Source organism: Bacteroidales bacterium (genome assembly GCA_021648725.1).
In the GTDB taxonomy this organism is placed as follows: Bacteria; Bacteroidota; Bacteroidia; order Bacteroidales; family JAADGE01; genus JAADGE01.
The window spans coordinates 1-42,520 of record JAKISF010000029.1 but is presented as its reverse complement, the minus strand read 5'-3'; the positions used below and the strand labels follow the sequence as shown (position 1 = coordinate 42,520).

The following is a 42,520-nucleotide window of genomic DNA, read 5'->3' as shown; positions in this document are numbered from 1 at the left end:
TTTTCCGTCAATTGCAATAACTTGTCCCTTTGATATATTTGATATTGAATTAACCCAATCTATAAAACAACTTTCAAATTGAGAACTGTCAATTGAAGAAAATAATCTGTTGATTGTGTCTTCTGACAGAATTCCATTAGGTAATTCTAGGAATTCTTTTAAAAAACCCACTTTTGAATTCGCAAACCCTACCATTTGCTTCTGTGTTTCAGCCCCGCAAACAACTGAGACCATGCCAATTAGGAGGGTGCCATTTAGTTTGTGAAGTTGGTTTACATGGCTTCCGGGGTCGTCTGTACTGCCAAAAATGCCCACTAGTTTATTGTCTTTTTTCATACCTTTTAACTGTTTGGTTAACAGGCTAATATGCAAATAATTAATAAGAAAAAAGACAATTTTTGAAAGTGTTTTCAATTAAAAAAGTATGAGTTTGCCCTGGCTTTTTTTATTGCTCTCGGTTATTTTTTTAAAAATAAAATTATCTTTGCAAAATTCTAAAAAAGCATATTATGAGTAAGAAGTTTCCGGAATATAAAAGCTTGGATTTATCTCAAATAAATAAAGATATTCTGAAAAAATGGGAAGATGACAAAACATTTGAAAAAAGTATATCTTTCGGAGAAGGTAAAAAAGAATTTATTTTTTATGAAGGACCGCCTTCTGCTAACGGAATGCCCGGAATACACCATGTTATTTCCAGAACATTAAAAGACACGTTTTGTCGATATAAAACATTACAAGGCTACCAAGTTAAACGAAAGGCAGGTTGGGATACGCACGGACTTCCTGTTGAGCTTGCTGTAGAAAAAAAGTTAGGGATAACAAAAGATGATATAGGTTCCAAAATTTCCATAAAGGAATATAATGATACTTGCCGTAAAGAGGTTATGAAATACACCCAACAGTGGGAAGATATTACAAAAAAGATGGGCTATTGGGTTGATATGGAAAATCCGTATATAACTTATGACAATAAATATATCGAATCTGTCTGGTGGCTGTTGAAACAATTATATAATAAAGGTCTGTTATATAAAGGATATACAATTCAACCTTATTCTCCGGCAGCAGGAACAGGGTTAAGTTCCCATGAGTTAAACATGCCGGGATGCTATAAAGACGTAAAAGACAGCACGGGGATTGCACAATTTAAAACAATAAGAAATGAAAAATCAGATTTTTTATTTAAAAATATTGACACAGAGTTATTCTTTTTAGCGTGGACTACAACACCTTGGACATTGCTTTCTAATACGGCATTAGCAACCGGAGCAAAAATAATATATTTAAAAATCAGAACATTTAACCCATATACAGGAATTCCCATAACGGTAATAATTGCAAAAGATTTATACAGAAGCCTGTTTCCTGAAAAAAATGATAATTTAAAATTAGAAGATTATAAAAAGGGAGATAAAAACATACCGTTTAAAACTTTAGATGAAATTAAAGGCAAAGAACTAGCCGGAATTTCATACGAACAATTGTTACCCTACAAACAACCTGTTGATGGTGATGCGTTTAAAGTGTTAAACGGAGACTTCGTAACAACATCGGAAGGAACAGGAATAGTTCATATTGCTCCGAGTTTTGGTTCTGATGACTACTTTGTAGCCAAGAAAAACGGAATAGGATCTTTAACATTAGTAAATAAAAAAGGAGAGTTTGTTGACGAAGTAGGCGAATTCAGCGGAAGACCCGTAAAAAACTCTTATGATTCGTCAATTCCGGAAGATACGCCGAGCGTTGATGTGGATATTTTAGTGAAGCTAAAACAAGAAAACAAGCTTTTTAAAAGTGCTAAATACGAACATTCTTATCCGCATTGTTGGAGAACAGATAAACCGATACTTTATTATCCGCTGGACTCATGGTTTATTAAATCAACAGCAGCGAAAGATAAAATGATTGAACTTAATAAAACAATAAACTGGCAACCGCCGGCAACAGGAGAGGGTCGTTTCGGTCAATGGCTTGAAAACCTTATTGACTGGAATTTATCAAGATCCAGATATTGGGGAACCCCCCTTCCTATTTGGAGAACAGAAGATAAAAAGGAAGAAATATGCATAGGCTCTCTTGAAGAATTAAAAAAAGAGGCAGAAAAAGCCGTTCTTGCCGGATTTATGAAAGAAAATCCGTTAAAAGAGTTTATTCCCGGAGATTTTTCAAAAGAAAATTATTTGAAATTTGACATACACCGACCGACAGTTGACGATGTTATTTTGGTTTCTGCATCCGGAAAAAAAATGTTCCGAGAAACAGACCTGATTGATGTTTGGTTTGATTCGGGTGCAATGCCTTATGCCCAACACCATTATCCGTTTGAAAATAAAGAAGAATTCAGAAAAGTATTTCCTGCCGATTATATCGCAGAAGGAGTTGACCAAACAAGAGGTTGGTTTTTTACATTGCATGCTATTTCAACAATGTTATTTGATTCTGTGGCATTTAAGAATATTATTGCAACCGGATTATTGCAAGATAAGAATGGTGTTAAAATGTCAAAACGACTCGGGAATGTTATCGACCCGTTTGAAACAATCGAAAAGCACGGTTCAGACCCTGTTCGTTGGTATATGCTGACAAATGCAAGACCGTGGGATAATTTAAAGTTTGATTTAGGAGGTGTTGATGAGGTTAAAAGAAAGTTTTTCGGAACATTATACAATACCTATTCTTTTTTCAGCTTATATGCAAATCTTGACGGGTTTTCATATAAAGAAAAAGAGATTTCTAATGAAAAAAGACCGGAAATAGATAAGTGGGTCTTATCTTTACTTAATACTTTAATAAAAGAGGTTGAAACCGCTTTTAACAATTACGAACCGACAACAGCCGGAAGATTAATACAAAACTTTGTTATCGATAACTTAAGCAATTGGTATGTCAGATTAAACAGAAAACGTTTTTGGGGGCAAGATTATAATGCAGACAAAACATCTGCGTATCAAACTCTCTATACGTGTCTGGAAACTGTTGCAAAACTAATGTCTCCGATTGCACCGTTTTATTCTGATCATTTATTTTCAGGACTAAACAGCGTAACAGGAAGAGAATCCGGTTCGGTTCACCTTTCTTCATTTCCCGTATTCCAAGATAAAATCGTTGATAAAGGCTTAGAAGAACGAATGGAATTAGCACAGCAAATTTCATCTATGTCTTTAAGCTTAAGAAGAAAAAGCAAGATTAAGGTTCGCCAACCTCTTCAAAAAATAATGATTCCTGTTTTAAATAATGATTTTCAAACAAAAGTTGAGGCTGTTGAAGACATCATTCTTTCGGAAATTAATGTTAAAGAAATTGAATATTTAAAAGACAGCAGCGGAATAATTGTTAAAAACTTAAAGCCGGATTTTCGTGTAATGGGAAAAAAATATGGTAAATTGGTCAAAAATATTGCTCAAAAATTATCCGGATTTTCACAAGAAAACATTAATAAGTTTGAACAAAAAGGGTGCTGTCATGTTGTTGTTGAGGGAGAAACAATAGAAATCTTAATTAATGAAGTACAAATTACAACAGAGGATATTCCGGGTTTATTAGCCGTAAACAAAGGAAATTTGACAGTTGCTTTGGACACAACAATAACGGATGAGTTAAAAAGCGAAGGAATTGCAAGAGAAATTGTCAACAAAGTACAAAATATCAGAAAAGACTCCGGTTTTGAAGTAACCGATAATATTATTATTGAAATTTTAAGCAATAATCTAATTGATAGTGCAGTATTAAAGCATGAAGAATATATAAAATCACAAGTTTTAGCAGAAAAAATAAAGATTGTTGCTTCAGTCGAAACAAATGATTTTAATGATTTAGAAATCGAAGAAAACGTAAAAACAGAAATAAAGATAACCAAAAAGATATAAACAAAAAACAAAGAACAATGTCAGAAACGAATAATCCGGAAAAAAACCGCTACTCAGACGAAGAGCTTCAAGTGTTTAAAAAAATCATTGAAGAAAAATTAGAAAGAGCACAAAAAGACTATCAACTTTTAAAAAGCACCCTTTCACATGAAGACTCAAATGATATTCAAGACACATCTCCAACTTTTAAAGTATTGGAAGAAGGGGCAAACACCCTTTCTCGAGAACAAACAGGAAGACTTGCACAAAGGCAACTAAAGTTTATTTCGCATCTTGAAGCTGCCTTAGTTCGTATTGAAAACAAAACATACGGTATTTGTAGAGAAACAGGAAAACTTATTGCAAAAGAAAGGCTTAAAGCGGTTCCGCATGCAACATTGTGTATAGAAGCAAAGAAAAACCAATAATATTTATGTCGCTATTTAAAAAGTCATTATTACTGGTTTTTATATTACTTGTAATCGACCAAACAATTAAAGTTTGGATAAAACTCAATTATAACCTTGGAGAGAATGATTCTATACTTGAGGTTGTTTTCGGAATACAAGGAGGAGAGTGGGCAAGAATCCATTTTACCGAAAATAAAGGAGCCGCTTTCGGAATGTTAATTGGCGGCGATACCGGAAAACTAGTTTTAAGCTTGTTTCGGCTGCTTGCAATTACTGCTTTAATTTGGTATTTGTACAAAATATCTAAACAAAAATTACCGAAAGTTGCAAGATTCGGTGTTGCATTAATTTTAACCGGAGCAATCGGAAACATGATTGACAGTGCTTTTTACGGACTAATATTCAGCAGCTCAAAAGATGCTGTTGCAACATTATTCCCGGAGGGCGGAGGTTATGCCGGCTTTTTGTACGGCTCTGTTGTTGATATGTTCTATTTCCCGATGTTCAACGGAACAGCTCCGACATGGTTTCCCGAATGGTCTTGGTGGCCCTGGCCTCCGGAGAGTAACATAAGCTTTTTTCCGTATATCTTTAATTTTGCAGATTCTGCAGTTACTGTAGGGGTTGTAATAATAATATTATTCAGAAAAAAATTTGTTGTACACGAAGAAATTATAAAATAGGAAGAAAAGACCTTTTTTATTTGAAAAACAAAAAATTTACTATTATACGGTATTGCTAAAAGTGAAATATTATAAATGTTTTATCGAAAACTGATTTTTATTTCATAAATTTAACCGTTTAAAAAGTCAAAAACTTATTTTATACATCTGCTAAAAAAGGTACAGATGAAAAAATTGAGCATACAAAGCACCCTTCTTATCAGTTTTTGTTTAATCTCGCTGATTGTATTTATTTCGGGAATAAGAGAATTATTGGTTTTAAATAGTTTAAAAGAACAAAAAAGCACACTAAAAGTGCTGTCAGAAACAGATGCTTTACTAAAAGAAAACACTATTGTTCTAAAGTCTGATATTTCAGCATTGCAAAGGATAGTATCTACAAAGTCGGAAACAGAACTTCAAAGCTTATTATTTGAACATAAAGAAAACAAGCTGACAGAAAAAGATAATTTCAAAAATATCCTGAGAAACCTGAAAAATAATATAAAAAAAGAAAATGCAGAGGCACTAATATTAACGGATAAATATGTTAATAATGCAGATTATCTGTTTAACGGAAGCTATTTAACGAACTATAAAAAGATTTCGAAAAAAAAAGAAAACCTTATAAATATTGACAGCTATTTTATTGAAACAATTAACTCAAACAGCAAGCTTTCCAAAAAAGACTTAATAAAAAAAACAGAAACAGAAAAAACAGACTTATACAAGCAACTACAAAAAACATATAATATTATATTAACAAAACTTGAAGAAGCACAAAAAACCAACGGAAACTATTATTCTGAATATAATAAAAAAGTTGATGAAAGGTATAACAAGGCTCAAAATACAGCATTTACATTTTTCATTTTAGTAATTTTGGTTTTAATACTTACCCTTGTTTTTCTTTTGAAAAAGATACCCGACCCCATAAAAAAAATTCAAGGACACTTAGATGTTTTAACGGAAGGAGAACTTCCGGAAAACATTGAACTTAATGCCGGGACGGATATAAACAGAATAGGAAAAACAATTAACAAGTTGGTTGAAGGGCTTAGACGAATTGTTGACTTCTCTTCAGAAATAGGAAGAGCAAACTTTGACACAAAATTTGATTTGTTAGGAAATAATGATGTGCTGGGAACATCTTTGTTAACATTAAGAGAAAATCTGCAAACAGCACAGGAAGAAGATGAGAAAAGAAAAAAAGAAGATGCACAAAGAAACAGAACAAACGAAGGGCTGACAAAATTTAATGAAATAATGAGGCAGCAATCCGGAAGTATTAAAGAACTGGCAGATGTTATTATTTCGGCATTGGTAAAGTTTTTAAATGCAAACCAAGGAGGCTTGTTTTTTCTTAATGAAGAAGATAAAGAGAATGTCCACTATGAACTTTTGGGTGCATACGCATACAACAGGAAAAAATTCTTATCAAAAGAAATAAAACCCGGAGAAGGTCTTATCGGGGCAGTTGCTCTTGAAAAATATACTGTTTATATGACAGAAGTTCCGGATGAATATGTTGAAATTGAATCGGGAACCGGAAGTGCAAATCCGCGTTCAATTTTAATAGTACCCCTAAAAATAGAAGAAAATGTTTTGGGAATCATAGAGCTTGCATCATTTAATGAAATTGAGCAATACGAAATTGAAATGGTTGAAAAGGTTGCCGAATCAATCGCATCTTCAATGACTAATGCAAGAATAAATATGCAAACATCCGCATTGTTGCAACGTTCAAAAGATCAGGAAAAGTTGGTTGAGGAGCAAGAACAAGAAATAATCCGGTATATTAGTGAAATTAAGGATATTACAAAACAAGTTAAAGCCTTGGAAAGAGAAAATAAAAAGCTGAAAGAAAAAACGAATTAATCCGAATCCTTCAAGCATAGAAATTAAAATGCTGTTTTACTGTTTTTACCGGTATTTTGCAATTTCCGAAATATCAATTTTGTCTGCTAAGGCCTCAATATTTTTTATGTCAAAAGTCCCGTCAATTCTTAAAATAACACAATCATTTTTTATTTGTTCATGAATAACAATAACAACCTCATCAAGTTTTTCTCCGTTCTCTTTTAATAAAAATTTGACTTTTGTATTTTCATTATTAAGCGTCAAGAATGTTGTGTATGTTTTACTTGAAAGATGTGTATATAGGTCTTTTGTAAGTTCATCACTTGCTCCTTCTTTAATAAAAAAGTCTATGCCCTTAATCTTGCCAAATGCACTTTCAACCTCCTTATTATCTGTATTTACAAACATTTTAAAAAGAAACACAGGCATACCGATTGTAATTACACCCTTATCATTTTCGTGCAATTCATTAAAGGTGTCAAAACCGCTTTGTTTTTTTTGGGGAACATCTTCTCTACAAGAAGAAAAAACAAGAAAAAATAAAATAAAAACAGATAATTTTTGCATAGTTTAAAATATTTTGTTAAAGAATTGTACCCAAAAATAATGAATACTTTTTAAAATTGACTAAATTTGCAAAAATAATGTTTAATAATTATTATTAATATGGCAACAACAGCAGACTTCAGAAACGGACTAACCATTGAATTTAAAAACGGACTTTATAAAATTGTATACTTTCAACACGTAAAACCGGGCAAAGGACCTGCCTTTGTTCGAACAAAACTCAAAAACTTGGATACAGGAAAAGTTTTAGAGAACACATTTACTTCCGGGGTAAAAGTTACGGAAGTCAGAGTTGAAAGACACCCCTATCAATTTCTTTATAAAGATGATATGGGCTATGTGTTTATGCACCAAAAAACTTATGAACAAATAACACTACAAGAACAAGCAGTTGATAACAGCGATTTAATGAAAGAAGGACAAGATGTAGAAATATTGTTCAGAACAGAAAACAACCTCGTTTTATCTTGTGACTTGCCTGATTTTGTAGAACTTAATGTTGAATATACAGAACCCGGATATAAAGGAAATACAGCATCTTCAAATGCAACTAAACCTGCAAAGCTTGAAACCGGAGCAGAAATTAAAGTGCCGCTCTTTGTTAACATTGGCGATGTTTTAAAAATTGATACCAGAACAAGAGAATATTCCGAACGTATAAAAACATAACCGATGGCTTCAAAATCTTCTTTAAAACGTCTGAAATTTTGTAATTTTAAGCTGGCATCACTCCTTGAAATCACAAATGCGATTAATGATAACCTTCCCGTAAAAGACATTTTAGCAACCTACGAGCATATTTTGTTGCACGAATTGAACATCGGAAAAGTTGCAGTTTTTGCTTTTAGTCAAAAGTGGAAAATTGTGTTAGAATCCGGAGCAAAAAAAGAAGAGTTTTCAAGTATAATTGTTGAAGAGGATTTATTGGAACATGAAGATATAACAACAACACCGTCAACAGAGAATAAAAAACTTTTATCATACGATTTTATTATTCCCGTGTTTCATGATACTCAACCCATTGCTTATGTTTTAATCGGAGATGTTGAAGAAGAAAAGGAAGGCGTCAGTCCGACGATTAAGCATTTACATTTTATACAAACCCTCACAAATGTAATTTTTGTCGCAATTGAAAATAAACGACTTTACGAAGAAAATCTCCTGCAAGCCAAAATTAAAAAAGAAATGGAACTGGCATCAAGAATGCAAAATATGTTAGTTCCTGACACAAGCCTGTTCCCGAAAAACAAAGATATTTCTGTTGATTCTTTTTATTTACCTCATTTTGAAGTAGGCGGAGATTATTACGATTTTGAAAAATTTTCGGAGAATGAATATTTTTTCTGCGTTGCAGACGTATCGGGAAAGGGAATTTCAGCAGCACTTCTGATGTCAAATTTTCAAGCAAGCTTAAAGGCATATTTAGACACAAAAACAACCTTGCCCCAGCTTGTGAGGCTACTTAATGAAAGAGTAATAGAAAGTGCACAAGGTGAAAAATTCATTACTTTTTTTGCCGGAACATATAACATACAAAGTCGAGAACTTAGGTATATTAATGCCGGACATAATCCTCCGCTTTTATATGATAAAAAGCTTAAAAAACTGGAAGAACTCAAAGAAGGCTGTCCCGGTATCGGAATGTTAGATGAAATTCCGTTTATTAACGAGGGCTATAGAAAAATTCCGAACTCTTCAAAACTTATTTGTTTTACCGATGGGTTAACAGAATTAGAAAATGACCTAAAGGAAGAAATCGGTCTTGTTGAACTTGAAAAATGTATGAAAAATGATTATAATGTAGATGAAAATTTCATTTGTTTACAAAAAGTTCTAAACCTTGAAAAAGGCAATCCTGCTCTTTTTGACGACATTACAATTTTGGGAATGGACTTTTTCTAAACTTATCCCCGAATCATAAAAAACGGCAACATATTTGATTTGTTATTCTTAACTATTTACAATTAAAAACAAACGTATGAAGAAATTATTTTTATCCTTAACAATGGTACTGGCGGCAACATATTTATTTGCACAACCAATGTCAAACTTCGTGTTTTTCTCCGAAGACGGATACCCGTTCAATTTGATTATGAACGGGATTCAAGAAAATCAAAACCCACAAACAAACGTAAGGGTTACGGGGCTTACAGCAACAAACTATAAAGTAAGAATCATTTTTGAAGACAAAACAATTCCTGTTATAGAAAAAAATGTTTTTACTAAGCCCGGAATAGAAATTACCTACGTCATTAAAAAAAATAAAAAAGGAGTAAATATTCTTCGGTATTATTCTGAAGCCCCGATTCCTTATGAAGAGGCGGTTGTCGAAAACATTGTCGTTCATGATAATAATGCGAATATAGTTACCGAAGAGGTTATAGTTCACAATAATGTAAACCCGGGAGGAGTAAACATAGATGTTAATGTTAACGGGTCCGGGATTAATTATAATATGAATGCTAACGACGGTTCCGTCAGTATTAATGCCAACATTGACATTAACGGAGGAAGCGTTCATTATGACGAAACAGTTGTTGAAAGCGAAACTCATTATGTTATTGAAGACAATGTTAATGATGATTACTATCAGATGCCCGGGTATAATGGTAGAGTAGGTTGTCCTTGGCCCATGAATCCTCAAAACTTTCAAAAAGCAAAACAAACAATCTCAAATGCCGATTTCAGTTCCGACAAGCAAACCATTGCAAAACAAATTGTAAATTCAAACTGTTTAACTGCACAACAGGTAAGGGAGGTTACAAGCCTCTTCGACTTTGAAGAAGATAAACTTGAATTTGCGAAGTTTGCATACACACACACCTTTGATGTTGAAAACTACTTTATTATTAATGATATTTTTGACTTTTCGTCATCAATAGAAGAACTTGATAATTATATTAATACTGTTCGGTGGTAAGACCGTTTCGATTTTTGTACCACAAATATTAAAAAAAGAACAAGTTTATTTTAAATTTGTTCTTTTTTTATAAATAAACAAACTTGAAAGTATATCGCTCTATAAAAGAATTCAATGTTAAGAATCCGGTTTTAACCGTCGGAACCTTTGACGGTGTTCATCTCGGGCACAAAAAAATAATTGAGAAATTGATAATGGGAGCAAAACAAATTCAAGGTGAATCGGTTATTTTAACCCTGCATCCGCACCCGAGAAAAGTGTTATTTCCTGACAGGAATGGTTTTGGGCTATTAAATACTCTTGAAGAAAAAATTAAATTATTAGAAAATGCCGGTCTTAAACATTTGATTATTTATCCGTTTACAAAAGAATTTGCAGCATTAAGCTCTTGTGACTTTATTGAGAAAATCTTGTATAATAAACTTAAAATTAAACAATTAATTGTCGGACACGACCATCATTTCGGAAAAGACAGACAAGGAAACCTTGAAATACTACGAAATTGTGCAAATCAATTCGGGACTGATGTTGTTAAAGTTGAGGCTCTGCTTCAAAACAACCAAAAGATAAGCTCAACAAAAATTAGGAATGCTCTTTTATCTGGAGACACCTTAACAGCAAATTCATATTTAGGATATAATTATTTTCTTTCCGGAGAAGTAATTTCTGGCAATAAAATAGGTCGAACACTTGGTTTTCCCACGGCTAATATTCAAACGGAACAAGACAAATTAATTCCGAAAACAGGGGTTTATGCCGTTAAAGTAATTGTTGATAATGTTGAATATAAGGGAATGTCAAACATAGGCTCAAAACCTACCGTAAGTTCAAAGCCTGAAACCGGCACGGAAGTTCATATTTTTGATTTTAACGAAAATCTCTACGGAAGTACAATTGAAGTTCAGCTTGTTAACTATATTCGGAAAGAAAGAAAGTTTAAAGACAAAAAAGCTTTAAAAAAGCAACTTTCTCATGACAAAAAAGCGGCTTTTTCTCTATTGATTTAAAAGCGATATGCTAAACCAATTTTGTACATTGGGTTTAATGAAAAGCTGTTAAATGGATGAAAATTGATATACAGAATTCCCGGTGAAACTGATTGATTTAAGTATATATTCTCCCAAAGCTTTGTTTTTAATCCGATGCCCGGGAAAAGGTCTATAGTAAACAGTTCCAAGAAAACTCTTGTTTCCAGAGTAGGGCATGCTTTATCAGCAAACCCGATATAAGAAAATACAGTTCCTGCAAATAAATACAGTTGAACAATTTTGTCTTCTCTGAAAAAATATTTGTATTCTAATTGTAAACCGAATCTATCAATAAAACTTTCTCCGTAAGCCTTGTTTTTAAGCATTTCAAATTGTGCAGGACTTAATAAAGAGGTTTCATAAGAAACAAAAACCCATTCTTCTTTCACTTGGCTTGTATAATATACAAAGCAGAAGAAAATGCATGTTTGTTCATTTGTCGGGAAAAACTAAAGTCTATTGTTTTTCCGATAAATTTTGTCGTATAATCAATACCTACTGAGTATGATTGTTCTGAACTTTGTTTATAAAAGAATAAACATAAAATTATAATTATTAGTTTTCTCTCCATAACGATTTCAAATTTATTTAATAAAAATACAAAACTTTTTTTAGTTATCATTCATTGCTTTACTTTTGCATTAATCTATAAAACGTAAATTATGCAGAAAGTAAGAGTAAGATTTGCACCGAGTCCGACAGGACCGCTACATATGGGAGGCGTAAGAACTGCCCTTTTCAACTATTTATTTGCCAAAAAACATAAGGGTGCTTTTCTTTTGCGAATAGAAGATACCGATCAAACCAGATACGTTGAAGGTGCAGAAGATTACATCATGAAATCTTTGGAATGGTGCGGAATAAAAGTTGATGAAGGCATTAAAGAAGGTGGTGATTTCGGTCCGTATAAGCAATCGGAAAGACGTGAAATTTACAAAAAGCACATACAAATTCTTATCGACAACGGAAGTGCATATTATGCTTTTGACACGCCCGAAGAATTGGATGAAATGAGAAAACGACTAGAAGCATCCGGTTCTTCCGTAAGACAATACAATTCTCAAACCAGAGGTGAAATGAAAAATTCATTTACTCTTTCGGAAGAAGAGCTAAAAGCAAAATTGGATGCAGGAGAACCTTATGTCATACGTTTTAATATTCCTGAAAATGAAGATTTAATTGTTAAAGATATTATTCGCGGAGACGTAAAAGTGAATACATCTCAATTAGACGATAAAGTTTTGTTTAAATCTGACGGTTTACCGACTTACCATTTGGCAAATATTGTTGATGATCGATTAATGGAAATTACTCATGTTATAAGAGGAGAAGAGTGGTTACCTTCTTTACCTTTACATGTTTTATTATACAGAAGCTTCGGTTGGGAAAACGAAATGCCGCAATTTGCTCATTTGCCATTATTATTGAAGCCAAGCGGAAAAGGAAAACTTAGCAAAAGAGACGGAGATAAACTCGGGTTTCCGGTATTTCCTTTGGAATGGAAAGACCCTGCAACAGGAGAAGTTTCTGCAGGATATAAAGAAGGCGGCTACCTTCCGGAAGCATTTATTAATATGATTGCATTATTAGGGTGGAACCCCGGAGAAGAAGAGGAAATATATAATCTTGAAGAATTAGTCGAAAAATTTGACATAACAAAAGTACAAAAAGGCGGAGCTAAGTTTTCACCGGAAAAAGCAAAATGGTTTAACCAACAATACATTAAAGAGGCATCTTCAGAAGAATTAACTAAAATTTTCTGTCCGATATTAAAAGAAAAAGGAATAAAAACAGATAACCTTTATCTTGAAAAAGTAATCGGATTTGTTAAAGACCGGATGGTATTGTTGACCGACTTTTGGAATCAAGCAGAGTTTTTCTTTGTAACACCGACCGAATACAACCAAAAATTGGCAAAAAAACGATGGAAAGAAGACACTACAGAAATTCTGTTGCAAATTCACGACATTCTTGATGCAATAAGATACGACAGGTTTACAACAGAACATACAGAAGAAATTATCAAAGCATATATAACAGAGCAAGAACTAAGCTTCGGAAATGTTTTAAACCCATTAAGACTTATTTTAACCGGAACCGGCGGAGGTCCTCATTTATTTGATATAATTTCAACTATCGGAAAAAAGGAAACCTTAAAAAGAATTATGAACGGTGTTGCGAAAATTAAAAAGTAATTATTTTTGGGGCATTTTATTAATATCCATACACACATAATTTCAGAGAACAAATATTCAATTCATAATTTGTTTCCCGAAGATGCAGAACAAATAAAAGAAGGACTTTTATATTCAATAGGTATTCATCCGTGGGAAGTTAAAAAAGGAGATATAAAAAAGCAGATAAGAATAGTTGAGACAGTTGCAATGAAAAAAAATATTCAAGCAATCGGAGAAATCGGATTAGACAGGTTGCGAGATAATTTTGATTTGCAAAAAGATGTTTTTTTAAAACAAATAATAATAGCAAAAGAGCAAAGTAAGCCGGTTATAATTCATTGTGTCAAAGCATTTTCGGAGTTGCTTGAAATTCTAAAAAAAGAAAAGTTAAATATTCCGATAATAATTCACAGGTATTCTGGAAACAAAACAATTGCAGACGAATTAATTAAACACGGTTGTTATTTATCTTTCGGTCATGAGTTGTTTAACCGGAAATCAAAAGTGCAAAGGATTTTTAAATCAATTTCGTTAAAACATATATTTTTAGAAACAGACGATTCCGAAGTTACAATTGAAGAAATTTACAAAAAAGCCGCAGAAATTCAAAAAACAGACGTTGAAGAAATTCAAAAAACTATTTTTTCTAATTTTAACAATTGTTTCAATATTTGACAATTAATATGAATAAAGGAAAAAATGCAAGAACAATATTATTGTTCGGAGAAGAAAAGTTTTCAAAACTTAAAAGTTCTCATGTTCTCATTGTCGGATTAGGCGGCGTGGGAGGATATGCCGCAGAGCAGCTGTGCCGAGCAGGAATCGGAAATCTTACTCTGATTGATGCAGATGTGGTTCTGGAAAGCAACTTTAACCGTCAAATTATTGCATTAAATTCAACCGTAGGAAAAAATAAAACAGATGTTTTGTGTAATCGGTTGAAAGAAATTAATTCAGAAATTATAATCAACACACACAATATTTTTATTTCCGAAGACAACATTAAAGAAATATTAATTTCTGAACACCCGGATTATGTAATAGATGCAATTGACACACTGACACCGAAAACCCATTTAATAAAAACGTGCTTAGAGCAAAAAAATCCGATTGTTTCTTCGATGGGTGCCGGAGGCAAAACAGACCCTCAAAAAATTCAAATTGCAGATATAGAAAAAACATTTAACTGTGCACTTGCCCGAAAATTGCGAAAACGTCTTCACAAATCCGACATCAGAACCGGCTTTAAGGCTGTTTTTTCTTCCGAAAAAGCAAAGCCCGAAGCAACTGTTCTTGAAAAAGCCCGAATAAAAAATCAAACTCGGGAACAGTTTCATATATGCCGGGTATTTTTGGTATGTTTTGTGCGTCGGTTGTAATACTTGATTTAATTGAAAAATAAAGAGAAATGCAAAAACTTATTTTAATACTTCTGATTACATTTTTTTTATTGAAGTCTTATGCACAAGATTTTACCGGCGGAATTATATTCGGCGTATGCGGAAGTCAGATTGACGGAGATAGTCAATCCCGCTATAAAAAACCGGGATTAATATTTGGTGCTTATGTTCAAAAACCAATATCTGATAACGGGGCATTAAAAATAGAAATGTATTATATCGGAAAAGGAGCTGTTTTTAACATTGATAATCCGGATGGTACTTTTTTTCAAGAATTTAATCATAGTTTGCATTATATTGAAATACCGGTATTATATAATTTAGAAATACATCCTAAAATTAATGTTGCGGTAGGAATTGCTTCTTCCTATTTATTTGCTCATAAATTTACATTAATAAAACAAGAAGTAGATAAAAATTATTATTCGATAAAAGATTTTGATTTTCAACCGATGGGGCAAGTAGATTTTTATTTAACAGACAGAATTTCCTCAAGTCTCAGAATATCATATTCCGCTTTAAGTATCAGGAATGATGATGTTTGGTATAATAATAATTTAAGTGTTGCCCTTAGATATACATTTGAATAATGCAAAAAAAGAAAATAGTTGTTGCAATAACGGGAGCATCCGGAATGATATATGCTCAAAGGCTTCTGCACAAGCTTTGTTCAGAAGAAATAAAACCTCAATTGTCAGAAGTTGCTCTTGTTTTTTCGGATAACGTAAAAGATATTTGGGACAATGAAATTAACACAGAAAAACTTTCAGATTTTAATTTTCCGGTTTTAGAAAATAACAACTTTTATGTTCCTTTTGCTTCCGGTTCTTCAGCTTTTGATGTTATGATTATAATTCCTTGTTCGATGGGAACATTGGGCAGAATTGCCGCCGGAACGTCTGAAAACTTAATCGGAAGAACCGCAGATGTAATGTTTAAAGAAAGGAAAAAAACTATTCTTGTAACACGAGAAATGCCCCTCAGTATAATACACATTAACAACATGAAAACGGTTACGGAAGCCGGCGGAATAATTTGTCCGGCATCTCCGACATTTTATAATCAGCCCGCAAATATTTCCGAATTAACCGATACAGTTGTGGAGCGTGTGTTGGATTTAGCCGGATTTAAACAAAAAGCAAAACGCTGGAAATAAAAAGAGGTCAGAAAACATTTTCCGACCTTTTTTGTAGAAGATTAATACGTTATTTTATTCCTAACTCTTTTTTAACGAATGCCGTAACATCATCAACATCGTTGAAGTATAAAAGAGCGTTTCTGTCAATAATAAATTTATAACCGTATTTTTTAGCAACAACTTCTAATGCACTGTCAAACTTTTTTCTTATTGGGTCGTACATCTCTTTTTGTTTCTTAATTGCGTCTTCTTGTGCCGAAACTTGAAATTTTTGGATGCGTTCTCCTAATGATTTTAATTCTTCAACTTTTGTTTCTTTCATTAGGTCAGAAAGAGTTGCTTCGTTCTTTTGATAGTCTGTAGCCTTCTTGTTATACTCTTCTTGCATACTTTTTATCTGGTCTTCCAGCTGTTTTACATAGGCAGTATAAATTGTATCTGCTTTTTGGACTTCCGGCATTTTTTTATAAACGGCATTTCCGTCAATATGTCCGTATTTGAATTTTTGAGCATTTAAGTTTGTTGCAGAAAAAACAAAAACAACTGCGAATAATAGTGCTAAATTTTTCATTTTTTATAAGTTTTTAATATTAAAATGTTTGCAAAGATATAATTTATATTGTGTGAGGCAAAATTTACGGGCTTTCGTTTTTTTAATATCCGTCAGGGTTTTGTTCTTTATGGTTAGAATTTCAAACCGACAACTAAAATGTCGTCATTTTGTATATTTTTTCCTTGCCATCGGTTTAATGTTTTAAGCATGTGGCTTCTTTGAACCGGGAATGCCCGTTGATTAACTTCTTCTAATAATTTTCTAAAGTTTTTCTTCATGAACTTGCTGTCGGTTTCTCCTCCGAACTGGTCTTGAAAGCCGTCGGTAAAAAGATATACGATATCATCTTTTTTTAGCTGTATTTTATGGTTTGCAAATTTTTGACCTTTTATTTTTTCATGTTGAAACGCACTGATTGAAATTCTGTCTGCTTTAACTTCTGTCATTTTTCCGTTTCGGAAAATTACTAAACTAATTCTTGCTCCGGCATATTCTAAAATATTTGCAGTCTTGTCGTATGTAATAACGGCCGCCTCCATTCCGTCTTTTATTTCCTCATCATTATCTTTTGCTAATCTTTTCCCTATTTCTTCCTGCATGAGGTTTAAAATTTCTGACGGCTTTTCTGTGTTTTCGTTAATAACAACATGGTTTAGCATATCGTAGCCGATAACAGAAATTAATGCTCCGGGAATACCGTGTCCGGTACAATCTGCTATTGCAAAAATTATTTTTTCTTCGTCTTCTTGTTTTTTGTTGTGAACCCAATAAAAATCACCGCCTAAAGTTTCTTTGGGTTTATTTAAAACAAAGCTGTCTTTGAATAGTGTATTGATATATTTTTCGTCCGGAATGTTTGCGTCTTGCAAATATTTAGCATAAACAATGCTGTCTTTAATTATTTTATTTTTTTGATTTACCTCATCCAGGGTTTTGTTCAAATCGTGGTTAATTGCCTCAATTTCATCTTTTTGTTCCGTAAGCATTTCGTTCTGATTTCTTACGTCTTTTGTTCTGCTTAAAATAATTCCTTCTAAATTAGAGCTTAAGCTTTCAAGTTCTTTATACATATCCACATTATCAATAGTTCCGATAATTTGGTCTGAAACATGTTTGAAAGCTTGAATTTTTTGTTTATTAAAAACGTGTTTTTTTTCTTCATTTTCAAAATATAAAACAGCACGTGTTTTTCCGGCAGCTTTTAGAGAAAGGCACGCTGCCGATTTTGGTCGGAATTTTGAAATGTATGAAGAGTTAAACAACTTACTTCCGACAGGGCTTGAAACAATTATTTCTTCTTTTTCAATTACTTCGTTTATTAATTCTGAAGGAAATCTGTCTTTTGTTTCTGTTCGAGAATCAATTTCAGGGAATTCGGACTTATAAATAACCGTATTATCTGCAACAGAAAACAAAATTCCCCTTGTTCCGGTTGCGTGTTCGGTAAGTATTTCTAAAGAACTTACATAGTCAAATGATTTCTTTTCGAGAAGGCTGTTTTTAATATCATCTAAATCTGCTGTCATTTTATTCAGCTCTTCTGTTTTCTTATATAAATTAGAAAAGTTAAATGAGAGAAGATAAGATTGAGAAAAAATAAAAATAAACATTCCTACGGGTGTCAAAAACATTGTGTCAATGATATCGGAAACATAAAGAATATCATTTACTGCCGAAAGCAGTAAAAGGAAGGTTCCCAAAAACGGTATTAACGCCCCCTCTTTTTTCTTGACAATTCCTCGGATTTGTGCATATATAATATACAGCATTGTAAGGGTTGCCGTGGCAATAAAAACCAAAAGAGTAAAAGAGTATGTTAAAAGGTCGGTAAATAAAACAAAAACAGTAAGAGAAAGGTTTATGCCGATTAATATTTGTACATACAGCTTCGATATTTCTTCTTCATATATTTTATAAAAAAACAAGACCAAAAATGTTGATCGCATGAAGTTGCTTATATAATCTGTCTTTTTTAATGTTGCCCACGACATATCCGGAAAGGTTGCCGTAAGTATCATCTCCCCGTTTACCGATATGCTGATTATTTCGGAAATTAATAATAGTCCGAAAAACAGCAAAGAATAGTCTTTTCTTTTTACAAAGTATAGTCCGAAATGGAATACTGCCATTATTAATAAAACACCGACTATGAAAATTTCGACACCTCTTTTTGTCTTTGTTTTATTTGTTATTTGGTTGGGCAAGCCCAGGCTTATCGGACTGTCAATTCCGCCCTTTCTGTGACTGAAGTTTGAAACTTGCACAGTAATATCAAAAGAGTTTCCGGAGGCATTAAAAAACTTATATCGTGTATTTTGAGCCGGAGAATATAGATTTTCTTTTTCTGCTGTTTTTCCGCAATGAACCAAAGTGTCATTGTTTACCCACAACACATAGGCCGTTTCTATTCGTTTTAGGCGAAGGGCAAGGATGCCGATGCTGTCAGGAATTAAAACTTTTAAATGATATGTTCCGTATCCGATATTGAAATTATCTTCTTTGTTAAAAAAAGATTTGTTCCAGAGTGAGGGAACTTTTACAAACTTTGCATTGTTGACAGAGCCCGAAGAAAAATCGGCAGGGGTATATAGTTTTTCCGGATAAAACTCCCATGTTCCGTTTAAGTCAATTATCCCTGTTTCTTTAAAATTATATTTTTTCAAATCGATAACCCCTTTTTTTGCTTCTTGTTGAGCAAAAACAGGATTAAAAAAGATTGATGCAAAAAGCAACAGAAAATAAAACTTATATGTAAATGCTGTTTTCAAAATATAATTCCTGCAATTAATATGTCGTCTGTTTGTGTTTCTTCGGACTTCCAAGCATCCAATGTTTTTTCCAGTGTTCTTTTTTGAACATCCGGAGATTCTTTATGAACAGACATTAATAAATTTCTAAATTGTTTTTTCATAAACTTTTTTCCCGATAACGCTCCTACCTGATCAATAAACCCGTCGGTAAATAAATATATAACATCACCTTTTTTTACGGAAATTCTTCTGTTTGTATAATATCGGTTTCCGTTTTTTGTTTCTGAAAAGTTTGAGTTGCCGATTGAAACCGGAGACCCTTTAATTTCTGCTAAGCTGTTTTCATGCACAAAGTATATCGAATTTTGAGCTCCGGAAAACACAATTTCATTTTTTGCTGAATTATAGGAAATAACAGCCAAGTCAATTCCTCCGACTTCTTCCTCTTTCGAAATTCGCTCGGAAAAGCCGGTTTGTACAGCATTTAAAATTTGCTTAGGAGATTTGATTTTTTTATATAAAACGGCATCATTTAATAGTTCATGTCCGATAATAGACATTAATGCTCCGGAAACACCATGTCCGGTAGAGTCTGCAACAACAAAGACGCTTTCTGTATCATTAATTTTTTTAAACCAGAAAAAATCTCCTCCGATATTATCTCGAAGCTTAAGAAAAACAAAGCTGTCAGGAAAAACGTCTTTAATTTCTTGCTCTTTAGGCAAAAAAGCATATTGAATTTTTCCTGCATATTGAATCCCGTCATTTATTTCTTGGTTTTGTTTTTCAAGGTTTTCTTTAATTTTTTGTGTTTGGTCGTTTTGTAGCTCAATTTTCTCTCTTATGTTTTTTAATTCCACATTTCTGAGCATAATTTCTTTTGTTACCTCTTGCACCTTTTCTTCTAAGCTTTTATTAAACTTTTTAAGCTTATTGTAAGACGTATAATTATCCATAAAAATAAGAACTTGCGGCATTATTGCTTGCAATATCTCATTACTCTTCTCCACAAACCCCGGTATTATATTGTAATTTTCAAAATATAAAAGTGCCGGAACATCGCTGTCTTTTTCGAAAGGATAAACAAAAACAGACTTAATGCCGGCTTCTTCAAAATAAACGATTTCTTTTGCTTTCAAATTTCCCGTTCCCAATGTATATACGGGGGACTTTGATGAAATAGCCTTTTTAACACTAATTGCAGAAAAGTAAACATTCTCTTTTTCTGAAAACATTTTTACTTTCATGCTTTTTACCGTTTCTTCTGTTTTTATATATTCGTTTGTAGCAACCCACTCATTCTTCTGTGAAATAAAGATTAGTGCCCTGTCTGCACCGACTGCTTCCGAAATAGCTTTTAGGGGAGCTTTTAGATTGTATGATTTTGCAGAAAAAAATGCATCTTTAATTTTTCCTTGAACAAGCAATTTTTCTGTCAGGGTTTTAATAAACTGAAAAGCTTTTGAGTTTTGAATTGAAATCAAGTAAGAATGAAAAATAATAAAAATAAACACCCCGAATGTGCTGAGAGAAATTGTTTGTATAATTTGATATTCTTTAAGGATGTCATTAATTACAGTCAGCATAAGTATAAAAATTCCCAAAAAAGAGAAAAGAGCTCCGGCTTTTTTTGCAGCCAATGCTTTAATTTGTCCGATAATTAAGTATATTAAAACAAAGGCGGTAATAATAAAAAACCCGATTAAAACATGGCTGTATATAGCTGCCGGAGTTACAATAATTAATATTTGTATTGCAACAACAATTATTGTTACGGCATTAATAACGTATTTGTTAAGAAATTCTTTAAAAGAGACATAAATAAAGAGAACAAAAAACAAAACCCTAAGATAATTGGCACTATGAATTATTTTTAAAAGAACTTCCCAACTAAATTCAGGATATATTTTTGTAATTAATATCTCTCCGTCTCCGAGGATGAAAAGAGCAGAAAATATTAATGTTAATGCAAAAAACAAATTTGACTTATCATTTTTTCGGAAAAAGAACATTGCCAAATGATAAGATGCCATAATCAGCAACACTCCCAATAAAAATATGGTCATGGCAGAAATACTCCAAGAATATTCGGTAATATTTTCTGCCCTTCCGAATATTAACGGGTTTTCAATACCGCCCTTTTTGTGATAAAAATTGCTGACTTGAATAACTATTTCTGCAGTTTCTTGATTTGCTTTAAAAATAATATCATCGGAAGACCATTTTGCAGAAGATGTTTTTTTGGTTTTTCCTACAACACCGTTTGTATGAAACAAAACACTATTAATCCAAATTTTATACGATGATTGAATTCTGATAATATTTATTGCATATAGCTCCCCCTTTTTTAAAGATTTTATTTTTAACCGGTACGTTCCGTATCCCTTTGCTCCTCGGTCTAAGCTTTTATTCCACAAACAGGGAACCTCAAGATAAGTCGGTTTCTTTATTTTATTATTGTTAAAGTCTGTCGGGGTGTAAAGTTCAGAGTCATAAAACTCCCATTTTCCGCTGAGGGGAATATTTTCGGTTTCGATGCTGATTTGAGAAAGGTCTATTGCAGCATTTTTCACAAGGTTTTGAGATGTTAGCCGGTTAAGAGATAATATAAATATTACCAAAAAAAGCAGACTTTTATGGATGTTTTTTAACAGCTTCATTTCAAAGCACTAACTTAAAGATTAATTTTAAGAAAAGAAAATTTTTTACAGAAATTAAATCTGTACTTTATTCTCCCCGATATAATTTCAATGTTTCCGGTTTCAAATTTTCATGTCAAAAAACGGCCCTTACACTTAACCCTCCGGAATGAATTATTTTATTTTCTTCTGACTTTCTTCCGGAATAATTCAATTCTAATTGTAAATATTTTGTAATTTTTTTATACCACCCGGCTGACCAGATATAGTTTTTCCCGGGCATTAAGCCGTCCAACATTTCATAAGAAACAGGGGTGTTTGTTGTTCCCGAAAATTTTATATTAACAAAGTCAAATTTTAGCATGAGAGTTCCTTGATTTTGACCGGAGGCTTTATACTCGCTGCCGACAGAGTAAAAATTTGCATTTTCTTCTCCGGAAATATTATTTTTATTTTTAATTGAAAAATTTGCCGACAAGTCCGTTTTTTTATTAACCCTATATGTTGCTGTTGCCAGATTACTAATGTAGTTGATGTTGTAATTGTTTTCTTCAAAAAACTCAGAACTATAAGTTTTTTGCCCTTTCTTTAATACATCAGAAAAAATAAATGTTTCAAATTTTTGACTTATCGCAAAGTTGTAAAAACTGTTTGTTCTGGCATCAACACCGTTAATCAATAACAATTTACTTTCGTTTAGTGTGTAAATAAGATTCAAAATTGTTTTTGTCGGTTTAATATTTAATCTTAAATTATTGTTTAATCTGCTTGTTAATGACAACAGTCCGGAGTCCGGAAGCTGTATACTATAATAAGAAGAATTGTTATTTATTTTTCGGTTATGTTTATACGCAAACTTATTTGAAAAGTTTGACAAAAGTTTTTTTACTCCGCGTTCTTTAAACCAAATTCGACGAGGATTTACTCCGAAAACAATATTAAGGCTTTGGTTATAAACACGCCTGTATTGATTTGTGGGCAAAGAAACCCGAATATAGTCTGCCTCATCTTGAAAGTTTGCTTTTACAAACTCATTCAGTTCCTTAATGCTGTTACCGTTAAAATCCTCCCAGGTAAAGATCCCTTGTCCGTTTTGCACTTCTATGTAAGAAAACTCTCTGACAAGTTCATTTCCGGAAACGTGTTCCAAAAAAAACGAACTTGATATTGCTCCCTTATATATTTTTATGCTGTGTTCAAGCCTGCCTGTTAATGTTTTTTCTTCGCTTTTTTTGTTTGTGCTTGAATCTGCAAAATGTAAGGTTCTGTATGTTATATTCGTTTTTAATCTTTGTGAAGATGTTTTAAAAATTACTCCTGAAAATTTGTAATCACGAGATTTAGAATTAAGGTTCAAGCCACTTTCTCGAGGAAGAAAATCTTCTCTGCTTGAATAGCTTAAAGTAATCGGGGCATTAACTTTTGCAGAAGCCTTAATAAAAATTTCCGGTTGATTGTAACGAAAAGAAGTAAGCGAGAGATTGTTGTTACCCAATGAATAAAAAACATTTTTTTCTCCGGAGTTTCTTAACCCGACAGTAAGGTTTTTTCCTTTTCTTTCAAGCTTAAAATCATACCTGACAAATTCAGATTTGTGGGCTGTATCTGTTGCTGTTAATCGGTTTACATCAGCAAAAAAAGACAACTTTTTTTTATTAACATCTACAAATATTTTATTTTTGTTTCCTGAATAATTATTTTTCCTGTCTAATATATCAGTATATAATCCGAGTTTTCCGAAATCTTTTTTCTTATATTCCAAAAAGAAATTCAAAACAGACTCATTATTTGTGCCGTATAAAGAAGGCAGATTCCAATCTCTTTCAAATTCTGTACTTTTAAATGGTTCAAAAGCATTAAAGTTTTTATGTGTAAAATAATAATCTGCACCAAAATTCAATTTAACAACTCCGGTATCTTTTTTTAAAAGATTTTTTCGTATTCCCAGCTTAAAAGCATAACCCAAATTGTCCTCGTCTCCTTTTGCAGAAAATGTATTTATATCGTTATTTGTAATCGCGGTTTCAAAATTTAAAACAGCCTTTTTTATCGTAAAGTTCCCTCCGGCACTAAGCATTTGTTTTTTCTTTGGGCTGACGAGAACTTTAACCGGCTCGTAACTTCCTTGTAAGATCCCGTTTTCCGGAGCAACCCATTCATATACCCTTCCGTTTGCTCCGGATTGAATTCTGGTATAATATCCTGAGTTTTCTCCCACGTAAGAAAATCCTATTCTGTAGTTTGCCGGAATGCTGTCAGCAGAGAAAACATATATATCTTCGAAAGTTGCGGCATTCACAACCGTGTCTGTTTTTCTGTATAAAATTTCATTAGAATTAAATGTATCAATTTTTGAAATATTATAAACAACGGCTTCAGATAAATTATCTCCGATATTGCTAAGAAGATATTTTTGTTCGACTGTTAAGTCTTGTCGGAGATTTTGGTTTTTTGCATCCTGGTCAGAAAAAAGGTTAATATAAAACATTGAATTTTTTCTCTTAATTTTTGTTTCGGAGCTTATTATAAACTCAGCATAACTCAACTCGGAGTATTCAAATTCAGCAATAATTCTTGTGTCTTTCGTAATCGGTCTGTTTGCCGTAAATGTAAGTTCCGCAGAATTATAATCTATAATATAATCGTTTTCAAATCCGCGAGACAATAATTCTCCGTCAATATATATTTTTTCACTTCCGGATAAAACAACAACATACATTTCGTTGTTTGTGCCGTCTAACTTATAAGGTCCTTGGTTTCCTTCAACTGCTATAATTTTCTGTCGGTTAAAATTTCCTTTTGATACCGCTGTGTTTAATGTTGTTTCTACAGTATGATTTTTTTTTGTTACTATGTTTGTGTAAAATCCGGCACCTTGAACCTTTTTATGAAAATTCATAAAATAGCCTGCCGGCTTGATTATTTCAAAGTCTCCGACTGTCAGCTTGCTGTTTTCTGACGACAGTTCAATAAAAACCTTGTCAAACTCTCTTAAATATTGAGATGTTCCGTCTGATTGAACAGGGATATTGTTGTCTGAGATATTTGCAGAAATTGAAACATCAGAGCTTATTTTTCCAGACAACTGTAAGTTAAAATTTGAATTAACGGAAACATCTTGATTGTTTCCGAAATTTATTCCCCTTGAAAAGCTTCCCGCTTTTGTTAGTTGAGAGTTAGAAAGAAAGCTTTCTTGTTCATCATCAGGAATATATCTTTTTTTAATGCTTTTGCCGACATTTTCCTCCGATAAGTTAATGTTTTTATGAAAGTATGAACTATAAAAGTTGAATAAAAAAACACGGTATTTTATTTTAAGCATTGCTCTTTCGGGCAACAAAGCCGTGCGTTTAAACAAAAGTGTTGCTTCGGCATAGTTTACAATATACCTGTCGGAAGAAATGAGCTTGTTCTGAAAATAAACCTCTAAACTTCCGGGAACAACCCCTGTTGCATTAAATGTTATTGTATCAGAAACAAATTCAATTTCTTTTTCAAAAAGATTGGTTAAAGTTTGAGCATTAATAATTTGCACAAACACAATCAGCAGTAATACCAAAAGATGTTTCTTCATTAATTATAAAATTCTTACAGTAAGTAAAAAACGAAAATAATTACTAATATTGCAACAAATGTCAGAAAAAACGAAAATATTAATATTTATTGATTGGTTTTTACCCGGATACAAAGCCGGAGGACCAATAAGAAGTGTCGCAAATATTATAAATACCCTTTCGCACATTTTCGATTTTTACATAGTAACTTCCGACAGAGATTTAGGAGATGAGTTCCCGTATAAAAACATTGAGACTAACAAAGCAATAAGACGGACGAATTACACAATAACTTATTTAGCCCGGGGAAATCAAAACATTAAAAGCTATAAAAAGATTTTAAAAAGTCTAAACCCCGACAAGGTCTATTTAAACAGTCTTTTTTCTTTTCGGTTTTCTGTTTTGCCCTTGATTGCTTCAAAAAAACACATTTTTCCAAGTTCCGTAATTTTGGCACCGAGAGGGATGCTCGGAAAAGGTGCAATAAATTTAAAAAAAACAAAAAAATCCGGTTTCTTAAAATTAAGCAGCCTTTTTAAACTGTACTCCGGGATTACATGGCATGCTACAACACAAGATGAAGCAAAGGATATAAAAAACACGATTAGTAAGAAAGCAAAAGTTATTAACGTTGGGAATATTCCTACAAAACCAAAAAACTATTTTAAAAAGAAAAAGACAACAGAAACAAAATTTGTTTTTATTTCTCGCATTTCAAAAAAGAAAAACCTTTTATTTGCAATTGAGTTGTTAAAGGGGCTCAATACCGAAACAAAGGTTGTATTTGATATTTTTGGTCCGGAGGAAGACTTTGATTATAAAAAACAATGTGACAATATTATTTTTGCGTTACCGAAAAACATTTCTGTTAAATTTAAAGGAGAACTGTCCCACGATGAGGTTGAAAACACATTAAGAAACTATCATTTTTTCTTATTCCCGACATTACACGAAAATTACGGGCATGCAGTTTTTGAAGCCCTTTCTGCCTCTTGTCCTGTTGTTTTGAGCAAAAACACACCTTGGAAAAATCTTGAAGAAAAAAAAATCGGGTGGGATATAAATTTGAATGATAAAGAAAAGTTTCAAACAAGAATTCAAAAATGTATTGAAATGAAACAGGAAGAATATGATACTATGTCAGAAAATGCGTTTAATTTTGCAAAAGATTTTTTCGAAAGTTCACAGGCAGTAAAAGACACACAAAAAATGTTTGAAGATGAATAAAACAAATCTTTCAAAATTTGATAATTCTTGGTATAAGCCCGGAGCAAATATCGTTAAAAGAACTTTATGGTATTTTACAAATGTTTTGTTTTTTCTTAATCCTTGGAATCCGGTTAGTTCTTTAAAAATTTTTTTGCTTAGACTTTTCGGGGCAAAAGTCGGCAAAGGGGTTATTATAAAACCTTCCGTTAACATAAAATACCCATGGAGGCTTTTTGTAGGAAACCATGTTTGGATTGGCGAAAAAGTTTGGATTGATAATCTTGCAAATGTTGTAATAGACGATAATGTAAGCATTTCACAAGGAGCAATGCTGCTTTGCGGAAACCATAATTATAAAAAAACCACTTTTGACCTAATAGTCGGAGAAATAAAGTTTGAAGAAGGTGTTTGGATTGGAGCTCACAGCATTGTTACTCCCGGAACTACGTGTAAAACACATTCAATTTTAGCAGTTAACTCTGTTGCAACAAAAGATTTAGAAGCTTATACTATTTATCAAGGAAATCCGGCTGTTGGAGTCAGAAAAAGAACGATTGAACAATGAAAATTTCAATTATAACAGCAACATACAACAGTCAAGATACAATTTTAGATACAATCCTGTCGGCAGCATCCCAAACATATTCAGATATTGAACATATAATAATTGACGGAAAATCTACAGATAACACACTTTCAATTATAAATGATAATTCGGAGAAAATTTCTAAAATAATAAGCGAGTCGGATGAAGGAATTTATGATGCATTAAACAAAGGAATTAAAAATGCAACCGGTGATGTGATCTGTTTTTTACATGCTGATGATATTTATACAGACCATACAATAATTGAAAAAGCAGCAAAACTATTTTCAGAAAAACAAACAGACAGCATATATGGAGATCTGCAATATGTTGCAAAGGGAGACACAAGTAAAATTATACGGTACTGGAAATCCGGAGAGTTCAGTTTTTCTAAATTAAAAAAAGCTTGGATGCCGCCGCATCCGACTTTCTTTGTTAAAAAAGAAGTCTATGATAAATTCGGGCTGTTTGATACAAGTTTCAGAATTGCTGCTGATTACGATATCATTCTTCGTTTTCTCGGAAAACATAAGATATCAACGGCATACCTGCCGGAAGTGCTGATTAAAATGAGAGTCGGCGGAGAAAGTAATAAAAGCATTAAACATATCTTCAAGAAAATGAAAGAAGATGTTAAAGCTTTAAAAAAGAACAAACTTGGTAATTGGCATACCGTTCTGTTAAAGAATATCATCAAAATTCCTCAATTGTTCAAAAAATAAAACCGGCTCATCCGATTATTTTCTTAATTTTGTTTTCCTAAAAGGATATCATGATACCTCGCGAAACAGTTGATAAAATATTTGATGCAGCTGATGTTTATGACGTTATAAAAGACTATGTAAACCTCAAAAAAGCAGGTGTGAACTATAAAGGGAATTGTCCTTTTCATGATGAAAAGACACCTTCGTTTGTAGTTTCTCCGGCAAAAGGTATTTACAAATGTTTTGGTTGCGGTGCTGCCGGAAATTCCGTAAAGTTTGTAATGGAACATGAAAAGATTTCTTTTCCGGAAGCTTTGAAAGTACTTGCAAAAAAATATGGCATTGAGGTTGTTGAAGAAGAGCAGACAGAGGAACAAATACACGAAAAGCAAGAAAGAGACAGCCTGTTTATTGTAACGGAATTTGCAAAAAATTTCTTTAAGAATACATTGCACAAAACCGATGAAGGCAAAAACATTGCATTGTCTTACTACAAAGAAAGAGGTCTCAGAGAAGACATCATTAATAAATTTGAATTGGGCTGGAGTCCGCAAAAAAGAGATGCGTTTACCGAAGCGGCTTTAAAAAGCGGTTATAAATTGAAATTTTTGGAAGCAACCGGTTTATCAATTGTAAAAAAAGAAACCAATTATAAATTTGACCGCTTTGCAGAGCGTGTAATTTTCCCGATTCACACATTATCCGGAAAAGTGATTGCATTCGGAGGAAGAACTCTGAAAGCCGATAAGAAAATTGCAAAGTATCTGAATTCTCCCGAATCAGATATTTACCATAAATCCAGAATTCTTTACGGTATTTATTTTGCAAAAAACTCAATCGTAAAAAAAGATAAATGTTTTATGGTTGAAGGTTATACCGATGTGATTTCAATGTACCAGTCAGGCGTTGAGAATGTTGTGGCTTCATCCGGAACCGCTCTTACGGTTGATCAAATTAAACTGGTTCGACGTTTTACAAAAAATCTCACATTAATTTACGATGGAGATAAAGCCGGAATAAAAGCATCATTAAGAGGAATTGATCTTGTTTTGGCAGAGGAAATGAATGTTAAAATTGTGATGTTGCCCGAAGGCGAAGATCCGGATTCTTTTGCACAATCTAAAACAACAGAGGAACTTGAACAATACATTTCTGAACATGAAGAAGATTTTATTGAATTCAAGACAAAACTATTGGCAGATGAGGCTAAAAATGACCCGGTTAAAAGGGCACAATTGGTTCGGGATGTTGTTAAATCAATCGCCATAATTCCTGATAAAATTTTAAGAGCAGAATATATACGAACGACATCAAGTCTGCTCAATACGGATGAGGAAATTTTATATGAAGAAGTCCGTAAAATATTAAGAAAGAACTTTGATGATATCAGAGATCGAGACAATAAAAGAAAATACAGTCAAAAAGTCGAGATTCCGTTGCTTCCGGTAGAAACAACCGGAGTGTTTTCAAAGCAATATGAAAAGGAAATTCTTTATTATTTGTTGAATTTCGGAGAAGAAACTATATCACATGATGAAGAAAACAACGTTGATATTTCGGTTGCTGAATATATTATTTCGGATATTAAGAATGAAAATTTGGAATTTAAAAACCTGATTTACAAAGACATCTTTGAAGAATACGATCAGTTTTTTTCAAACGATAAAGAATCTCCCATTAATTATTTCTTAACACACCAAAGCGAAAAAATAAGCTCGGTAGTAGCAGAATTAATCAGCCCGAAAAAAGAATTAAGCAGACTTTGGAAAAAAAGAGGCGGTTCAACGGAGATGCCGGAACAAAGGCTGAATGAATCTGTTCCTGATGCAATAGAAAAGTTTAAACTTCAAATTGTAACAATTAAAATAGAAGAAATTAATAAAAAAATAACAGAGCTCAAACCGGAAGAATATAATACAAAACTACCGGCACTACTGGAGTTTTTAAGAAAAATGTCTGATTTTAAAATCAAACTTACTGATTATACCGAAAAATTGGCCTTACTGTAAAAATACTGCTTTCTTTTTCAAAATTGCCGTGTTTTAGCAAAAAGCAATTTCTTTTTCTGACTTTACCGCTTTTATTTTAAAACCGACAAATTTCGACATAAGGTTTGCCCCGGTTCTGATAATTTTCGAGTTCGAAATCAACCAAACACATTTTATTTTTCTTTTTAGGCCTTTCATTGTTTTTTGCCAAATAATACGAGCATTATTTTCAAACCCGGTCATTCTGGCACAATCCCAAACTAATGTTGTTTTTTCATTTCCGACCCCCTCGAATAATTGTCTCCATTCTTCGGTTCCGGATACGGCTTGTTCCTGCGTAAATTTTCCTTCAAATGTAAACTTCAGGCAATCTTCATTTTTTATCTCAAACAGTTCTATTTCAAAGTTTCCGTAATTGGTTAGTGCTGCCGTCATATTTTTTCTTTTAATTATTACTACGAATTTTTACATAAAAAGGTTTCATAATGCGAAACTATTTTATTCGGAAGCCGGTTGTTTTGTCCGTTAAGAAAGGAAAAAATAATTCTTTGCAAAGATTTAACGGTTTACGCTTTGCAAAAACTAAAAAATAAATACTTTTGCATATCGGCGGAAAAATTTGATTGCTTGCAACCGCAGAAAAAAATGCTAAAACATTACTTCTGTTAAAAACTTTCCCCGTTAAAATATTATTAAACTTAATTAAAAAAAATGTCATATTTTTTCACATCAGAATCTGTATCGGAAGGACATCCCGATAAAGTTGCAGACCAAATTTCAGACGCATTATTAGATGAGTTTTTAAAACAAGACCCGGAATCAAAGGTTGCTTGCGAAACTCTTGTAACAACCGGCTTAACTGTTTTGAGCGGAGAAGTTAAAACAACGGCTTGGGTTGATGCCCAGGTTACCGCAAGAAATGTTATTAAAGAAATCGGCTACACAAAAGGAGAATATAAATTTGAATCAGAATCTTGCGGTGTTATTTCTGCAATTCATGAACAGTCATCAGATATTAACCAAGGAGTTGTCAGAGAAACAGAAGAGGAGCAAGGTGCCGGAGACCAAGGTATGATGTTCGGCTATGCAAATAATGAAACAGAAGAGTATATGCCGCTGCCCATCGACCTGTCTCACAAACTGTTAATTGAGATGGCAAATGTAAGAAAAGCCGGGAAACAAATGACTTATTTACGACCGGATTCTAAATCGCAAGTTACTGTTGAATATAATGATAACAACAAAGCATTGAGAATTGACACAATTGTTTTGTCAACTCAACACGATGATTTTATTTCTTCTTCAGAAGCAAAAACGCAAAAACAAGCTGACGATGAAATGCTTAAAACCATTTATAATGATATGAAAAATATTATTATTCCTGCGGTAAAAGCAAAACTTCCGGAGTCAATTAAGGCATTATTCAAAGGCGATTTCAAATTATTGGTAAACCCTACCGGGAAATTTGTAATAGGCGGACCTCACGGAGATACCGGTTTAACCGGAAGAAAAATCATTGTTGATACATACGGCGGAAAGGGTGCTCACGGCGGCGGAGCTTTTTCCGGAAAAGATTCTTCAAAAGTTGACAGGTCGGCAGCCTATGCAACTCGACACATTGCAAAAAACATGGTTGCAGCGGGTGTTGCAGGCGAGATTTTAATTCAAGTTGCGTATGCTATCGGGGTTGCAGACCCTGTCGGGTTATATGTAAACACATACGGAACATCAAAAGTTGACCTGTCTGACAGTCAAATTGCCAAAAAAGTTAACGGATTGTTTGATATGCGACCGGCTGCAATTGTTAAACGCTTCGGGCTAAAAAATCCAATATTCAGAGAAACTGCCGCATACGGACATATGGGAAGAAAGCCGTTTAAAAAAGAAGTAACGTTCTCAACTAACGGAAGTTCCTATAAAAAAGAAGTTGAATTTTTTGCTTGGGAAAAACTCGATTATGTTGATAAAGTAAAAAAAGCGTTCGGTTTGCAGAAATAACAAAGGTAATATATTGGCATTAGGGGAACTATAATTTATATCAGTCGTTAGGGGCAAGGCGAAGAAAAATCGTGCAGTATTATGATTGTTGAAAAATGGTTGGAAAGTTATTCGCTTTTGGGGGAGAGAGATTGAAAAAAACCCGCATTTTTGTATGTTGAAAATTAAAAAAGAAGTAATAAGGAAACGTAATGAAATACAGTGAAATAAAAGAAAAAATAAATAGTAACATTTTAAAAGAGCAAAGCGAAAACCTTGCTTATTTTACTCACTATTTGCATCACAACAAAAATGGTATTTCAAGTTATTATGAAAAAAATGCAAAAGAATATTTTCAAAATATAGTTTCTGAACCTCTGGCACAGTATCTAAGGGTTGACTTAAATTTTGATGTCCCTTTTCCGCCTGTGAAAAACCCTAAATTTAAATTTATTGATTTATTTGCCGGGATTGGTGGTTTTAGAATTGCGATGCAAAATTTAGGAGGCAATTGTGTTTTTTCATCAGAAATAGATAAATATGCAAAGCAAACATACGATTTGAATTTTGGTGAAATCCCATTTGGTGATATTACTAAAATAGATGAAAATGATATTCCTGAACACGATGTTTTATGTGCCGGTTTTCCTTGTCAAGCATTTTCAATAGCCGGAAAGAGAAAAGGATTTGAAGACGAAACTCGTGGGACACTATTTTTCGATATAAAAAGAATAATCAAAGCCAAAAGACCAAAAGCATTTTTTCTTGAAAATGTAAAAGGTTTGAAAAACCACGACAAAGGTCGAACCCTTAAAACCATTTTAAAAGTTTTGAGAGAAGATTTAGACTATTATGTGCCAGACCCCCAAATAATGAATGCAAAAGATTTTGGAGTTCCTCAAAATAGAGAACGGATTTTTATTATTGGTTTTAGGAAAGATATAAACATTAAAGAATTTCACTATCCGAAACCAGTCAAAAAGAAAATTGCATTTAAAGATATAAAAGAAGACAAAGAAGTCTCTGTAAAGTATTACTTGTCAACTCAATACCAAGACACTTTACGCAACCATAAAGAAAGGCATAAAAACAAAGGAAATGGTTTTGGTTACGAAATAATTGACGATAATCACTGTGCAAATGCTATTGTTGTTGGCGGAATGGGAAAAGAAAGAAACATAGTAATTGATTGTCGATTAACAGATTTTAAACCGGTTACCAAAATTAAAGGTGTAGTAAATAAAGACGGTTGGCGAAGAATGACACCAAGGGAATGGGCAAGACTTCAAGGTTTTCCTGACAATTTTTTAATTAAAGTTTCAGATGCTCAAGCATACAAACAATTTGGTAATTCGGTTGCTATCCCTGCAATTCAAGCGACAGCAAGTAAAATAGTAGAAAAAATAGTAAAGGAAAGATAGGTGCTAAAAGGAAATAAAGGAGAATGGAGCGAAATATATACCTTATTGAAATTATTAGGAGATAGAGAGATATATGTTGGTGATGAAAAATTAAATAAAATTCCTGATTTACTCTACCCCATTATAAAGATTTTGAGAGATGAAAACAATGGTAATTATGAATATTCCGTAAATGATAATTTGATTTTAATTACCGGAGCAGATGAAAGTTTTAGCATCTCAATTGTTGAGTTTAAACAAAAATCGGAATTGCTACTAAACAAAATTAAAGAAGCTCGCAGTAGTTCTTTCGATGTTCCTGAAATAGAAGATTTTTTATCTCAAATAAAATGTTCGACATTAAAAGCTAAATCATCATCAAAAACTGATATAAGAATTGTAATTCACGACTTAAAAACAAATTTACAACCAGAATTGGGCTTTAGTATAAAATCTCAATTAGGTGGTGCTTCAACTCTTTTAAATGCCGGAAAAACGACAAATTTCATTTATGAAATTGAGAATTGTGGTTTGACAAATGACTTCGTGGAAAGAACTAACTTAATTGATACGAGAAGTAAAATAAAAGACCGATTAAACGCTGTAATTAACAATAGTTGCAAAATTCTATTTAACCAAACGGAAAAGGAAGTTTTTGGAAACAATTTAATTCTGATTGACAGTCTTTTGCCTAATATTTTAGCAGAAATTACATTTGATTTTTATACTTCAAACTTATCTAAAATAATAGATTTAGTTGAAAACATTGAAATGAATAATCCTTTGAATTTTAATACTGCAAATAATCATAAATTCTACGAATATAAAATCAAGAAATTCTTAACAGAAGTTGCATTAGGAATGATGCCTGCAAAAGTTTGGAATGGAATATATGACGCTACTGGTGGTTATCTTGTCGTAAAAGAAGGTGGAGAAGTTTTGAGTTACCATATCTATAACAAAAATAAATTTGAGAATTATTTGTTTCATAATACTAAATTGGAAACGGCAAGTAGTTCAAGACACGATTTTGGAAAAATTTATGAAAAGAATGGAAAATATTTTATTAAACTAAATCTGCAAATAAGATTTCTAAAATAGGAAGATGAACGAAGCCCAGCCCCTAACAAAGGCTATACGTAATGAGGGTAAATTACTAAATATGAGCATTGTAGTAACAAATAAAATTAGTAGTGAATTGAAAGTGTGGCATTTTAAAATCCCGCACTCCGCATAGCCAAACCGTTTATTCGGGATTTTCGGTTTTTATTTTTCGGGAGAGAGAAGCTCGCACAAAAAGAAACTTACTCGTTATTTGTAATTGTAAGATTTAATATTTTACCGTCTTTTAAAAAAGAAAGTTTGCCGAAAATTTTTGGTTCTTCGATATTCGATTCTTTTGGTGTTAGTCTGTATTTGATTTTAACATTTCCGGCGGAAGGTAAATTAACCCAAAGAAATTGAATTAAATCAGAACTGTGTCTGACTTTTGCGTTGTGTGAATCTAACTCTGAGAATATAAAGTTTTTCGGGATTTTTTCTGTAATACTGTATGAACCGGCATCATTTTTTTTCAAATAAACACCAACTTCATAAACATTCGTTTTTTTGTTATAAGTAATCGCTCGTTTACAACTTACACCTTTCAGTGTTGTGTTAATAAGCGGAGAGTAATTTTGTGAATAATTATTATTTTCGTTATTAATAACAACAGTTTTCTCTTTTACAACATTTAATACATAGGTTTTTAAATTAAACACTCCTTGCTTGCTGCCGACCATATATGCCAGTTTCCCGGAAAGATTAAAGTTTCCCGTTACACCTGCCATTGATGATATTTGATATTTAACGGATATTTTAGAATCTGCCGGGCAACGCACCCATGTTAAAGTTAAAAGATTATCGTCAAGAGTATGATTTGCACCATTTGCATCAACTATTTTAACAAAAAAACCGTCCGGTATTTCTTGTGTGAAAACAGTATAGTTCCTTGTGCCTTCGGGTTTGTATATGTCTAATGTAATGTCTGAATATTCCCCTTGTTGTATTTCTTTCGGAATGATAAGTTTTGCAGAAAAGCTGTTTTGTGCATCTGATATATTTGAAAGAAAAAAGATTATTAAAGAAAGGGTTGCAAATTTCATTTTAGGATGATTTTTATGTTTAATTTACAATGACAGGTGAAAAATATTGTATAAATAATAAAGAGGAGGACTGAAGCCTCCCCCGATATTTTAAGAATCTAAATTATAAGTTGCCGGCATATTTATATTCATCGTAAACAATAATCCACTTATCATTAAAAAAGAATACACGGCTTAATTCTGAACCGTTTTGAACAATTTCTTTTATCTTTTGTGACATCGTAACAGGGATATTATAGTGAGAATACCCATTTTTCGCATAAAACAATACCCAGCCGCCATCATTTGTAAATGCAATACTTTTTACTTTTTGTCCTCTTCCTCTGAGGTTATCCAATTTTTGTTTTATGGGAGCTTTAATGTTTTGTTCATAATAAAAGTTTTTTCCGTAAAGAATTATTCCGGAACTTTCTCCGTAAACATCAACCGCTTTTATTTCTTGTCCTTTTTGATTGATTTTTTTTAACCCTGCTAACATTTTTGCCGGCAAAGAGTCGGAATAAAATGCGTTTTGTTGTGCCAATAAAACCCAGCCGTTTTTGCCGACAAAATCAATATCTTTAATAACTTTCTGTTGTTTGTTCAGTGTGTCAATCCTAATTGTTAACTTTTCCGGCATTGTAACAAAAGAAAACCCGATATCTCCGTATAAAATTATCCAGTCTCCGTTTTGGTTAACTGCAACAGAATTAATAGGTAGTTTTTGCTTTGAAATTGTATCTAACTCTGACTTTAACAAACTTAAATTATGAATTTCTTTTTGTGCCGTTAAGACAGAAAAAGAAATCAAAATGAATAGCGATGTAAGTAAGTGTTTTGTTTTCATGTTTGCTGAATTTACGTTTGATTATTTATTTTTCCTTTATAGTTCCAGATTCTATTTTTGTTTGCATCATCTTTTTTTCTGAATGCCTTTTCCAAATCTATGTTAAAACAGTTTGCCAAGTCAAACAAATAATTTAAAACATCGGCAAACTCTTCTTCCAGTTCATATTTATTGTTTTCTTTTAGCTTTTCGGTATATAGCCCGGTATAATTTCTTACTGCCTTTGCAAGTTCTCCGAATTCTTCCGACAGCAATAAAAAGATTTCCAAATGGTTATTTTTATCCCACCCTCGCTCTTCTCCTATTTTCTTTATATGGTTTTGTAAATCTTTTAATGTTGGTTTTTCAGGAATACTTGCCATATAGTCTTGTTTTACTCTCCGAATAACTCTTTTAATTTATCTTCTAAAGCCTTTCCCCTTAAACCGGTTGCTAATATCTTTCCCTTTTTATCAAGCAACACGGTATGCGGAATTCCTCTGACATTATACGTTTTAGCACCCTTTGATTGCCAAAACTTTAAGTCGCTTACATGAATCCACGTTAAATTATCATCTTTAATTGCTTTCAGCCAAGATGCCCTGTCTTTATCTAATGAAACGGCATATATTTCAAAACCTTTATCGTGATATTTTTCATATAGCCTGACATTGTTCGGGTTTTCTGCCCTGCAGGGACGACACCACGATGCCCAAAAATCAATTAATACATAATTTCCTCTTGTTGAAGAAAGTTTAACATTTTTTCCGTCGGGATTTTTTAATTCTATTTCCGGGGCTTCTCCTCCTACTGACAGGTTTTTTATATTGTTTGTTTGTTTAATAAAGTCGCTGACCATCGAATTTCCTGAATAAGCTTTTAGCCCGTCACTCAGTTTTGTGTGATAATCTTTGTATTTTTCTGTGCCGAGGATTCCTGCAAATAAAATACATGCAGGAGAGTTTGTGTTTTCATCAATCATTTTTTTGATTAAAGCAACACGCTTTCCTTCATTATCAGCTTTGCTTAATTTATTACTGTACTCGTAATACAACACAGAATGAACAGAATTTGTAATTATCGGGTTTTGTAAGTCTTTAATATCAATTATCATTTCTGTTTTTTCGCCGGGTTCGGGGAAAAAAGCAACAAACTTTCCTTTTTCAAATGATAATATGTAAAACTCAAACTTATTAAAGGTTGTTTCAAACTCAAAATTCCCGTTTTCATCAATTGTTTGTGTTTCAATATTTTTATATGAAAGGTCTTGAAGGTGGATCTCATTATATTTTTTATTATTTATAACCTTGCCTTTTAATGTTGCTTGTTTTGCAAATGCGGTTGTTACCAATAAAGTTATTGCCAACAATGTAATAGTTTTTTTCATTTTCCTTGTTTTATTCTAAATATAGAGCCAACTATCAAAGTCAGCTCATTTTTCTTTTCTTTCTTTTGTAACAACAACTTAATATTGTTGTTAATTATTGCTGAGAAGTTATTTTATTCTTCGTTCATTTGTCTGTTAAGAGCATTATTATCTCTGATCCTTTGTTCAATTGTGCTTATGTATTCTCTTGCTGTTTTTAAGTGATATTCAGAATAAGCGCGCTGAGCCCAATCTAATGCAATGTCAAATTCGCCGAGAACTTCTGATGCTAAGGCCATATTGTAACAAGCATATCCTGCAATTTTTATATCAACGTCATTTACGTATTTTTTCCAAATTGCGGCAGCATCTTCCCATCTTTTTGCTTGTACTTTATATTTTGCATCTTTAAAGTCATCATTACCTTTTACAAAATATTTTCTTGAAACCCAAATCCATGTAGGCGATATTCTGTGTGCATATTGCTTTCCTGCAAAATATCCGGCATCTTCTATGGTTCTCGATTGTTTCGGCAATTTTCTTACGGCTTCGCTTTTTGAACGACCTCTTGCATCCCAGCCTTTATGATCGGTAAAAATGCTTTGGTCAATAATTTTTTGTTCAGAGGGGTAATAAATTCTCCACCCTGAGTTTACAGCAATATCAATTGAAGCAATATGTTCGTTGTAAAAATTTTCTTTTCCGTCAACGGTTTCTTTTCGTTGGTTTACTCTGAACTTTTTTGATGAGTTTGAATCAAATGTTTCTAATAATACCAAAGCATCGGCAGAATAGTCATTGCATATTTGTTCAACTTTTGACCATTGTAACGGTTCTGCAAATTGAGCAGTTCCGGTTCCTCGAATATCGTCCATTCCGGTAGGCACGGTAACGGTAAACCGGGGAGAGTTTAACAACCCGTCGGCAACGCCCGCTACACATTTCTCAGAGCCATATCTGTCTGCAAATATTTCTTCTCCGGACAATAACCCTTCTATAACATTAACAACCCTGCTGCCGTCGCCTTTTGTGGGCAAACTTCTGTTTACAACTGCCAAAGTTTTAATTTTTGTCGGCACAAAAATTTCTGCGGGTTTCAGAATTCTTACAGATAATGATTTTGTTTTGCAAGAGCCTAATATAATGGCGATTAAGACTAAAAACAAAAAAGTTGATATTTTGACTTTGCCTATCATAATTGTTTCCTAAATAAGTTTGTTATAATTTAAACCCTGTTACAATAATATCGTCGGTTTGCGGTGTATTAATCATCCACTCGTCAATTGTTTTTTCAAGAATATCACGTTGTATATGCATTGGTTTATAATGAATGTTTAATAATAATTCTTTCATTCGCTTTATCATAAACTTGCGGTCTTTAAGTCCTCCGAACTGGTCTTGGTATCCGTCTGAAAACATATAAAACCAAGTAGGGGATTCGTATTTGATAATATGGCTTTCAAAAGTCTTCTTTTCTTGTTGGTATCCTCCGATGCCGTGTCTGCTGGCTTTGACATGTGTTAATTTCCCGTCAGAAATATAAACCAACGGATTTTTGGCACCGGCGTATTCAACAGTTTTATTTTCAACATCAATTACGCAAAGAGCCATATCCATTCCGTCCTGTGACATACCTCCGGTTTCTTGTTTTAGAGCCTTAACAACATAATCATTCATTTTCTCAAGAATGACATCTGCTTTTAAAATATTATTATTTACAATAGTTGTTAAAATTTCGCTTCCGATCATGCTCATTAGTGCACCGGGAACACCGTGACCTGTACAATCAACAGCGGTATAAACTATTTTATTGTCTTTTTTTGCATACCAATAGAAGTCACCGCTTACAATATCTCTTGGCTTAAACAACAGGAAGTTATCCGTTAAATGCTTAGAAATATTTTCTTTTACGGGCAACATCGCTTCTTGAATTCTTTTTGCATAATTAATACTTGCCGTAATAGATTTGTTTTTTTGACTAATTTCTTCATTTGCAGCAGAAAGAGTTTCGTTTTTTGCTTCAATTTCTTCTTTTTGAATTTGAATTTCTTTAGTTCTTTCTTCAACAATGCGTTTTAAATTTTCTTTTTGTTTTTTTAACCGGTAAACACTAAGCTGAATAATTCCGTATATAAATAATATGAATAAAATAAAATAGCCTATATATGCTCCGATAGTTCTGTACCAAGGCGGGAGAATTTCGAAGGTATATTCTGCCATTGAGGATTCAACATCATATAGGTTTTTTGCTTTTACAATCATTGTATATGTGCCGGGGTCTATGTTGGAATATTCCTTGTCTGTTTTATACTTCCAGTCAGACCATTGTGTATCATACCCTTTAAGGATAAATTTATATTGTGTTTTTTCGGGTTCTTCATAGAACACAGAGGCAAAGTTAAAACGCAGGTCATTAAACTCATACGGGATTTTCGGTATTTTATTCGGGTTTTGTAACTGAATAATACTTCCGGAATCGTTTACAAATGCACCGCCGAAAAGAACAGAATCATTTTTAATAAATTCTACTTTCCTTATTAAAGCAGAGAAAGGCTCTTCAAATTTCTTTTTTGTATCTAAATTATATAAAACAAAGCCGGCTCCGGTTCCGACAACCAGCTCATTGTCTGAAATTTGATTGATGCTGTTTATTCTGTTTTTTACTTTATAGAAAGGGGTTTTTATTACGCTGTATTCTCCGTCAATTTTTTTAATTAAACCTAATTCCCAATGTTTTTTGTTTTTTACTTTCGGGTCATCAAGTTCTTCTTTAAACCAAATGTTTCCGTTGGCAGCCTGAATCAGGTTTGTAATGCTGATTTTACGATTAAAGATTTCGGCAAATTTTTGATCTTTTTGAAAACGATTTGTTGTATTGTTGAAAGTATAAACTCCATCAGTTGTAGTGAAAACTATCTTATTATCGATTTCATATACATAGTTGTTATGTGTTGACGGTAACCCGTCTTCTTCTGTAAAAAGTTTTTCTTCAATAACAGAGTCCATTTTTGAGTTTAGGTTTAATTTTATAATCCCGTTGCTTTTATCTGAAATCCAAATTGCACCGGAGTCACCTTCTTTCATGTGCCAATAGTTCCCTTTAAAGTTCTTTATTATATGCTTAAATTCCCACGCACCATCTTTGAATTCAAACAACATTAAACCATGTCCGGTTATTGTTAACAAGAAATTCGGATTGTTTTTTAAACGAATAAAGTTTTTAACGCTTGCACTTGGTCCTATGGGGTTTGCTTTTGTATCGGTTATTTCAAATAAGCCTCTGGAACTTGCGCAAAGCAAGCTGTTGTGAGCAGTGTCAACTTTCCAGACATATACATTACCTTTTTCATTATTCAGCAATTCAAATTTTTCGCCTTCTACTGAATTTTGTTTTGAAAAATCTTTGTAAAAAAGACCATTTGTACTTCCGATATAAAGCTTGTCGTTGAACAATATTGAAGTGTAAACAGCTTCTGTAAGGTTTGAATTTCCGGAAAATACGGTATAAGGCAGATTTGGAAATATTACGGTAATACCGTCATTTGTACCTAACCAAATATTTTTGTCTTCATCTGCAAAAACATTATAAACAGTATTGTTTTGCAGCCCGTTGCTTGTTGAAAAATGCTTAACGACATTCAGCTTGTTGTCTGTAATAACAACTCCGTTGCCGTACAAACCGCCCAAAAAATAATTTTTGTCATACACAAAGGAACTGTACAGACTTTTTAACAAGGGTGATTTTTCAAACGAATGTATATGTTTTTTGGAATAAACATAAATGCTGTCTTGCCAAGTGGGGAAATATATATCATCATTTTCTGCAGGATACATTGCAACAACCCACTTGTTTCCGAATTTTTCTGTATTCTTAAGAAGTGTTGTTTTTCCGTCGGCATATTCTAAAATGCCGAAAAACTTTTCTTGGAAAAAGAGCCTGTTTTTTATTCGATAAGGTCTGATAAATACATTTTCGGGTTTATTTACATCAATTGCACTAATTGTATCATTTTTATAAACATATAAAATAAGCGGTGTGAGAAAAATCATTTCGCCATCGGGAGCTTTTATAACATAATCTACTTTTGTAAACTTCTTTTTTTCTTCCGGAATTTTATCAATTAATGATTTATATTTTATACCCCCGTCTTCTGTTGCCTCAAGAAAACCGAACTCTCCTTGTGCTCCGATGAATATTTTGCCGGAATCATCTTTTGCCAAAGAATATATTTTAGGATCGCCCGGAAGTGTAATTTTGTTCCAAGTTTTCCCGTCATATTCAAGGATATATGTGTTGTTTGCAAAGTACAACAGTCCTCTGTTGTCTTGTATTATTGAGAAAGTTTGGTTGTTTCCGTCATATTCGGCACGGCTGTAGTTTTTTATGTAGGGAATACCTTTGCTTTCAATTTGTGCTGACAAATTAGTTGTAATGAATACTATTAAAATGAGAGACAAAAATCGTTTTAAATCCATTGTAAAATATTTAATTATGCTTACTTAATATGGGTATATAATTTTAAACATTAATCGTGCCAAGCAGAATATACTCTTTAACATCTGAGTTAAGATACAAATTTAATAATTGTTCTTTTTTTAGAAAACTTAAAGGCGGGTTCTAAAAATTAGTTTTTTCTGTTGATTTTATTGAAGACAGTAGAACCCACTAACTATTTTCAATAAAATCTACTACAATAATACAATATTTATCAATGTCGTTTAGTTAAGGATTAATCATAACTGTGTAAAAATAAGAAAAATATAATAAAAAGTTCTTTGAAATTTTGCTTTTTAAAAATAGTATTTATTTTTACGGTATATATAGGGGGTAAGTG

General features: G+C 32.8%; 33 protein-coding genes and 1 pseudogene. 20 read left to right on the top strand and 14 right to left on the bottom strand.

Features of this window, described 5'->3' with window-relative positions; genetic code table 11:
• Positions 1-414: ISAs1 family transposase (locus tag L3J35_10745; GenBank protein MCF6366666.1), on the bottom strand; the 414-nt coding region annotated here is incomplete at its 3' end.
• A gap of 95 nt (positions 415-509) precedes the next feature.
• Between L3J35_10745 and ileS the strand changes: the two genes are divergently transcribed.
• The 4 genes from ileS (at position 510) to L3J35_10725 (ending at position 6,798) form a co-directional block, all read left to right on the top strand.
• Positions 510-3,869 carry an isoleucine--tRNA ligase gene (gene ileS / locus L3J35_10740; protein ID MCF6366665.1) on the top strand — a complete coding sequence of 1,120 codons (3,360 nt, stop codon included), beginning with the start codon at positions 510-512 and terminating at the stop codon, positions 3,867-3,869.
• Positions 3,870-3,886: 17 nt separating this feature from the next.
• Positions 3,887-4,276 carry a TraR/DksA family transcriptional regulator gene (locus L3J35_10735; protein ID MCF6366664.1) on the top strand — a complete coding sequence of 130 codons (390 nt, stop codon included), beginning with the start codon at positions 3,887-3,889 and terminating at the stop codon, positions 4,274-4,276.
• A gap of 5 nt (positions 4,277-4,281) precedes the next feature.
• Complete coding sequence (locus L3J35_10730) at positions 4,282-4,941, top strand: lipoprotein signal peptidase (protein MCF6366663.1); 660 nt, start codon at positions 4,282-4,284, stop codon at positions 4,939-4,941.
• 165 nt (positions 4,942-5,106) lie between these two features.
• A complete protein-coding gene (locus L3J35_10725) occupies positions 5,107-6,798 on the top strand; it encodes a GAF domain-containing protein (protein ID MCF6366662.1) in 1,692 nt (563 codons plus the stop codon).
• A gap of 45 nt (positions 6,799-6,843) precedes the next feature.
• On the opposite strand, the gene L3J35_10720 is transcribed toward L3J35_10725, so the two are convergent.
• Positions 6,844-7,347 (bottom strand): DUF4252 domain-containing protein, encoded by a 504-nt coding sequence (locus tag L3J35_10720; protein ID MCF6366661.1) that lies wholly within the window; start codon positions 7,345-7,347, stop codon positions 6,844-6,846.
• 99 nt (positions 7,348-7,446) lie between these two features.
• Between L3J35_10720 and efp the strand changes: the two genes are divergently transcribed.
• The 4 genes from efp to L3J35_10700 all read left to right on the top strand — a co-directional run bounded on the left by efp (position 7,447) and on the right by L3J35_10700 (position 11,274).
• Complete coding sequence (gene efp, locus L3J35_10715; protein ID MCF6366660.1) at positions 7,447-8,016, top strand: elongation factor P; 570 nt, start codon at positions 7,447-7,449, stop codon at positions 8,014-8,016.
• Positions 8,017-8,019: 3 nt separating this feature from the next.
• Positions 8,020-9,249, top strand: a complete 1,230-nt coding sequence (locus L3J35_10710) for a PP2C family protein-serine/threonine phosphatase (protein ID MCF6366659.1) — start codon at positions 8,020-8,022, stop codon at positions 9,247-9,249.
• Between the two features lie 76 nt (positions 9,250-9,325).
• On the top strand, positions 9,326-10,267 hold the full coding sequence (locus L3J35_10705; protein ID MCF6366658.1) for a DUF4476 domain-containing protein: 942 nt from the start codon (positions 9,326-9,328) through the stop codon (positions 10,265-10,267).
• A gap of 83 nt (positions 10,268-10,350) precedes the next feature.
• The gene (locus L3J35_10700) at positions 10,351-11,274 is read left to right on the top strand and encodes a bifunctional riboflavin kinase/FAD synthetase (GenBank protein MCF6366657.1); all 924 of its coding nucleotides are present in this window, start codon (positions 10,351-10,353) and stop codon (positions 11,272-11,274) included.
• On the opposite strand, the gene L3J35_10695 is transcribed toward L3J35_10700, so the two are convergent.
• Positions 11,271-11,684, bottom strand: a complete 414-nt coding sequence (locus tag L3J35_10695) for a hypothetical protein (GenBank protein ID MCF6366656.1) — start codon at positions 11,682-11,684, stop codon at positions 11,271-11,273. The two genes, L3J35_10700 and L3J35_10695, sit on opposite strands and share 4 nt — an antisense overlap.
• A gap of 273 nt (positions 11,685-11,957) precedes the next feature.
• On the opposite strand from L3J35_10695, the gene gltX reads away from it, so the two are divergent.
• The 5 genes and pseudogenes from gltX to L3J35_10670 all read left to right on the top strand — a co-directional run bounded on the left by gltX (position 11,958) and on the right by L3J35_10670 (position 16,028).
• On the top strand, positions 11,958-13,490 hold the full coding sequence (gene gltX / locus L3J35_10690; GenBank protein ID MCF6366655.1) for a glutamate--tRNA ligase: 1,533 nt from the start codon (positions 11,958-11,960) through the stop codon (positions 13,488-13,490).
• Positions 13,491-13,496: 6 nt separating this feature from the next.
• Complete coding sequence (locus tag L3J35_10685; protein ID MCF6366654.1) at positions 13,497-14,147, top strand: TatD family hydrolase; 651 nt, start codon at positions 13,497-13,499, stop codon at positions 14,145-14,147.
• 8 nt (positions 14,148-14,155) lie between these two features.
• Positions 14,156-14,874: pseudogene (locus tag L3J35_10680) on the top strand (tRNA threonylcarbamoyladenosine dehydratase).
• Between the two features lie 6 nt (positions 14,875-14,880).
• Positions 14,881-15,462, top strand: a complete 582-nt coding sequence (locus tag L3J35_10675) for a PorT family protein (GenBank protein MCF6366653.1) — start codon at positions 14,881-14,883, stop codon at positions 15,460-15,462.
• Entirely contained in the window at positions 15,462-16,028 is a 567-nt protein-coding gene (locus L3J35_10670; GenBank protein MCF6366652.1) for a UbiX family flavin prenyltransferase, read from the top strand. The genes L3J35_10675 and L3J35_10670 overlap by 1 nt, the downstream gene beginning before the upstream one ends.
• Positions 16,029-16,077: 49 nt before the next feature.
• Here the strand turns inward: L3J35_10670 and L3J35_10665 are convergent, their stop codons facing one another.
• From L3J35_10665 to L3J35_10650, 4 genes are all read right to left on the bottom strand, one after another.
• A complete protein-coding gene (locus L3J35_10665) occupies positions 16,078-16,581 on the bottom strand; it encodes an OmpH family outer membrane protein (GenBank protein MCF6366651.1) in 504 nt (167 codons plus the stop codon).
• A gap of 113 nt (positions 16,582-16,694) precedes the next feature.
• Complete coding sequence (locus L3J35_10660) at positions 16,695-19,331, bottom strand: SpoIIE family protein phosphatase (GenBank protein MCF6366650.1); 2,637 nt, start codon at positions 19,329-19,331, stop codon at positions 16,695-16,697.
• Positions 19,328-21,886: a SpoIIE family protein phosphatase gene (locus L3J35_10655; GenBank protein ID MCF6366649.1), complete on the bottom strand. Its 2,559-nt coding sequence runs from the start codon at positions 21,884-21,886 to the stop codon at positions 19,328-19,330. Before L3J35_10655 ends, L3J35_10660 begins: the two co-directional genes overlap by 4 nt.
• A gap of 202 nt (positions 21,887-22,088) precedes the next feature.
• Positions 22,089-25,526 carry a hypothetical protein gene (locus tag L3J35_10650; GenBank protein ID MCF6366648.1) on the bottom strand — a complete coding sequence of 1,146 codons (3,438 nt, stop codon included), beginning with the start codon at positions 25,524-25,526 and terminating at the stop codon, positions 22,089-22,091.
• Between the two features lie 58 nt (positions 25,527-25,584).
• Here L3J35_10650 and L3J35_10645 point away from each other — a divergent pair, with 58 nt between their 5' ends.
• From L3J35_10645 to dnaG, 4 genes are read left to right on the top strand one after another with little or no spacing between them, the layout of a single operon-like run.
• The gene (locus L3J35_10645; GenBank protein MCF6366647.1) at positions 25,585-26,733 is read left to right on the top strand and encodes a glycosyltransferase; all 1,149 of its coding nucleotides are present in this window, start codon (positions 25,585-25,587) and stop codon (positions 26,731-26,733) included.
• Positions 26,726-27,280, top strand: a complete 555-nt coding sequence (locus L3J35_10640) for a WcaF family extracellular polysaccharide biosynthesis acetyltransferase (protein ID MCF6366646.1) — start codon at positions 26,726-26,728, stop codon at positions 27,278-27,280. Before L3J35_10645 ends, L3J35_10640 begins: the two co-directional genes overlap by 8 nt.
• Positions 27,277-28,023 carry a glycosyltransferase gene (locus L3J35_10635; GenBank protein MCF6366645.1) on the top strand — a complete coding sequence of 249 codons (747 nt, stop codon included), beginning with the start codon at positions 27,277-27,279 and terminating at the stop codon, positions 28,021-28,023. The genes L3J35_10640 and L3J35_10635 overlap by 4 nt, the downstream gene beginning before the upstream one ends.
• 50 nt (positions 28,024-28,073) lie before the next feature.
• A complete protein-coding gene (gene dnaG, locus L3J35_10630; protein ID MCF6366644.1) occupies positions 28,074-30,014 on the top strand; it encodes a DNA primase in 1,941 nt (646 codons plus the stop codon).
• Positions 30,015-30,047: 33 nt separating this feature from the next.
• Here the strand turns inward: dnaG and L3J35_10625 are convergent, their stop codons facing one another.
• Positions 30,048-30,428: a hypothetical protein gene (locus L3J35_10625; GenBank protein ID MCF6366643.1), complete on the bottom strand. Its 381-nt coding sequence runs from the start codon at positions 30,426-30,428 to the stop codon at positions 30,048-30,050.
• Positions 30,429-30,704: 276 nt separating this feature from the next.
• On the opposite strand from L3J35_10625, the gene metK reads away from it, so the two are divergent.
• The 3 genes from metK (at position 30,705) to L3J35_10610 (ending at position 34,471) form a co-directional block, all read left to right on the top strand.
• Positions 30,705-31,991 carry a methionine adenosyltransferase gene (metK, locus tag L3J35_10620; GenBank protein ID MCF6366642.1) on the top strand — a complete coding sequence of 429 codons (1,287 nt, stop codon included), beginning with the start codon at positions 30,705-30,707 and terminating at the stop codon, positions 31,989-31,991.
• A 191-nt stretch (positions 31,992-32,182) separates the two neighbouring features.
• Positions 32,183-33,391: a DNA cytosine methyltransferase gene (locus L3J35_10615; GenBank protein MCF6366641.1), complete on the top strand. Its 1,209-nt coding sequence runs from the start codon at positions 32,183-32,185 to the stop codon at positions 33,389-33,391.
• Complete coding sequence (locus tag L3J35_10610; GenBank protein ID MCF6366640.1) at positions 33,392-34,471, top strand: HpaII family restriction endonuclease; 1,080 nt, start codon at positions 33,392-33,394, stop codon at positions 34,469-34,471.
• A 203-nt stretch (positions 34,472-34,674) separates the two neighbouring features.
• Here the strand turns inward: L3J35_10610 and L3J35_10605 are convergent, their stop codons facing one another.
• From L3J35_10605 to L3J35_10580, 6 genes are all read right to left on the bottom strand, one after another.
• Positions 34,675-35,514, bottom strand: coding sequence for a hypothetical protein (locus L3J35_10605; GenBank protein MCF6366639.1), 840 nt, complete (start codon positions 35,512-35,514; stop codon positions 34,675-34,677).
• Positions 35,515-35,617: 103 nt separating this feature from the next.
• A complete protein-coding gene (locus L3J35_10600) occupies positions 35,618-36,340 on the bottom strand; it encodes a hypothetical protein (GenBank protein ID MCF6366638.1) in 723 nt (240 codons plus the stop codon).
• A gap of 11 nt (positions 36,341-36,351) precedes the next feature.
• Positions 36,352-36,702 (bottom strand): hypothetical protein, encoded by a 351-nt coding sequence (locus L3J35_10595; protein ID MCF6366637.1) that lies wholly within the window; start codon positions 36,700-36,702, stop codon positions 36,352-36,354.
• Between the two features lie 11 nt (positions 36,703-36,713).
• A complete protein-coding gene (locus tag L3J35_10590) occupies positions 36,714-37,706 on the bottom strand; it encodes a TlpA family protein disulfide reductase (GenBank protein ID MCF6366636.1) in 993 nt (330 codons plus the stop codon).
• Positions 37,707-37,819: 113 nt separating this feature from the next.
• Positions 37,820-38,881: a DUF6340 family protein gene (locus tag L3J35_10585; GenBank protein ID MCF6366635.1), complete on the bottom strand. Its 1,062-nt coding sequence runs from the start codon at positions 38,879-38,881 to the stop codon at positions 37,820-37,822.
• Between the two features lie 22 nt (positions 38,882-38,903).
• A complete protein-coding gene (locus tag L3J35_10580) occupies positions 38,904-42,161 on the bottom strand; it encodes a SpoIIE family protein phosphatase (GenBank protein ID MCF6366634.1) in 3,258 nt (1,085 codons plus the stop codon).
• Between the last annotated feature and the right edge of the window lie 359 nt (positions 42,162-42,520).

Excerpts from the sequence above, each read along its gene's own strand:
- ileS (MCF6366665.1), top strand. The coding sequence starts at position 510 with ATGAGTAAGAAGTTTCCGGAATATAAAAGCTTGGATTTATCTCAAATA.
- L3J35_10735 (MCF6366664.1), top strand. The coding sequence starts at position 3,887 with ATGTCAGAAACGAATAATCCGGAAAAAAACCGCTACTCAGACGAAGAG.
- L3J35_10730 (MCF6366663.1), top strand. The coding sequence starts at position 4,282 with ATGTCGCTATTTAAAAAGTCATTATTACTGGTTTTTATATTACTTGTA.
- L3J35_10725 (MCF6366662.1), top strand. The coding sequence starts at position 5,107 with ATGAAAAAATTGAGCATACAAAGCACCCTTCTTATCAGTTTTTGTTTA.
- L3J35_10720 (MCF6366661.1), bottom strand. The coding sequence starts at position 7,347 with ATGCAAAAATTATCTGTTTTTATTTTATTTTTTCTTGTTTTTTCTTCT.
- efp (MCF6366660.1), top strand. The coding sequence starts at position 7,447 with ATGGCAACAACAGCAGACTTCAGAAACGGACTAACCATTGAATTTAAA.
- L3J35_10710 (MCF6366659.1), top strand. The coding sequence starts at position 8,020 with ATGGCTTCAAAATCTTCTTTAAAACGTCTGAAATTTTGTAATTTTAAG.
- L3J35_10705 (MCF6366658.1), top strand. The coding sequence starts at position 9,326 with ATGAAGAAATTATTTTTATCCTTAACAATGGTACTGGCGGCAACATAT.
- gltX (MCF6366655.1), top strand. The coding sequence starts at position 11,958 with ATGCAGAAAGTAAGAGTAAGATTTGCACCGAGTCCGACAGGACCGCTA.
- L3J35_10675 (MCF6366653.1), top strand. The coding sequence starts at position 14,881 with ATGCAAAAACTTATTTTAATACTTCTGATTACATTTTTTTTATTGAAG.
- L3J35_10670 (MCF6366652.1), top strand. The coding sequence starts at position 15,462 with ATGCAAAAAAAGAAAATAGTTGTTGCAATAACGGGAGCATCCGGAATG.
- L3J35_10665 (MCF6366651.1), bottom strand. The coding sequence starts at position 16,581 with ATGAAAAATTTAGCACTATTATTCGCAGTTGTTTTTGTTTTTTCTGCA.
- L3J35_10650 (MCF6366648.1), bottom strand. The coding sequence starts at position 25,526 with ATGAAGAAACATCTTTTGGTATTACTGCTGATTGTGTTTGTGCAAATT.
- L3J35_10645 (MCF6366647.1), top strand. The coding sequence starts at position 25,585 with ATGTCAGAAAAAACGAAAATATTAATATTTATTGATTGGTTTTTACCC.
- L3J35_10640 (MCF6366646.1), top strand. The coding sequence starts at position 26,726 with ATGAATAAAACAAATCTTTCAAAATTTGATAATTCTTGGTATAAGCCC.
- L3J35_10635 (MCF6366645.1), top strand. The coding sequence starts at position 27,277 with ATGAAAATTTCAATTATAACAGCAACATACAACAGTCAAGATACAATT.
- dnaG (MCF6366644.1), top strand. The coding sequence starts at position 28,074 with ATGATACCTCGCGAAACAGTTGATAAAATATTTGATGCAGCTGATGTT.
- L3J35_10625 (MCF6366643.1), bottom strand. The coding sequence starts at position 30,428 with ATGACGGCAGCACTAACCAATTACGGAAACTTTGAAATAGAACTGTTT.
- metK (MCF6366642.1), top strand. The coding sequence starts at position 30,705 with ATGTCATATTTTTTCACATCAGAATCTGTATCGGAAGGACATCCCGAT.
- L3J35_10615 (MCF6366641.1), top strand. The coding sequence starts at position 32,183 with ATGAAATACAGTGAAATAAAAGAAAAAATAAATAGTAACATTTTAAAA.
- L3J35_10605 (MCF6366639.1), bottom strand. The coding sequence starts at position 35,514 with ATGAAATTTGCAACCCTTTCTTTAATAATCTTTTTTCTTTCAAATATA.
- L3J35_10600 (MCF6366638.1), bottom strand. The coding sequence starts at position 36,340 with ATGAAAACAAAACACTTACTTACATCGCTATTCATTTTGATTTCTTTT.
- L3J35_10595 (MCF6366637.1), bottom strand. The coding sequence starts at position 36,702 with ATGGCAAGTATTCCTGAAAAACCAACATTAAAAGATTTACAAAACCAT.
- L3J35_10590 (MCF6366636.1), bottom strand. The coding sequence starts at position 37,706 with ATGAAAAAAACTATTACATTGTTGGCAATAACTTTATTGGTAACAACC.
- L3J35_10585 (MCF6366635.1), bottom strand. The coding sequence starts at position 38,881 with ATGATAGGCAAAGTCAAAATATCAACTTTTTTGTTTTTAGTCTTAATC.
- L3J35_10580 (MCF6366634.1), bottom strand. The coding sequence starts at position 42,161 with ATGGATTTAAAACGATTTTTGTCTCTCATTTTAATAGTATTCATTACA.